The organism is Streptomyces sp. NPDC012466 (assembly GCF_042955215.1).
GTDB lineage: Bacteria > Actinomycetota > Actinomycetes > Streptomycetales > Streptomycetaceae > Streptomyces.
Genome location: NZ_JBIBEQ010000002.1, coordinates 850,510 through 904,872, shown reverse-complemented (window position 1 = coordinate 904,872; position 54,363 = coordinate 850,510). Strand labels below are relative to the sequence as shown.

56 protein-coding genes, 2 tRNA genes and 1 riboswitch (2 of these 59 cut by a window edge) are annotated in these 54,363 nt (G+C 70.0%); of the genes, 31 read left to right on the top strand and 27 right to left on the bottom strand.

Annotation, left to right across the window (positions count from 1 at the left end; all coding sequences use genetic code 11):
* The 3 genes from ACFY9E_RS11665 to bcp form a co-directional block, all read right to left on the bottom strand.
* Window positions 1-299 carry the 5' portion of an HNH endonuclease gene (locus tag ACFY9E_RS11665; protein WP_390981729.1) on the bottom strand. It extends 196 nt beyond the left edge of the window, so the window shows 299 of its 495 coding nt (coding positions 1-299); it begins with the start codon at window positions 297-299; its stop codon lies off the left edge, out of view.
* Window positions 296-958, bottom strand: coding sequence for an HNH endonuclease (locus ACFY9E_RS11660; protein ID WP_390981727.1), 663 nt, complete (start codon window positions 956-958; stop codon window positions 296-298). Before ACFY9E_RS11660 ends, ACFY9E_RS11665 begins: the two co-directional genes overlap by 4 nt.
* Window positions 959-1,100: 142 nt before the next feature.
* Window positions 1,101-1,568 carry a thioredoxin-dependent thiol peroxidase gene (gene bcp, locus ACFY9E_RS11655; protein ID WP_033308146.1) on the bottom strand — a complete coding sequence of 156 codons (468 nt, stop codon included), beginning with the start codon at window positions 1,566-1,568 and terminating at the stop codon, window positions 1,101-1,103.
* A gap of 95 nt (window positions 1,569-1,663) precedes the next feature.
* Between bcp and ACFY9E_RS11650 the strand changes: the two genes are divergently transcribed.
* The 3 genes from ACFY9E_RS11650 (at window position 1,664) to ACFY9E_RS11640 (ending at window position 2,870) form a co-directional block, all read left to right on the top strand.
* Window positions 1,664-1,993, top strand: coding sequence for a DUF3618 domain-containing protein (locus ACFY9E_RS11650; RefSeq protein ID WP_369196487.1), 330 nt, complete (start codon window positions 1,664-1,666; stop codon window positions 1,991-1,993).
* Window positions 1,994-2,037: 44 nt separating this feature from the next.
* On the top strand, window positions 2,038-2,394 hold the full coding sequence (locus tag ACFY9E_RS11645) for a GroES family chaperonin (protein ID WP_390981725.1): 357 nt from the start codon (window positions 2,038-2,040) through the stop codon (window positions 2,392-2,394).
* A 50-nt stretch (window positions 2,395-2,444) separates the two neighbouring features.
* A riboswitch (guanidine-III (ykkC-III) riboswitch) is annotated at window positions 2,445-2,516 on the top strand.
* A gap of 33 nt (window positions 2,517-2,549) precedes the next feature.
* Complete coding sequence (locus tag ACFY9E_RS11640; protein WP_031140108.1) at window positions 2,550-2,870, top strand: multidrug efflux SMR transporter; 321 nt, start codon at window positions 2,550-2,552, stop codon at window positions 2,868-2,870.
* A 12-nt stretch (window positions 2,871-2,882) separates the two neighbouring features.
* Here ACFY9E_RS11640 and ACFY9E_RS11635 read toward each other — a convergent pair whose 3' ends face one another.
* Entirely contained in the window at window positions 2,883-5,297 is a 2,415-nt protein-coding gene (locus ACFY9E_RS11635) for a transglycosylase domain-containing protein (protein WP_390981723.1), read from the bottom strand.
* A 479-nt stretch (window positions 5,298-5,776) separates the two neighbouring features.
* On the opposite strand from ACFY9E_RS11635, the gene ACFY9E_RS11630 reads away from it, so the two are divergent.
* Genes ACFY9E_RS11630 through ACFY9E_RS11615 form a run of 4 tightly spaced genes read left to right on the top strand, consistent with a single transcriptional unit; the run spans window position 5,777 to window position 9,138 of the window.
* Window positions 5,777-6,577 carry an ABC-2 family transporter protein gene (locus ACFY9E_RS11630; protein WP_390982081.1) on the top strand — a complete coding sequence of 267 codons (801 nt, stop codon included), beginning with the start codon at window positions 5,777-5,779 and terminating at the stop codon, window positions 6,575-6,577.
* Entirely contained in the window at window positions 6,570-7,391 is an 822-nt protein-coding gene (locus tag ACFY9E_RS11625) for an ABC-2 family transporter protein (RefSeq protein ID WP_390981721.1), read from the top strand. Before ACFY9E_RS11630 ends, ACFY9E_RS11625 begins: the two co-directional genes overlap by 8 nt.
* A 1-nt stretch (window position 7,392) precedes the next feature.
* Entirely contained in the window at window positions 7,393-8,379 is a 987-nt protein-coding gene (locus tag ACFY9E_RS11620; protein WP_390981719.1) for an ATP-binding cassette domain-containing protein, read from the top strand.
* Between the two features lie 33 nt (window positions 8,380-8,412).
* Window positions 8,413-9,138, top strand: a complete 726-nt coding sequence (locus ACFY9E_RS11615; RefSeq protein WP_390981718.1) for a DUF1707 domain-containing protein — start codon at window positions 8,413-8,415, stop codon at window positions 9,136-9,138.
* Between the two features lie 67 nt (window positions 9,139-9,205).
* Here ACFY9E_RS11615 and ACFY9E_RS11610 read toward each other — a convergent pair whose 3' ends face one another.
* Entirely contained in the window at window positions 9,206-10,540 is a 1,335-nt protein-coding gene (locus tag ACFY9E_RS11610) for a GDSL-type esterase/lipase family protein (protein ID WP_390981716.1), read from the bottom strand.
* A gap of 195 nt (window positions 10,541-10,735) precedes the next feature.
* On the opposite strand from ACFY9E_RS11610, the gene ACFY9E_RS11605 reads away from it, so the two are divergent.
* Window positions 10,736-12,079 carry a DUF445 family protein gene (locus ACFY9E_RS11605; protein WP_390982078.1) on the top strand — a complete coding sequence of 448 codons (1,344 nt, stop codon included), beginning with the start codon at window positions 10,736-10,738 and terminating at the stop codon, window positions 12,077-12,079.
* A 74-nt stretch (window positions 12,080-12,153) separates the two neighbouring features.
* Window positions 12,154-13,635, top strand: a complete 1,482-nt coding sequence (locus ACFY9E_RS11600; protein WP_390981714.1) for an MFS transporter — start codon at window positions 12,154-12,156, stop codon at window positions 13,633-13,635.
* A gap of 379 nt (window positions 13,636-14,014) precedes the next feature.
* Here ACFY9E_RS11600 and ACFY9E_RS11595 read toward each other — a convergent pair whose 3' ends face one another.
* Both ACFY9E_RS11595 and ACFY9E_RS11590 read right to left on the bottom strand, forming a co-directional pair.
* Window positions 14,015-15,442, bottom strand: a complete 1,428-nt coding sequence (locus tag ACFY9E_RS11595; protein ID WP_390981712.1) for an alginate lyase family protein — start codon at window positions 15,440-15,442, stop codon at window positions 14,015-14,017.
* A gap of 278 nt (window positions 15,443-15,720) precedes the next feature.
* Complete coding sequence (locus ACFY9E_RS11590; protein ID WP_390981710.1) at window positions 15,721-16,029, bottom strand: hypothetical protein; 309 nt, start codon at window positions 16,027-16,029, stop codon at window positions 15,721-15,723.
* Between the two features lie 220 nt (window positions 16,030-16,249).
* Between ACFY9E_RS11590 and ACFY9E_RS11585 the strand changes: the two genes are divergently transcribed.
* The 4 genes from ACFY9E_RS11585 (at window position 16,250) to ACFY9E_RS11570 (ending at window position 18,662) form a co-directional block, all read left to right on the top strand.
* On the top strand, window positions 16,250-16,672 hold the full coding sequence (locus tag ACFY9E_RS11585; protein WP_390981708.1) for an Hsp20 family protein: 423 nt from the start codon (window positions 16,250-16,252) through the stop codon (window positions 16,670-16,672).
* 116 nt (window positions 16,673-16,788) lie between these two features.
* Window positions 16,789-17,247 carry a DUF2267 domain-containing protein gene (locus ACFY9E_RS11580; RefSeq protein ID WP_390981706.1) on the top strand — a complete coding sequence of 153 codons (459 nt, stop codon included), beginning with the start codon at window positions 16,789-16,791 and terminating at the stop codon, window positions 17,245-17,247.
* A 98-nt stretch (window positions 17,248-17,345) separates the two neighbouring features.
* Window positions 17,346-18,158 carry an alpha/beta fold hydrolase gene (locus ACFY9E_RS11575; protein ID WP_390981704.1) on the top strand — a complete coding sequence of 271 codons (813 nt, stop codon included), beginning with the start codon at window positions 17,346-17,348 and terminating at the stop codon, window positions 18,156-18,158.
* Window positions 18,159-18,176: 18 nt separating this feature from the next.
* Window positions 18,177-18,662: a MarR family transcriptional regulator gene (locus ACFY9E_RS11570; RefSeq protein WP_390981702.1), complete on the top strand. Its 486-nt coding sequence runs from the start codon at window positions 18,177-18,179 to the stop codon at window positions 18,660-18,662.
* Between the two features lie 78 nt (window positions 18,663-18,740).
* On the opposite strand, the gene ACFY9E_RS11565 is transcribed toward ACFY9E_RS11570, so the two are convergent.
* Window positions 18,741-19,316: a hypothetical protein gene (locus ACFY9E_RS11565; protein WP_390981700.1), complete on the bottom strand. Its 576-nt coding sequence runs from the start codon at window positions 19,314-19,316 to the stop codon at window positions 18,741-18,743.
* Between ACFY9E_RS11565 and ACFY9E_RS11560 the strand changes: the two genes are divergently transcribed.
* Window positions 19,311-19,571, top strand: a complete 261-nt coding sequence (locus ACFY9E_RS11560; RefSeq protein WP_390981698.1) for a hypothetical protein — start codon at window positions 19,311-19,313, stop codon at window positions 19,569-19,571. The two genes, ACFY9E_RS11565 and ACFY9E_RS11560, sit on opposite strands and share 6 nt — an antisense overlap.
* Window positions 19,572-19,635: 64 nt before the next feature.
* A complete protein-coding gene (locus ACFY9E_RS11555; RefSeq protein ID WP_390981696.1) occupies window positions 19,636-19,947 on the top strand; it encodes a hypothetical protein in 312 nt (103 codons plus the stop codon).
* Here the strand turns inward: ACFY9E_RS11555 and ACFY9E_RS11550 are convergent.
* Window positions 19,927-23,091 carry a DUF3427 domain-containing protein gene (locus tag ACFY9E_RS11550; RefSeq protein ID WP_390981694.1) on the bottom strand — a complete coding sequence of 1,055 codons (3,165 nt, stop codon included), beginning with the start codon at window positions 23,089-23,091 and terminating at the stop codon, window positions 19,927-19,929. The two genes, ACFY9E_RS11555 and ACFY9E_RS11550, sit on opposite strands and share 21 nt — an antisense overlap.
* 174 nt (window positions 23,092-23,265) lie before the next feature.
* On the opposite strand from ACFY9E_RS11550, the gene ACFY9E_RS11545 reads away from it, so the two are divergent.
* Window positions 23,266-24,384, top strand: a complete 1,119-nt coding sequence (locus ACFY9E_RS11545) for an MrcB family domain-containing protein (RefSeq protein ID WP_390981692.1) — start codon at window positions 23,266-23,268, stop codon at window positions 24,382-24,384.
* A 364-nt stretch (window positions 24,385-24,748) separates the two neighbouring features.
* Here the strand turns inward: ACFY9E_RS11545 and ACFY9E_RS11540 are convergent, their stop codons facing one another.
* The 3 genes from ACFY9E_RS11540 to ACFY9E_RS11530 all read right to left on the bottom strand — a co-directional run bounded on the left by ACFY9E_RS11540 (window position 24,749) and on the right by ACFY9E_RS11530 (window position 27,592).
* Window positions 24,749-25,000, bottom strand: a complete 252-nt coding sequence (locus ACFY9E_RS11540) for a helix-turn-helix domain-containing protein (RefSeq protein ID WP_390981691.1) — start codon at window positions 24,998-25,000, stop codon at window positions 24,749-24,751.
* A complete protein-coding gene (locus tag ACFY9E_RS11535; RefSeq protein WP_390981689.1) occupies window positions 24,972-25,988 on the bottom strand; it encodes an SEC-C metal-binding domain-containing protein in 1,017 nt (338 codons plus the stop codon). The genes ACFY9E_RS11540 and ACFY9E_RS11535 overlap by 29 nt, the downstream gene beginning before the upstream one ends.
* A gap of 128 nt (window positions 25,989-26,116) precedes the next feature.
* Window positions 26,117-27,592, bottom strand: coding sequence for a beta-1,6-galactanase (locus tag ACFY9E_RS11530; RefSeq protein WP_390981687.1), 1,476 nt, complete (start codon window positions 27,590-27,592; stop codon window positions 26,117-26,119).
* 223 nt (window positions 27,593-27,815) lie between these two features.
* On the opposite strand from ACFY9E_RS11530, the gene ACFY9E_RS11525 reads away from it, so the two are divergent.
* The 3 genes from ACFY9E_RS11525 (at window position 27,816) to ACFY9E_RS11515 (ending at window position 29,928) form a co-directional block, all read left to right on the top strand.
* Window positions 27,816-28,127, top strand: coding sequence for a DUF6412 domain-containing protein (locus ACFY9E_RS11525; protein ID WP_390981685.1), 312 nt, complete (start codon window positions 27,816-27,818; stop codon window positions 28,125-28,127).
* An 89-nt stretch (window positions 28,128-28,216) separates the two neighbouring features.
* Complete coding sequence (locus tag ACFY9E_RS11520) at window positions 28,217-28,927, top strand: membrane protein insertase YidC (RefSeq protein WP_390981683.1); 711 nt, start codon at window positions 28,217-28,219, stop codon at window positions 28,925-28,927.
* Between the two features lie 143 nt (window positions 28,928-29,070).
* The gene (locus tag ACFY9E_RS11515) at window positions 29,071-29,928 is read left to right on the top strand and encodes a fumarylacetoacetate hydrolase family protein (protein ID WP_390981681.1); all 858 of its coding nucleotides are present in this window, start codon (window positions 29,071-29,073) and stop codon (window positions 29,926-29,928) included.
* 100 nt (window positions 29,929-30,028) lie between these two features.
* Here the strand turns inward: ACFY9E_RS11515 and ACFY9E_RS11510 are convergent, their stop codons facing one another.
* The 3 genes from ACFY9E_RS11510 to ACFY9E_RS11500 all read right to left on the bottom strand — a co-directional run bounded on the left by ACFY9E_RS11510 (window position 30,029) and on the right by ACFY9E_RS11500 (window position 32,595).
* Window positions 30,029-30,895: a TIGR03620 family F420-dependent LLM class oxidoreductase gene (locus ACFY9E_RS11510; protein WP_390981679.1), complete on the bottom strand. Its 867-nt coding sequence runs from the start codon at window positions 30,893-30,895 to the stop codon at window positions 30,029-30,031.
* Between the two features lie 90 nt (window positions 30,896-30,985).
* Entirely contained in the window at window positions 30,986-31,507 is a 522-nt protein-coding gene (locus ACFY9E_RS11505; RefSeq protein WP_390981677.1) for a heme-degrading domain-containing protein, read from the bottom strand.
* A complete protein-coding gene (locus ACFY9E_RS11500; RefSeq protein ID WP_390981675.1) occupies window positions 31,504-32,595 on the bottom strand; it encodes a Gfo/Idh/MocA family oxidoreductase in 1,092 nt (363 codons plus the stop codon). The genes ACFY9E_RS11505 and ACFY9E_RS11500 overlap by 4 nt, the downstream gene beginning before the upstream one ends.
* A 96-nt stretch (window positions 32,596-32,691) precedes the next feature.
* Between ACFY9E_RS11500 and ACFY9E_RS11495 the strand changes: the two genes are divergently transcribed.
* On the top strand, window positions 32,692-33,804 hold the full coding sequence (locus ACFY9E_RS11495; protein WP_390982075.1) for an ROK family protein: 1,113 nt from the start codon (window positions 32,692-32,694) through the stop codon (window positions 33,802-33,804).
* A gap of 316 nt (window positions 33,805-34,120) precedes the next feature.
* On the opposite strand, the gene ACFY9E_RS11490 is transcribed toward ACFY9E_RS11495, so the two are convergent.
* Window positions 34,121-34,954 (bottom strand): TetR family transcriptional regulator C-terminal domain-containing protein, encoded by an 834-nt coding sequence (locus ACFY9E_RS11490; RefSeq protein WP_390981673.1) that lies wholly within the window; start codon window positions 34,952-34,954, stop codon window positions 34,121-34,123.
* 121 nt (window positions 34,955-35,075) lie between these two features.
* On the opposite strand from ACFY9E_RS11490, the gene ACFY9E_RS11485 reads away from it, so the two are divergent.
* From ACFY9E_RS11485 to ACFY9E_RS11460, 6 genes are all read left to right on the top strand, one after another.
* Complete coding sequence (locus tag ACFY9E_RS11485) at window positions 35,076-35,291, top strand: hypothetical protein (protein ID WP_390981671.1); 216 nt, start codon at window positions 35,076-35,078, stop codon at window positions 35,289-35,291.
* 99 nt (window positions 35,292-35,390) lie between these two features.
* Entirely contained in the window at window positions 35,391-36,194 is an 804-nt protein-coding gene (locus tag ACFY9E_RS11480) for an LPXTG cell wall anchor domain-containing protein (RefSeq protein ID WP_390981669.1), read from the top strand.
* Between the two features lie 108 nt (window positions 36,195-36,302).
* A complete protein-coding gene (locus ACFY9E_RS11475; protein WP_386494901.1) occupies window positions 36,303-37,082 on the top strand; it encodes an HAD-IIA family hydrolase in 780 nt (259 codons plus the stop codon).
* A 123-nt stretch (window positions 37,083-37,205) separates the two neighbouring features.
* Window positions 37,206-37,877, top strand: coding sequence for a hypothetical protein (locus tag ACFY9E_RS11470; RefSeq protein ID WP_390981667.1), 672 nt, complete (start codon window positions 37,206-37,208; stop codon window positions 37,875-37,877).
* A 1-nt stretch (window position 37,878) separates the two neighbouring features.
* Window positions 37,879-38,574: a class F sortase gene (locus ACFY9E_RS11465; RefSeq protein WP_390981665.1), complete on the top strand. Its 696-nt coding sequence runs from the start codon at window positions 37,879-37,881 to the stop codon at window positions 38,572-38,574.
* 340 nt (window positions 38,575-38,914) lie between these two features.
* Window positions 38,915-39,946: a glycoside hydrolase family 6 protein gene (locus ACFY9E_RS11460; protein WP_390981663.1), complete on the top strand. Its 1,032-nt coding sequence runs from the start codon at window positions 38,915-38,917 to the stop codon at window positions 39,944-39,946.
* Window positions 39,947-40,036: 90 nt separating this feature from the next.
* Here the strand turns inward: ACFY9E_RS11460 and ACFY9E_RS11455 are convergent, their stop codons facing one another.
* The 4 genes from ACFY9E_RS11455 to ACFY9E_RS11440 form a co-directional block, all read right to left on the bottom strand.
* Entirely contained in the window at window positions 40,037-41,977 is a 1,941-nt protein-coding gene (locus ACFY9E_RS11455; RefSeq protein WP_390981661.1) for a galactose oxidase-like domain-containing protein, read from the bottom strand.
* Window positions 41,974-43,974 (bottom strand): glycosyltransferase family 2 protein, encoded by a 2,001-nt coding sequence (locus tag ACFY9E_RS11450; protein ID WP_390981659.1) that lies wholly within the window; start codon window positions 43,972-43,974, stop codon window positions 41,974-41,976. Before ACFY9E_RS11450 ends, ACFY9E_RS11455 begins: the two co-directional genes overlap by 4 nt.
* A 326-nt stretch (window positions 43,975-44,300) precedes the next feature.
* Complete coding sequence (locus tag ACFY9E_RS11445) at window positions 44,301-45,014, bottom strand: FCD domain-containing protein (protein ID WP_390981657.1); 714 nt, start codon at window positions 45,012-45,014, stop codon at window positions 44,301-44,303.
* A 140-nt stretch (window positions 45,015-45,154) separates the two neighbouring features.
* Window positions 45,155-45,228: transfer RNA gene (locus tag ACFY9E_RS11440), tRNA-Lys, on the bottom strand.
* 201 nt (window positions 45,229-45,429) lie between these two features.
* Here ACFY9E_RS11440 and ACFY9E_RS11435 point away from each other — a divergent pair.
* The 4 genes from ACFY9E_RS11435 to ACFY9E_RS11420 all read left to right on the top strand — a co-directional run bounded on the left by ACFY9E_RS11435 (window position 45,430) and on the right by ACFY9E_RS11420 (window position 49,290).
* Window positions 45,430-46,782, top strand: coding sequence for a peptidoglycan-binding protein (locus tag ACFY9E_RS11435; RefSeq protein ID WP_390981655.1), 1,353 nt, complete (start codon window positions 45,430-45,432; stop codon window positions 46,780-46,782).
* Between the two features lie 115 nt (window positions 46,783-46,897).
* On the top strand, window positions 46,898-48,019 hold the full coding sequence (locus ACFY9E_RS11430; RefSeq protein ID WP_390981653.1) for an SPFH domain-containing protein: 1,122 nt from the start codon (window positions 46,898-46,900) through the stop codon (window positions 48,017-48,019).
* A 101-nt stretch (window positions 48,020-48,120) separates the two neighbouring features.
* Window positions 48,121-48,726 (top strand): lytic polysaccharide monooxygenase, encoded by a 606-nt coding sequence (locus tag ACFY9E_RS11425; protein ID WP_390981651.1) that lies wholly within the window; start codon window positions 48,121-48,123, stop codon window positions 48,724-48,726.
* Between the two features lie 99 nt (window positions 48,727-48,825).
* Window positions 48,826-49,290, top strand: coding sequence for a hypothetical protein (locus tag ACFY9E_RS11420; protein ID WP_390981649.1), 465 nt, complete (start codon window positions 48,826-48,828; stop codon window positions 49,288-49,290).
* A 59-nt stretch (window positions 49,291-49,349) separates the two neighbouring features.
* Here ACFY9E_RS11420 and ACFY9E_RS11415 read toward each other — a convergent pair.
* The 6 genes from ACFY9E_RS11415 to ehuB form a co-directional block, all read right to left on the bottom strand.
* Window positions 49,350-49,423 (bottom strand) — tRNA-Lys (locus ACFY9E_RS11415).
* A 94-nt stretch (window positions 49,424-49,517) separates the two neighbouring features.
* Window positions 49,518-50,276 (bottom strand): IclR family transcriptional regulator C-terminal domain-containing protein, encoded by a 759-nt coding sequence (locus tag ACFY9E_RS11410; protein WP_390981647.1) that lies wholly within the window; start codon window positions 50,274-50,276, stop codon window positions 49,518-49,520.
* 208 nt (window positions 50,277-50,484) lie between these two features.
* Window positions 50,485-51,270, bottom strand: a complete 786-nt coding sequence (gene ehuA / locus ACFY9E_RS11405) for an ectoine/hydroxyectoine ABC transporter ATP-binding protein EhuA (RefSeq protein WP_390981645.1) — start codon at window positions 51,268-51,270, stop codon at window positions 50,485-50,487.
* Window positions 51,260-51,910 (bottom strand): ectoine/hydroxyectoine ABC transporter permease subunit EhuD, encoded by a 651-nt coding sequence (ehuD, locus tag ACFY9E_RS11400; protein WP_390981643.1) that lies wholly within the window; start codon window positions 51,908-51,910, stop codon window positions 51,260-51,262. Before ehuD ends, ehuA begins: the two co-directional genes overlap by 11 nt.
* Window positions 51,907-52,623 (bottom strand): ectoine/hydroxyectoine ABC transporter permease subunit EhuC, encoded by a 717-nt coding sequence (gene ehuC / locus ACFY9E_RS11395; protein WP_390981641.1) that lies wholly within the window; start codon window positions 52,621-52,623, stop codon window positions 51,907-51,909. The genes ehuD and ehuC overlap by 4 nt, the downstream gene beginning before the upstream one ends.
* Window positions 52,620-53,561: an ectoine/hydroxyectoine ABC transporter substrate-binding protein EhuB gene (gene ehuB, locus ACFY9E_RS11390; protein WP_390981639.1), complete on the bottom strand. Its 942-nt coding sequence runs from the start codon at window positions 53,559-53,561 to the stop codon at window positions 52,620-52,622. The genes ehuC and ehuB overlap by 4 nt, the downstream gene beginning before the upstream one ends.
* Before the next feature lie 107 nt (window positions 53,562-53,668).
* On the opposite strand from ehuB, the gene ACFY9E_RS11385 reads away from it, so the two are divergent.
* A complete protein-coding gene (locus ACFY9E_RS11385; protein ID WP_359627871.1) occupies window positions 53,669-54,163 on the top strand; it encodes a DUF3830 family protein in 495 nt (164 codons plus the stop codon).
* Here ACFY9E_RS11385 and ACFY9E_RS11380 read toward each other — a convergent pair.
* A protein-coding gene (locus ACFY9E_RS11380) for an amidase (protein ID WP_390981637.1) crosses the window boundary here: on the bottom strand, window positions 54,144-54,363 show its 3' portion. The gene runs 1,190 nt beyond the window's last position; the window shows 220 of its 1,410 coding nt (coding positions 1,191-1,410); its start codon lies beyond the right edge, outside the window — the gene reads right to left on this strand; it ends in the stop codon at window positions 54,144-54,146. The genes ACFY9E_RS11385 and ACFY9E_RS11380 overlap by 20 nt on opposite strands.

Here is a 54,363-nt window from a genome sequence, read left to right as displayed (position 1 = left end):
CCGACGCTGCTGAGCGCTCGGCGCAACAGCGTGGTCGCGGTCCTGTGCTTGCCGTCATGACGGACCAGGATCTCCTCGGGGCGCTTGGCCGGGACGGTGCCCGGCTTGCCCCGGTTGTGCGCCTGGCCGAGGAAGTGCGCCGTGTCGAGGTGCTCCTGCGCGATGAGTCGACGCAACGCCGACCGCTGTCCGCCGTTGTCCGGCCGGCCCAGTCGGCGCAGCACCTCGGCGAGGGAGAAGGATGCGGCGACCGCGACGCGCAGTTCTTCGGGGGTGGGCCAGGCCCGCCGCCCGCTCATGAGGCCCGCCTCCGCGCGCGTCCCCTGCCACGCCCTCGGTAACTGTCCGTCGTCGAGTGACAGTTGGGGCAGAGGAACCGAACGTTCTCCACCCGATTGTTGCGCCAGTCGCCGTCGATGTGGTCGACCTCCAAGGGCAGCGGCTCCCCCTGCCAGACGGCTCCGATACCGCACATCGCGCAGCGCTCCTCGACGCCCAGCTCGCGCATCGCCCTCTTGAGGCGGGCGCTCGGAACCCGTCTGGGGTGCGTGGAGGTGTCCTCGATGAGGATCTCCTCGGCCGTTCGGCGGCGCTGGTTGTGCCTCATCTTCTCCGTGCGGACCACAGGTACGAAGTGCGACGTGTCGATGCCGTATGCCTTGATGCGGCGGGTGATGTGAGTGTGGTGTCCCCCCACCAGCTCAAGCCCGACGTGCCGCAGCACGTCGTTCATGCTGGTCGAGGCGGACACGGCCGCTTGCAGAACTTTCCGGGTCCACCTGCTCCCCTCCCGCTCGAAGTGAGCGGTGTCCACCCCCAGTTTCTTCATTCGCTGTCGGATGTAGTCCCGCCTGGAACTCCGAGGATCCACCCCCAGCCTCTCCAGCGCCTCCGTCAACGACCTCGCACCCCGGGCCGCCTCCTGCAGCCGCTCCCTGGTGTACGCACTGGCCCCCATGAAACGCCCTCCGTCCCCGATCACCCGTTCGTGATCTCGTACGGAGTAACGAACCGTTTATCGGACCGTCACGCCCGAAATGCGGAGCGGCTCGTACCGGGCATCCCCGGTATGAGCCGCTCCGCAAAGGATCAGCGGAGTCTCAGACCCCCAGGTCCTTGATGATCTTCGCTACGTGGCCTGTCGCCTTGACGTTGTACAGGGCGCGTTCGACCTTGCCCTCCTCGTCCACCACGATCGTGGAGCGGATGACGCCGACGACCGTCTTGCCGTACAGCTTCTTCTCGCCGAAGGCGCCGTAGGACTCCAGGACCTGCTTGTCCGGGTCGGCCAGCAGCGTGACCTTCAGGGACTCCTTGTCGCGGAACTTGGCCAGCTTCTCCGGCTTGTCGGGGGAGATGCCGATGACGTCGTAGCCCGCGCCCGCCAGCAGCTCCAGGTTGTCCGTGAAGTCGCAGGCCTGCTTGGTGCAGCCGGGGGTGAGGGCGGCCGGGTAGAAGTACACGATGACCTTGCGGCCCTTGTGGTCGGACAGGGACACCTCGGTGCCGTCGGCGTCGGGGAGGGTGAAGGCGGGGGCCACGTCCCCCGGCTGGAGTCGCTCGCTCATCGGGCCAGGGTAACCGGGGGTGCTGACAGTGTGATGAGCCGTGGAGCTGACAGACTGTCCCACACAGGCTTCACACCGACTTCGGAGGCGACACGGTGGCGGACACGGCGGACACCAGGACCCCGGCGCAGATCGAGGCGGACATCAGGCGCCGCCGCGCGACCCTGGCCGAGACCCTCGACGAGATCGGGGTGCGGGTGCACCCGAAGACGATCGTCGGGGATGCCAAGGCCAAGGTCGCGTCGAACATCGACCACACCCTCGGGCGGGCCTACGTGGGGGTCAACAAGGCCGTCACCGACGTGCGGGCCCGGTTCGTGGACGAGGACGGCGCGCCGCGGCTGGAGCGGGTCGTGCCGGTCGCGCTCGTCGTGGTGGGCGTGGTCGGGCTGCTCGCGCTCGGCACGCGGCGGCGCAAGGGCTGACCCGACCGCGCACGTTTGTGGGGAAGACAGGTAGGTTTCTGGGCGTGAGCGGCAAGAGAAACGAGCACAGTACCCATCCGGACAAGCTGCCCATCCGGATGCTGCACGACCGCGTACTCGTGCGGCAGGACACCAGCGAGGGCGAGCGGCGTTCCGGCGGCGGCATCCTGATCCCCGCCACGGCGGCGGTCGGCCGGCGGCTGGCCTGGGCCGAGGTCGTCGCGGTGGGGCAGAACGTGCGGACCGTGGAGGCGGGTGACCGGGTTCTGTTCGACCCGGAGGACCGGGCCGAGGTGGAGGTGCGGGGGATCGCGTACGTGCTCATGCGCGAGCGTGATCTGCACGCCGTGGCCGCGGACCGGTTCGAGGGGGCCGAGGACTCGACGGGCCTCTACCTGTAGGTCCATGCCCGTGCGCAGGGGCCGGTGACGGTTGTCGCCGGCCCCTGCGTCATGGGTTTTGCTACGTTGGAGAACTCCCGACGAGACGCGCCGTACCGGGATCAAGGCAAAGACGACGCACGACACCGTCAGCCTGTTTCCCGGAGGTGCCCGTCATGGCCTGGGTTCTGCTCGTCGTCGCCGGTCTGCTGGAGGTGGGGTGGTCCGTCGGTATGAAGTACACCGACGGGTTCACGCGCCCGCTGCCCAGTGTGCTCACGGGCGCCGGCATCGTCGCCAGCATGCTGCTGCTGTCGCAGGCCGCCAAGACCCTGCCGATCGGTACCGCCTACGGCGTGTGGGTGGGGATCGGTGCGGCCGGGGCGGCGGTGTTCGGCATGGCGGTGCTGGGTGAGCCGGCGACCGCCGCCCGGATCTTCTTCGTGTGTCTGCTGCTGGTCGCCGTGGTGGGGCTGAAGGCGACCAGCGGTCACTGATCCGCCGCGCCTCTACTCGCGGCGGGCGCCCTGTGGGACGACGCCCCAGCCGGGGCCGGTCGGGCCGCCCGTCGCGCCGCCGTCGCTCGCGTCGCCGCCGCCACCGCCCTCCGTCGTGCCGCCCTCGGTGGTGCCGCCGTCGGTCGTGCCGCCGTCGGTGGTGCCGCCGTCCGCGGTGCCGCCGCCCGTGGGGGACTCGCCGCCGGTGCCGCCGTCGGTGGTGCCGCCGTCGGTCTGGCCCTCGGTCTGCCCTTCGGGGGCGCTGGGGGTCTGGCCGGGCGTCTCGGTGCCGGTGTCCTCGCCGCCGGTGGTCGTGCCGCCGTCGGTGCCGGCGCCGGTGGTGGGGTCGGCCGGGGCGTCGCTGCTGGGGGCCTGCGAGACGTTCGCGCCGGGCTGGAGCCTGAGGTCGAACTCCTTGGCGGGCTTGCCCTCGAGGGCGTCCTGGGTGAACTGGGTCCAGATCTCGGCGGGTGCTCCGCCGCCGTTGATGCGGGGCAGGCCCATGGCGCCGTACAGGGACTTGTGGGCGGCGGTGACGGGGTCCTGGCCCATGACGGAGACGACGGTGGCGAGGTCGGGGGTGTAGCCCGCGAACCAGGCCGCCGTGTCCTCCTCGGCGGTGCCGGTCTTGCCGGCGACGGGGCGGCCCGCGGCCTGGGCGGCGGAGGCCGTGCCGTTCTGGACGACGCTCTGCAGCATGGAGGTGGTGGTGTCGGCGGCCTCGCGGCTCACGGCCTGCCGGGTGCGCCGCTCGGGCAGCTCGACGGGCGTGCCCTCCTTGGTGACCTTCTCGACCATGGTGTAGGTGCCGTGCCGGCCGTGGTTGGCGAGCGTGGCGTAGGCCTCGGCCATGTCGAGGACGCTGGCGGTGGCGGTGCCGAGCGCGATGGCGGGGCCGTCGGCGAGGTCGGGGGTGGTCTCGGGGACGCCCAGGTCGATCGCGGTCTGCTTGACCTTCGCGGGGCCGACGTCGGCGGCCATCTGCGCGTACACCGAGTTCACGGAGCTGTCGGTGGCCTCGGTGACGGTGATGTCGCCGTAGGAGCGCTGGTCCTCGTTCTCGGGGGCGTAGGGGTCGCCGGTCCAGCCCTGGACGGGGCGCTTGTTGGTGCCGTCGTAGATGGTGTTCGGGGTGATGACCCGGCCGTCCTGGGTCTCGGAGTGGTTCTCGACGGCCGAGGTGAACACGAAGGGCTTGAAGGTGGAGCCGACCTGGAAGTCCCTGCGGGTGGCGTTGGGGGTGTACTGCTTGACGTAGTCGACGCCGTTGTACATCGCCACGACCTTGCCGGTCTTGGGGTCGACGGAGGCGCCGCCCGCGCGGACGTAGCGGTCCACCTTGTTGTTCTTCTTGTCGAGCTTGGACATCAGCTTGTCGTTGACGGCCTTCACGAACGCGTCCTGCTTGCCCTTCTGCAGGGTGGTCGTGATGCGGTAGCCGCCGGCGTCGAGCCGCCTCTCGTCGACGATCTTGTTCTGGACGAGGTAGTCCTTGACGATCCGGACGATGTAGCCGCGCTGTCCGGACATGCCGGTGGAGAGGGTGGACTCCTTCGGCATGGGGAACTTCATGCCGGTGCGCTCGGACTCGCTGAGCCAGCCCTTCTTGACCATGCCGTCCAGGACGTAGTTCCAGCGGGACTCGGCGGCCCCCCGGTTCTCGGGGTGGGCGACGACGTCGTACTGGCTGGGGGCGTTGACGAGCGCGGCGAGGTAGGCGGCGCGGGCCGGGTCGAGGTCCTTGGCGTCCTTGCCGTAGTAGGCCTGGGCGGCGGCCTGGATGCCGTAGGCGTTGCGGCCGAAGTAGCTGGTGTTGAGGTAGCCCTCGAGGATGTGGTCCTTGCTCACCTCGCGGTCCAGCTTGATCGCGATGAAGAACTCCTTGGCCTTGCGCGTGACGGTCTGGTCCTGGCGCAGGTAGTAGTTCTTCACGTACTGCTGGGTGATCGTGGAGCCGGACTGCTTGCCCTTGCCGAGGGCGGTGTTCCAGGCGGCGCGGACCATGGCCTTGGGGTCGACGGCGGACTCGGTGTAGAAGTCGCGGTCCTCGGCGGCCAGGATGGCGTGCTGGGCGGCCTTGGAGATCTGGGGGAGGGTGACGTTCTCCCGGTTGACCTCGCCGTCGCGGGCGATCACGGAGCCGTCCGCGTAGAGGTAGACGTTGGCCTGCTTGGTGGCGAGCGCGTTGGCCGGCGGGATCTGCACCAGCGAGTAGCCCAGGAAGAAGCCGCCGATTAGCAGCAGCACGACGATGACGAAGCCGCCGAGCGTCATGCGCCAGGTCGGGATCATCCGGCGCCAGCCGGTCCGCTTCGGTTTGCCGGCCGCCGTGGCCTCGGGCGTGCCCGGGGTGCCGTCGGCGTCCGCCTGCGGCTCTCTCGGTGCCCAGCCCGGATTCGGCTGCTGCGGCTGAGGCTCGTCACTCATGTCGTGCACGGACTCCTGTTTCGCGTCGTACGTCGTTCCCGTACGTCTCTGCTCGCTCTTGCGCCCCTGTGATGAAGACTGTCCCATCCGTTGATCAGTTCCCTGATCGAGGGCCGGGCTGTGAGCCGTCTGGTGAGGCGGGCCGTGTGCGGGTGAGCGCGCGGGCGGGCACGGGGTGAACCGCGCTGTTCCGCACGCCGGCCCGCATCGCGATCTCGCCTGTGCGACATTCGCCCGAAGGGGGACACGACCGTGGATCGTGACGGCTCGTACGCTCCGTCCGGCCGGCACCGCCACCACGCTGCTCGCCCTGGCCACGGGCGCCTCGGCCCGTGCGGACGCAACGGATCGTACCGTCTGGGCCGGTGCGCGCTCGCCCCGCGCCACCTTCGCCGCTCCCCGAAATTGCGTGGCATGCCCGATCAGGGGGCCACTAGGCTCCTGCGCTTCGGTGCCGGGCGGCGAGGAGGGCGGTGGATGTGGGCTCGGGACGGTTGTACGCGGCCGTCGCGGCGGGCGGTTTCCGGCGGTACGCGACGTATCGGGCGGCCACGGTGGCCGGGGTGTTCACCAACACGGTCTTCGGCGTCATCCTCGTCTACACGTATCTGGCGCTGTGGGACGAGAAGCCCCATCTCGGCGGGTACGACCAGGCGCAGGCCGTGACGTATGTGTGGCTGGGGCAGTGCCTGTACGCGACGCTGGCGATCCAGGGCGGGGGCGCGGAGAAGGATCTGATGGAGCGCATCCGCACCGGTGAGATCGCGGTCGATCTGTACCGGCCGGCGGATCTGCAGTTGTGGTGGCTGGCGGGCGACGTGGGGCGGGCGTTGTTCCAGATGGTGGGGCGGGGGGTGATCCCGTTCGTGTTCGGCGCGGTCTTCTTCCCGATGGCGCTGCCGGCGGACGTCGCCCGGTGGGCGGCCTTCGCGGTGACGCTGCTGCTGGCGACGGTGGTGAGCTTCGCGATCCGCTACCTGGCGGCCCTGAGTGTGTTCTGGCTGATGGACGGCATGGGCGTCAGCCAGGTCCTGATGGTCACGGGGGTCTTCTTCTCGGGCATGGTGCTGCCGTTGAACGCGTTCCCGGGTGTGCTCGGTGAGGTGGTGCGGGTGCTGCCGTGGGCGGCGCAGATCCAGATGCCGGCGGACGTGCTGATGGGGGAGACCGACCCGCTGCGGGCGTTCGCCTTCCAGGCGGCGTGGGCGGTGGCGCTGCTGGGGGCGGGGCGGCTGGTGCAGTCGGCCGCGACGCGGCGGGTGGTGGTGCAGGGTGGGTGAGCGCGGTGCCCTGGCCGAGGGGGTGCGGGCCTATCGGCTGATCGCCGGGATGTGGGTGCGGTCCAGCATGACCTACCGCACCTCCTTCGTCGTCACGGTGATCGGGAACCTGGCGGTGACCGGCCTGGACTTCGTGGGGATCCTGCTGATGTTCTCGCAGGTCGACTCGCTGGGCGGCTGGTCGCTGCCCGAAGTGGCGTTCCTGTACGGGCTGTCGGTGACGTCGTTCGGGATCGCCGATCTGGCGCTCGGTTCGATGGACGTGCTGGGTGCCCGGATGCGTGACGGCTCGTTCGACACGCTGCTGGTGCGGCCGGCGCCGGTGCTCGCCCAGGTGGGGGCCGACCGGTTCGCGCTGCGCCGGCTGGGCCGGATCGTCCAGGGCACGGTGGTGCTGGGCTGGGCGCTGGTGTCGGTGGACGTCGACTGGAACGCGGCCAAGGTGCTGCTGGTGCCGGTGATGGTGGTCAGCGGCGCGGCGATCTTCTCGGCGGTGTTCGTGGCGGGTGCGGCCTTCCAGATCTACGCGCAGGACGCCGCGGAGGTGCAGAACGCCTTCACCTACGGCGGGACGACGCTGTTGCAGTATCCGCCGACGGTGTTCGGCAAGGATGTGGTGCGGGGCGTGACCTTCATGGTGCCGCTGGCCTTCGTCAACTGGGTGCCCGCCGCGCATGTGCTGGGGCGGCCGTATCCGGTCGGGCTGCCCGGGTGGGCGGCTTTCGCCTCGCCGCTGGTGGCGGTGGTCTGCTGCGGGCTGGCCGGGATGGCGTGGCGTACGGGGCTTCGTTCGTACCGGAGTACAGGGAGTTGAGTTGACCGGGTCGGAACGCGGGTTCATCGAACTCGACGGTGTGGAGAAGGTCTTCGAGGTGCGCAAGAAGACCGGCTTCATGAAGCGGGAGCGGCGGCAGGTGCGGGCGGTCGACTCGATCTCCTTCCGCGTGGAGCGCGGCGAGATGGTGGGGTACATCGGGCCGAACGGCGCCGGCAAGTCCACCACGATCAAGATGCTGACCGGCATCCTCACCCCGAGCGCGGGCCGGCTCCGGGTGGCCGGGATCAACCCTTCCGAGGAGCGGACGCGGCTCGCGCACCGTATCGGCGTGGTGTTCGGGCAGCGTACGACGCTGTGGTGGGACCTGCCGCTGCAGGACTCCTACCGGCTGATGCACCGCATGTACCGGATCCCGGACGCCCGTTACCGGGAGAACCTCGGCCGTCTGGTCGAACTCCTCGATCTCGGCGACCTGCTGGACGTGCCGGTGCGGCAGCTCTCCCTCGGGCAGCGGATGCGCGGGGACATCGTGGCGGCGCTGCTGCACGACCCGGAGGTCCTGTACCTGGACGAGCCGACCATCGGGCTGGATGTCGTGTCCAAGTCCAAGGTGCGGGAGTTCCTGCGGGAGTTGAACGCCGAGCGCGGTACGACGGTGCTGCTGACCACGCACGACCTCCAAGACATCGAGCAGTTGTGCAAGCGGGTGATGGTCATCGACCACGGGCGCCTGATGTACGACGGTCCGCTCGCCGGGCTGCACGAGGCGGGGGAGAGCGAGCGGACCCTGGTGGTGGACCTGGAGCGGGAACTGCCGCCGATCGAGGCACCGGCGCCCGCGCGGGTGGTCCGGGTGGACGGACCGCGGCAGTGGCTGGCGTTCCCGGCGGGGGAGTCGGCGGCGCCGCTCGTGGCGCGGATCGCGGCCGACTACCCGCTGGTGGACCTGTCGGTGCGGGAGCCGGACATCGAGGCGGTGATCGCGAAGATGTACGCGGATCAGGCCGAGCGGGCGATCTCGTAGCCCCCGGCGGGGTGAACTCGTAATCTGCTGTGTATGACCGACGACGCAGTCCCGGACCTTCGCGCCTCCGACGCCGACCGTGACCGGGTCGCCGGCATCCTGCGGGACGCCGTCGCGGAGGGACGCCTCGACATGGAGGAGTTCGAGGAGCGGCTGGAGGCCACGTACAAGGCGCGGACGTACGGGGAGCTGGCGCCCCTCACCCGGGACCTGCCGGTCGAGGGCGTCACGGTGCCGGTGGTGTCCCTGACGAAGGACCCGGCCGCCGGCCCGGAGTGGTCCGGGCGGATCGTCGGTGGCGAGGGGTCCTCGAACTGGGCCGTCGCGGTGATGTCAGGCTTCCAGCGCAAGGGGCGCTGGACGATGCCCCGGCGGTTCACCTGCTTCGCCCTCTGCGGCGGCGGGGAGATCGATCTGCGCGAGGCGGACTTCGCGGACCGCGAGGTCGAGATCAACGCGATCGCGGTCATGGGCGGGGTGGATGTGATCGTGCCGCCCGGGGTCGAGGTCGTCGTCCGCGGCATCGGCATCATGGGCGGTTTCGACCACCGCGAGGAGGGCGTGCCGGGGGAGCCGGGCGCGCCGAGGGTGATCGTGACCGGGTTCGCGCTGTGGGGCGGCGTCGGGGTCCAGCGGAAGCTGACCCGGGCGGAGAAACTGCGGATCCGGGAGGAGCGGCGCCAGGAGAAGCTGGAGCGCCGGGCGGGGCGGCGGGAGTTGGACGAGCCGCGCCGGCGCAGAGCGCACGGGGAGCACTGAGCGCCGGCAGCGGTGTGCCCGCCGCCTGCGGACAGGCGACGGGCACGGGGCGCGGGCGGGGGCGGGTCTACAGTTCCGCCGGCGCCGATCCCTTCAGCGTCTCCAGGTCGAAGGACTCCGCCATCCGCGCGTACCCCTTGTCGCTGGGGTGCAGGTGGTCCCCCGAGTCGTAGTCGGTCCGCAGCCGCCGAGGGTCGTACGGATCGCGCAGCGCCTGGTCGAAGTCGGCCACGGCGTCGTACACCCGCCCGGCGCGGATCTCCGCGTTGATCGTCTGGCGTACCGCCTCACGCGCGTCGGTGTATCCGCGGTGCCCGTAGAACGGCATCAGGGTCGCCCCGACCACCTTCACTCCGCGCGCGTGTGCCTGCCCCACCAGGGTGCGCAGCCCGTCGAGGATCGCGTTCGGGTCGGCGAGGCGCGGGTTGCGCAGGATGTCGTTGACGCCGAGGTCGATGACGACGACCTTCACGTTCGTCCGCTCCAGCACGTCCCGCTGGAAGCGGTTGAGGGCGCTGGGGTTGTCCGCGGGGCGGCCGAGGCCGTCGGTGAGGACCCGGTTGCCGCTGATGCCCTGGTTGACGACGCTGTAGCGGGGCAGGTCCCGCCCGGCCGCGATCTGAGCGCGCAGCCGGTCGGAGAGCACGTCGGTCCACCGGTTGTTGGCGCCCGAGGTGGAGGTGATGCCGTCGGTCAGCGAGTCGCCGAGGGCCACGATCGTGCCGTCGGACTCGTTGCTCAGCACGTCCAGCGCGGTCAGGTAGCGCCAGTAGATGCTCCGCTCGGTGTACGGCGTGCCCGTCGCGTCCTGCGCGTGGTCGCCCTGGGCGACGTAGGAGGTCTGGCGGGCGTGCGGGTGGTACGTCACCGGGCCTGAGCTGGTCGGCGTGTACGTGGTGATCAGGACGTCGGAGTCGTGCGGGATGACGACCCGGACCGCGTCGCTCATCACCTGCCGGCCGGGCGGGATGACGACCGTGGGTCCGCCGCCGAAGGTCAGCTGCCGCATGGTGTCCGCGAGTGCCGCGGCCGTACCGCTGCCCGCGGAGACGGCGATCGTGGCCCGCGTGATGTTCAGCGGGGACTGGCCGTAGAGATTGGACAGCGTCACGCGGGCACTCGTACCGCCGACGCTGGTGTGGACGACGTTGCGCACCGATCGGTCCGCCATGCCCGTCGTCTCGGTGCCGGGTTCGGCGGCGGCCGGGGACGTGGACCAGGTGCCGACCCAGGTGCCGGTGGAGGCCGGGGCGGCCGAGTTGTGCGGGACGCGGCCTTCGCCGAGGGCGTTTTGGTCGCGTGTGCCGTTGTCGGACGCCACTCCGACGTACAGGGCGGTGGAAAGGGCCATGATCGCTGCGACGACCACGCCCAGGAGGGCGTAACCACGTCCTCGGGTCATGCTGTGTTGTTCTCCTCGGGCGATGGGAGCCCAAGGCTCCGATCTGATGTGCCCATGATGCGTCATGGACCGGGGGAAGCTCACAGGACCCCGTGGCAAATACCCCCTCCCGACAGACGCCGGGAACTCCTGTTCCGTTCCAGGAGTCGGTCAGGAAGGGACAATGTGTGCGGGATCACCAAGCGGGTGGAGCGGATGAATCGGACGAAAGTAGAACAAAAGGGCGCCGGTGTCGGAGGGCAGCATGCCCGGCCCGGTGCCGCCGTGAACCGTGCGATGACGACCTTCAGCCCGGCGGACGAGGAGAAACAGCGCGGCGTGCGGCAGATGAAGCTCACCGCCACCGGGCTGCTGTTGTTCGTGGCCGTGGTCTACGTCCTCGCCAAGTGGGCGCAGAACTCCGGCGCCGGCCCCTGGGCGGGCTATGTCGCCGCGGCCTCCGAAGCGGGCATGGTCGGCGCGCTCGCCGACTGGTTCGCCGTCACCGCCCTCTTCCGGCACCCCCTCGGCATCCCCATCCCGCACACCGCGATCATCCCCACCAAGAAGGACCAGCTCGGCGTCTCCCTGGGCGAGTTCGTCGGCGAGAACTTCCTCTCCGAGGACGTCGTACGACAGCGGCTGCGCGCCGTCGGCATCGGCAGCCGCCTCGGCGCCTGGCTCGCGGTCCCCGAACACGCCGACCGGGTCACCGCCGAGCTGTCCACCGCCCTGCGCGGCGCCCTGACGGTCTTGCGCGACTCCGACGTCCAGGCCGTGGTCGGCGAGGCCATCACCCGCCGGGCCAACGCCCAGGAGATCGGGCCCGGCATCGGCAAGATGCTGGAGAAGGTCGTCGCCGACGGCGGCCACAAACGGGTCGTCGACCTCGTCGTCAACCGCGCCCACGACTGGCTGGTGCTGCACCGCGACGAGGTGATGGACGCCGTGGAGGGCGGCGCCCCCGGCTGGACGCCGAAGTTCGTCGACCGCAAGGTCGGCGAACGGGTCTACCGGGAACTGCTGCGCTTCACCACCGAGATGCGCGACATGCCCGGCCACCCGGCGCGCGGCGCCCTCGACCGCTTCCTCACCGACTTCGCCTCCGACCTCCAGTCCGACACCGACACCCGCGCCCGCGTCGAGCGGCTCAAGGGCGAGGTGCTGGGCCGCGGCGAGGTCCAGGACCTCATCGCCAGCGCCTGGACGGCCGTACGATCCATGATCGTCGCGGCGGCGGAGGACGAGCGCAGCGAACTGCGGCTGCGGGTCCGCGCGTCCCTGCTGTCGCTCGGCTCCCGGATGGCGGCCGAGCGCAAGGTGCAGGACAAGGTCGACCAGTGGGTGGAGGACGCGGCCGTCTACGTCGTCACCACCTACCGCAAGGAGATCACCTCCCTGATCACCGACACCGTGGCGAGCTGGGACGCCGAGCACACCACAAGGAAGATCGAGGCCAACATCGGCCGCGACCTGCAGTTCATCCGCATCAACGGCACGGTGGTCGGCTCACTGGCCGGCCTGCTCATCTACACGGTGTCGCACGCGCTCGGCGCGTGACGAAAGCAGCTCAGGGCGTAAGAGAAACCGCTCAGGGCACTAGAACCGGGTTCCGCTCGACGAGGAGGGAGCCCATGGGCACCGCGCAGGCCGAAAGAGGCCGAACCATCACCACCGACATCCCCGCCCGCCTCGACCGCCTCCCGTGGTCGCGCTGGCACTGGACGATCGTGTTCGGCCTCGGCACCGTGTGGATTCTCGACGGACTCGAAGTCACCGTCGTGGGCAACATCGCCAGCCGCCTGTCGGAACCGGGCAGCGGCCTGCCCATCACCTCCGGTGAGGTCACCGGCATGGCGGCCGCCCTGTACGTGGCGGGCGCCTGCCTGGGCGCCCTGTTCTGGGGCCGCCTGACCGACAAGTGGGGGCGCAAAAAACTCTTCATGATCACCCTCGCGGTGTATCTGGCGGCCACCGCCCTCACCGCCATCGCCTTCGACACCTGGTGGTTCTTCCTCTTCCGCTTCCTCACCGGCTTCGGCATCGGCGGCGAGTACGCGGCGATCAACTCCGCGATCGACGAGCTGATCCCCAAGGAGTACCGCGGCCGCGTCGACCTGATGATCAACGGCAGCTTCTGGCTCGGCGCGGTCTTCGGCTCGCTGCTGTCGATCGTCGCGCTGGACACGGACATCTTCGCGGCGAACGTCGGCTGGCGCCTCACCTTCGCGCTCGGCGCGGTCCTCGCGCTGGTGATCCTCCTCGTGCGCCGGCACGTCCCGGAAAGCCCCCGCTGGCTGCTGATCCACGGCCGCGACGACGAGGCGGAACGCATCGTCTCCTCCATCGAGCGCAAGATCGAGGAAGAGCGGACCGAACCGCTGCCGCGCCCCGAGGGCGAGATCACCATCCACCAGCGCCGCAGCGTCTCCTTCCTGGAGATCGGCCGCACGGTCTTCTCCGACTACCGCAAGCGCGCCATCCTCGGCTTCTCCCTCTTCATCGGCCAGGCGTTCCTCTACAACGCGATCACCTTCGGCTTCGGCGCGATCCTCACGAAGTTCTTCGACGTCCCGAGCGGCAACACCGGCTACTACTTCGCCGTCATCGCCATCGGCAACTTCTTCGGCCCGCTGCTCCTGGGCAAGCTCTTCGACACGGTCGGCCGCCGCATCATGATCTCCGGCACCTACATCCTGTCCGGCCTGCTCCTCTTCGGCACGGCCTGGCTCTTCGACCAGGGCTCGCTGAGCGCGGCCACGATGACGGCCTGCTGGTGCGCGGTCCTCTTCTTCGCCTCGGCAGGCGCCTCCAGCGCCTACCTGACGGTCTCCGAGGTCTTCCCGATGGAGACCCGGGCGATGTCGATCGCCTTCTTCTACGCCATCGGCACCGCGGCCGGCGGCATCAGCGGCCCGCTCCTCTTCGCCAAACTCACGGAAACCGGTGTCGTCGGCGACACGGTCCTCGCCTTCTCGATCGGCGCGACGCTGATGTGCCTGGCGGGCCTGGTCGCCGCGCTCCTGGCGGTCAAGGCGGAACGCCGCTCCCTGGAGGACATCGCCAAGCCGCTGACAGCGGAGGAGAAGAGCGCGAGCACCGTCAGCGGAGGGTAGGAGGCCGCGGATTCCTCGGATCGCGGGCGTGTATCGCGAGCGTGTGGCGGGGGCGTGTACCGCGGTCGTGTAGCGGGGGCGTGTATCGGGGGCGTATGGAAAACCACATACGCCCCCGCAACAGCTCCCCCTCTGCAATGGGGACATGACGCCCCACGCATTCCCGCCGGCACCACCCCGCCGCACGCGCAGGTTCGTGTTCCCCGGCCTGGTGCTCCTCGGCCTGGCGGCCGCCGTGTTCGCCCTGCGGCGGCCGCTCATGATGTCCGCCCCGACGCGCACGACCGGGCGGTGCCGGTACGGTCCCCGCGGCGTCTGCGGCGCCCCGCCGCCGTCCGGACCTCCGGCACCGCACCGGCACGCCCCGCGGCACCCACCGCTATCCGGCCCGCCCCCGTCGCCGCAGCATCAGCAGCCCGCCGGCCACCGCGCTCACGCCCGCCGCCGCCACCCACGCCGCCACATCCCCGGACCCGGTGGCGGCGAGGCCGTCGCGCGCCAGCGGAGACGCGGAGGCCTGCGTCCGGACACCCCCACCGGCAGGACCCGAACCCGGACCCGAACCCGGACCCGGACCCGGCGTCCCCACCGCCGCCTCCTGGCGGTCCCGGCTGAACGCCAGCGTCCCGAACCCCAGCTGATCGAACCCCCCGCTGTTCGGCCCGTAGTCACCGCCCCCGCCCTCAGGCGCGGCCTTCGCCGCCGCCCGTGTCACGTACGACGCCGCCAACCCCCGCCGCTTGGTGTAGTGATTGGCGATCATCGCCCAGATGGGCCGGACCATCCCCGGGTCCACGCCTGCGACACCGGACGCGGTCTCACTCCCCGACCACCCCCCGATCGCCCCCTTCTTCCGCGTGTTCGCCGTGTACGGCACGTCCCCGCCCAGGCTCCACTTGGCCACGTACTGCGCGCCCTTGAGGAACCGGCTGTCGTCGTAGCCGTACAGATCGATCCCCTGGTTCCACGCCATCTCGCACACCGTGCCCATCAGCCCGACCCCCAGCAGCGCATGCCCCTGGTCGCGCCCGGCCTCGACCCACTCCCCGAGACCGTCCTCGTGCACCACGGGAATGGCGTGCTTCACCGACCCCATCCCGTTCCCCTGCGTGAAGTACTCCACGGCCCGTTCCACGACGGCGCGTTGATCGCAGAAGATCCCGGTCGCGAGCACACAGGCGATCGCCGCCAGATCCCAGTTGGGCCAGTAGTTGGTGACGACCGCGCCGTTGTGGCGGGTCAGGAAGTCGTCGCTGAGCGGATGGAACACGTTCAGCAGCAGATCCCGCGCCGCCCGAGCTCGAAGTCCCCGTGGTCCCGCACGAGTTCGGCGGCGTTCGGCGAACTGGTACCCGTACAGCCCCGCCGCGAGGAACCGGTCCGCACTGCCCTCCAGCGCGGTCAGCTTCCCCGACCAGGCGTTGAGGATCGCCACGGCGGTGTCGGCGTGCGCCTCCTCGCCGCTGACGTGATAGCGCAGGGCGTTCTGGTAGGCGGCGTGGATGTCGTTGTAGAGGATCCGGTAGTTCTCGGGCGAACCCGACCCCCGGTACACGATCGCCTGCGGATTCGCCTGCCAGCCGCTCTGCGCGTGCCGGTTGGCGGTGAGCTTGGCGAACCCGGCGGCGTACGGTCTGGCACCCGCTCTCACCCTGGCCGCCATACGGTCCAGATCGGCACCGGTGTGCAGCAGCCCGGGGTGAACGAGAGGGGCACCGGCAGCGCCGGCCGGGGTGGCGAGCGCGGTCGCACCGATACCGATGCCCGCTGCCTTCACCATGCTCCGGCGGCTGATCTGTCGTGTCACGTCGTCGTACCTCAGCGTCGTAAGTCGCGTACCTGCGGGGGATGGTGAGGAGACGGCCGGGCGGCGAAGGGGATAACGGAAACTGCGCTATAGTTGATCTGCATCCGGTCGCCGGACTCCGGCAGACGGACGATGCGTTGGTGGTCCAAGGAAAGACGCCCCACTTCCTGTGGGGAGATGCAGGTGCAAGGCCTGCCCGGCGCTCTGACAAGAACCCCGGCCCTGGTTTCAGGGCCGGGGTTCTTTGCTGTAGGCGCCGGCATCAGCCGGCCAGTCGGTCAGCCGCGCCGATCCGCCACGACCCACGACGCCAGCCCCACGGCCCCGGCCACCCCGAACACGGCGGGCCAGGCACCCACCTTTTTGGCCAGCGGATGAGACCCGGCGAAGGCGGCGACGTACGCGGCCGACAACGCCCCGGCGGCCACCCCGCCGGCCTGCTGCCGCCACTGCCGCGCGGCCGCCACCCCGGCCGCGGCGAGCACGACCCCGCCGAGCGGCCGCTGCCTGGTCCAGCGGGCCACGCCGTACCCGCCCACGAGCCCGCTCGCCGCGACCACCGCACTGGGAACCCGAACCTTCGCCATACCTGCCTCCTGCGTCCTACGCCCTGCGCCGCGCCCTTCCTCGGGCCCTGCTCGATCTTGAGGCTAACCCCCTCCCGGCCGGGCATCCGCGCCAGGGCACAGCAGGGACGCCCTCTCAACCTGAGCCGGGGCTTGTCAACTTTCCTCCTCCGAGCTATATAAGAAGACGCAGACCGTAGGGCATCGCACCCACTGCACCCGAAGAGAGGAGTGACCAGTGATGCTCATGCGCACGGACCCCTTCCGTGAACTCGACCGGCTCACCCAGCAGGTCCTGGGCTCCGCCACCCGCCCGTCCGCGATGGCCATGGACGCCTACCGCTCCGAGGACGACTTCTTCGTCCACTTCGACCTCCCCGGCATCGACCCCGAGACGATCGAGCTGGACGTCGAGCGCAACGTCCTCAACGTGCGAGCCGAGCGCAGGTCCCCCGCCCCCGAGGGCGCGGAATCGCTGGTCGCCGAGCGTCCCACCGGCACCTTCACCCGCCAGCTCTTCCTCGGCGACACGCTCGACACGGAGCGCATCGACGCCTCCTACGAGGCCGGCGTCCTGACCCTGCGCATCCCGGTGGCCGAGCAGGCCAAGCCCCGCCGCATCCACATCACGGGCGGCGACACGCGCAAGCAGATCAGCGGCTGACCTCCACGGCACCGCGGCAACCGCCCCTACACAGGTCGCGCCGCCGGCACGATCCCCCCCGGCGGCGCGACACCCACCCTCGCACCCACGCACGCACCCGGAGGAAAACCCCGCACATGAGCACGACGACGGCGCCCCGTGTGACGACAACAAGCGCCGCCCACCTCGACGACGGCGACGGCTGGCCCCGGCTGATCGAAGCGGTCCGCGAGTCGGGCCTGTATCCCACCCGGTCGAAGGCGGAACAGGTCACCCGTACCGTCCTGGCCGCCCTCGGCACCCATGTCGTCGGCGACGAACGGGTCGACCTGGCCCGCGCCCTGCCCGGGGAGGCCGCCCGGCTGATCGCCTCCCAGGTCCCGGCCACGCGCCGGCTGACGGCCGCCGAGTTCGTCGACTCGGTCGCGGCCCGGACACCGGCAGCCACCCCGGCCACGGCCCGCTGGGACGTCAGCTCGGTCCTCGGCGTACTGCCGTCCCTCATCGGCGACGACCTGGTCACCCGCGTCCTGGCCCAACTCCCGGCGGGCTACGCCCTCCTGTTCGGCCGAGCCGACCTGACCCCGGCACCGTAGGCTCCTGGGCTCCTGAAGCGCGCACGACGGCCGCCCCGCGACGCACAGGGGGCGGCCGTCGACGCGGACGGCCGAGCCGACGACCACGGGGGGACCCCTTGACCCGCACGACCTCCGGAACCCTCACCGCCCCCGACGGCACGCACCTCGCCCACAGGACTCACCACCCCGCAGGCAACCCCGCGACCACGCTCCTCCTCCTGCACGGCCTGGCGGGCCACCAGGGCGAGTGGGACACCCTCGCCGGGCAACTGCCGGCCGACGGCCACCGCGTGGTGACGTACGACGCCCGGGGCCACGGTGCCAGCACCCGCACCCCGGCGACCACGACCCGCGAGGCCCACGTCCAGGACGCCGTCACCCTGATCGAGGAACTGGCTCTGGCTCCCGTGACCCTGCTCGGCCAGTCCCTGGGCGGCCACACGGCGATGCTGCTGGCCGCGTCCCACCCCCACCTGGTGGAGTCCCTGATCCTGATCGAGGCCGGCCCGGCGGGCCCGGCCCCCGACCTCCCGGCACAGATCGCGACCTGGCTGGACAGCTGGCCCACCCCCTTCAAATCCCTGGAGGAGGCGGAAGCCTTCCTGGGCCACGAGGCGTGGACGAGAACCCTGCACCAGCGGGACGACGGCTGGTACCCGGGCTGGGACCGCACCACGATCATCGACACGATCGCCGAACTGGCCGCCACCGCCTACTGGGAGGAGTGGTCCCGCATCACCTGCCCCACGCTCCTCATCCAGGGCGAACACGGCACGATGCGCCCCGACGAACCGGCCACGATGCTCGCGCACCGCCCGGACACCAGGACGGTCCGCATCCCCGGGGCGGCCCACGACGTCCACCTGGACCAGCCGGCCCGCCTCCACGCGGAGATCCGCGCCTTCCTCCTTGACCTCAAGCTCGCTTGAGGTCCTACGTTGACCGGCATGAGCGCACCGATCGAGAATCTCAAGGAGTACTCCCGGGAGGAACTGGCCGCCCAGCCGATCGGGGCATGGACCGGCCAGGCCTACCGCAGGGTCGTAGGGGCCATACGAGACCAACTGGCCGTGGAGAACCTCACCCAGCCCCACTGGTGGACCCTGAACCACGCCGCCGGCGCCCCGGGCACCTGGACCCGAGCCACCCTCACCGACCGCCTGACGCCCTACGACGACCAGAACACCGACTTCGACGCGATCTACGACGACCTCATCGCCCGAGGCTGGCTCACGGAGGACGCGACGGGCGGCATGACCCTCACCGAGGAGGGCGAGGCCGGCCGCCTCCGCGCCCGGGAACGCAACCTCCGCGTCCACCACCAGACCCACGAGGGCATCACCGAGGCCGACTTCGTCACCACGATCAACGTCCTGCGCCGCATGGTCGCCAACCTGGGCGGCAACGGGAACCTTCCCGAGACCCCGAAATAGATCGACAAGGCCCGGTCTCCCCACGCATCCGGCGGAGCGCGACCGCCGCACCGAGCTGGAGCCCGCGGCGGAAGTGGGTCAAGAGGTGGGGTCGACCTCGGGATGCGTCCGATCCGGCCAGCCTCGCGACAGTGCGAGGCGGCCGGACCGGAGGGCCTCGCGCTGTTCGGCGACCCACCGCACGACCTGGTCCGCGCAGTCCGTGACGGACTGGCCCGTGGTGTCGATCAGATGGGTGGACCATCGCCGGTCGTCGGCCGTCCACTCACTCCAGTGTTGCCAGGCCATCTCGGGCCAGCTGTCGTTGATGATGACGTCGGGCCGGTACCGGGGATCCCGGGCGTGCTTGCGGTGCCAGTCGGCCCAACCGAGAAAGGCGTCGACCGCCGACGCGTCCCACCGGCCCGGGTCGCGGTGGGTGAGTCTCCGGCGTCGGACCTCGTCGGACACGTCGACCAGGCATACCGCGATGCCGTCCAGCAGTGGCGCTGACGGCGCCGCCAGGACCTCTCCGAGCGGGGACTGGCCGGTCAGCAGGAGATCGAGTCCGTAGTCCTGGTACTCCAGCGCGCGACGCACCCACACCTCGGTCATGCGGTTGCGCCATTGACGGTCGGCGCCTTCCGGCACTCCGAGTTCGTCGAAGTCGTGCACGACGACCTTCTCGAGTCGTTCGCCCAGGGACCGTGCGACGTCCCCTGGAGCTTCACCCTCGCCGCCGACGAGACCGACGACGACTCCACGACCCTGGTCCTGGGCGGGTATACGACCAAAGGGCAGGCCACCCAGGTGGCAAACCGAGTGCGCGCCCTCGCGGTCGGGGCCCGGCTCATCACCGTGAGCGAGGGCGAGGCCGGGAAGTGGGAGGAACTGGTCGCGCAGTATCGGTTCGAGGAGGGGCTGCGCTAAGTCTCGTCCGGGTCAGAGCCTCACGCCGACGCGCTTCACGGTCTGGACGAAGGAACGCCACGCGATGCTGCTCACCGCGATCACGTGCGTCTCCGACAATCAGGTAGAAGACGCCGGCGTGATCCGGGCAGAGGGCCTTCTGCGCCACTATGTCGCCGCTGCGCAGCCGCAGCCGCAGCGGAGAGTGGATGTGAGCAGACTGACCTCGACCGTGGCGGAGGAGACGGTGATCGCGGCGATCACCGACTTCCTCCACTGGTTCCGAGCCCACGGCCGAGACGCGGACGACATGCTCGACCGAGCACAAATGCGCTTCGAGGCCGAGCACGCCGCCTTGCGTCAGTGTGGTGAGACTTCACCCGGCAGCGATTGCTGAGTACGTCCAGACGTCGGCCGGGATCGGGTGCTTCAACTGCCAGGTGATGGCCATCGGCTTGCTGCCTGTGTGCTCCACGTACTCGGCAGGGCCGAGCAACATCCACGGCTGCGCACCCCCGATATCCGTGGTTTTGTAGCGACGTACGAAGAGCAGTACGTGGCTGCCATCCGTGACGTGGCGCTGGTACCGCAGACCTGTAGGAGATGTCTCCGAGGTCTGGTTCTGAGACTCCCAGTGGAAGCGAGTCTCGCTGAGGGCGAAGTCGTGATAGCGAGTCTGTGGGGAGAAGTCCTTTTCGTCCTTCTCCAGGGTGATGAGGAGGGCGTCGGTACTGATCGACTCGCACCACTTCACGCCCTCGCGGAAATCGCCAGGCATGAAGCCGCCGATGGTGGACTGGCCCAGGGCAGGCAGAATCTCCTCGCGGCTGTACGACGCGTGGACGGTCAACGGGATCGCCGTGTCGCCCCCGATCCCGAGGAGCGGAATGGGAACGTGCTCTGTGTGGGCGAGGTTGTACGCCAACATCTGGCGGAGTTCACTCCGTACGGCCTGCTGTTTGCGTAGCGCTGCGAATCCGGAGTCATAACTGGTGAAGCCCTTGCGGATCACGCCACCGAGGGGCCATAGCTGGAAGAAGAGCATGCGGGCATACGCCTGTCCCTGCTCATCGAGCTCGCCATAGGACGGCGCGTCATCTTCCAGCATCCGGGTGTATGCCGCTACTCGCAGTGGGTCGTCCACATGAAGAAACGCAGGAACGCGCTTGAGGAGGGCTGCTTCGCCTTCAGGTGCCTCGCCCTTCAGGAGCCCTGCACGGCGTAGCAGGCCGGTCCAAGATTTTCCATTCCCTCGGTAGAGCTCTTTCAGCTCACGGCCGCTCTCTTCTAGATACCGGCTAAGCCCCGGCTCAGCGTAGTCCGCGACTTCCCGTGCTAGTGCCGTGACGTTGACACCGATCTGATCCTTGATGTTGGCGATGATCGCCTTCTTTGCCTTCTCTTCAAGGATGATTTGACAGCCGGATGGAAGTTGAGGGAAATCCTGCTCGATGTGGTCCAGCAGTCGTTTACGAGTCAGGTTGGTGAGTGCTCGAAACTGGGGCTCGAAACGGAATTCCTTGCGATGCTGGCCGATGAAGTCCAGAACGGTCAGTACCGCCTTGCCTTCAGACCGGCGGAGTCCGCGGCCTAGTTGCTGCAAGAACACCGTAGCGCTGGACGTGGGACGCAGAAGCAGCAGCGTGTCCACGTCTGGGATGTCCAGGCCTTCGTTGAAGAGGTCAACCGAGAAGATCACCTGGAGTGTGCCCGAGGCCAGGTCAGTTAGTGCCTGCTTGCGCTGGTCGGCCGGCGTCTCTCCAGACAGAGCGATGGCCTTAAGGCCAGCCGTTCGGAAGACCTCAGCCATGAAGTGGGCGTGGGCTACTGACACGCAGAAGCCCAACGCTCGCATGGTGTTGGGATCGGACAGCTTCTCCCGCACGGCCTTCACGACCAGCCGGGCACGTCTGGCGTTGCTCGACAATACATTGCTCAGCGCGGCTGGGTCGTATGTCCCGCGCTTCCACTCCACCGTACTGAGGTCTGTGGAGTCGCTAATGCCGAAGTAGTGGAAGGGGCTGAGTAGATCATTTTCGAGCGCCTCCCACAGGCGCATCTCGGCTGCGATGCGGCCGTCGAAGAACTCGTCCTGAACGTTCTTGCCGTCCATGCGCTCAGGTGTGGCGGTAAGCCCTAGGAGTTCCAGGGGCTGGAAATGGCCGAGGATCTTACGGTATGTAGGTGAGGTTCCGTGATGGAACTCGTCGATGACGATCACATCGAAGTGCTCCGGAGCGAGGCGATCCAGGCCTTTCGCGCTCAGCGACTGCACGCTGGCGAAGACGTGGGACCAACGTTCCGGAATTTCACCACTGTGTAGTGATTCGCCGAAATTCGAATCTACCAAGACGTCCTGGTAGGTCCTCATGGACTGATCGAGGATCTCTTTGCGGTGGGCGACGAACAGTAGCCGCAGGTCACGGCCGTGCTTCTTGTGCAGTTGCTTGTAGTCAAGCGCTGCCATCACGGTCTTGCCTGTGCCCGTCGCTGCCACCAGCAGGTTCCGGTGCCTGTCGTGCACCTCTCGCTCGACTTCGAGCCGCTCCAGCATGTCGCGCTGGTGGGGATACGGTCGAACCTCCAGCCCTGACAAGGTGATTCCGCGCTGAGACGTGGGCGTGGACGAGGTACCGCCTGCAATCGCCAGTGCTTCCTGAAGGCGTTCGCCATCGGCCTTAGGGTCGTACGTCTCGAAGGAAGGGTCGCTCCAGTAGGCGTCGAAGGTGGCCTCGAATTTGCGCATGACGTCGGGCGTGGCGATGGAGGAAAGTCGAACGTTCCACTCCAGACCATCGAGCAGCGCTGCCTTCGAAAGGTTGGAGCTTCCCACATATGCCGTGTCATATCCGCTCTTACGGCGAAACAGCCATGCCTTGGCGTGCAGCCGCGTCGAGCGGGTCTCGTAGTTGACCTTGACCTGTGCGTTGAACTCTTCCACCAGCCGATCCAACGCGCGCCGCTCGGTTGCGCCGATGTAGGTCGTCGTGATGACCCGTATCGGTACCCCGCGCGCATGGGCCGCTTTCAATGACTGCTCGATGATCCGCAGGCCATGCCACTTCACAAAGGCGCACAGCAGGTCCACACGGTCCGCGGTGGTGAGTTCCGCGCGCAGTTCGAAGCCGAGGCTCGGGTCCTCCGGCGAGTTGGTGATCAGAGCAGCATCGGAGAGCGGGATACCCGGGCGTACGGCAAAGACGCCGGGTGCCTCTTGCCGGGTGATGGCCATGAGCTGGCGTGGTCCGTCTGCGACTAGATCCACCCACTCCCTGGCACCTTGCAGTGTGCTGAGGGACTCCAAGATGTGATTCGCCGCGTAGACCCGCTCCTCTGCCGGAAGGTTCAGCAACACCTGGCGAACCGTCCCCCCGACATGCCGGGCGAGAACGTGGGGCACGGACTCGGGCCCCACGACCTCGCTGATGGGGTGCCATCCGAGGCTGACCAGCTCCTTCAACCGCTGCTCAAAGCGGAGCGTGATCAGCTGCTCGTACAGGCCATCGGCTGGTGCAGAGGCGTCGGTGCGACTCTCAGACACAGGCAGGCTCCCCGATTGATCGCGACGATCGACGATGACGCTGTTCTATCAAGAGGCACTGACAAGGCTTCGGGGGAGCCAAACAGTGTGCTGGGCTGGACAGGATCGGTCGACGCGTGCGCGAAGTCGATCTATTGAGCGGCACAACTGATCGCTTCGAGCTACGTTTTGCGTGTGCACTTACGTGACCTGCTCATACGCATAGCAGAGACCTACGACCCCAAGGCCGGTACGGCTAGCGGAGTGTCAGCCCAAGACCTCCTTCGGGAGGTCGAGGAAATGCCCGATCTGCCGTTGCCTCATGGCTTCGTCGCCTCGGGGTACGGAGGGAAGGGGTCTGCGAGCAGCACTCCGTGGATCGGCGTGTTCGGCACCTCGATCAATCTGCACGCTCAAGAGGGCCTATACCTCGCCTACATCTTCGACTCGACCCTGACCTCCGTGACCCTCACGTTGCAGCAGGGCGTAACGAAGCTCTCGGATGCGTACCCCAAGCTGAGCGACCGGCTCAGGGAACTGAAGCGGCGAGCACGGTACCTCAGGGCAGGCATGGAACCCGAGTTGGCCCGGCATTGGGCCCACACGCCCGCATTCCGCTCCAAGCTCGAACGTCCCCGTGCGTACGAGGCGGCGAGCGTGGCAGCCCGGCGGTACGAGATTGCGAGCATGCCAGCGGAGGAAGTCCTCGCAGAGGAACTCCATGTGGCATCTCTGCTTCTCCGCGACGCTGCCGCAGGCCATCGTGTCTGGCTCCAGCAGCCATCGGAGAACGAGCCCTTCATCTACCAGGGTGAGAGTCAGCTTCATTTCTCCGACGATGACCCCCTCGACGGTTTTCGCCCGAACGACAGCAGCGACTACTACGTCCACATCCAGGGTGGCCGTCGACGCAGGGAGCGGCACCATGAAGAACTCATCAAGGACTTTGGCCTTCACGTCGTCACACGCGGGTATCAACCGATCACTCAAGGCATGTATCCGAGGGACTTGGTCCTGCGTCGCCCCGCGGTGGACCAACAGCGCTCCTGGCTTGTAGAGGGCAAGGCTGTGAAGAGGGGCAACGCGACCCAGGCCGTTCGTGAGGCCGTGGGGCAGCTGTACGAGTACAGCTACTACTGGCACGAGAAGCGCAGCGAACCGAAGCCGCACCTCGTGGCCCTCTTCACGGAAGGCATAGGGCATTATGCCGAATACCTGGAGGAACACGACATTGCGTCGATCTGGCGGACTGAGGAGGGAGGTTGGGCGGGTTCCCCTACAGCCGTGTCATGGGATCTGGCCGTAGGAGCCTGATCGAGCGTATGGACCCCTGGGGGCATGCAGTTGCCGTGTCGGCAGCCCGCTTCTCTAGTCACTGTCGTGCCTCTGCGGCCCGCCTCAAGGGCACTTCACTCCGCTGCGCTGCGTTCCGCGTCGGCCGGCGCCGATGGCCCTGCGGGCCACCCTTGACCCGGGCCGCTCCAGCACGGGAGAGAAGCGAGCGGGCGGCCCGGGGCAGCGGGGGTAGGGGATCCGTGGTGTGGCGGTGGCTGTCCCAGAGCTCGGCGGTGGTGGGCGCGTCAGCGGTTTTGCGCACGCCGGGTTCGCTTAGCGGCGTGCGGCCGGTGGGTGGCGGCCCGTCCCGTGGTGTGCCGGCATGTCAGGGCGGCCGTGGGCGTCACTCCGCGCATGGCGTGGCCATGATGGACGCGACTCGGGCCAAGGTTTCCGCATCAGGTTCCGCGCGGCCGGTGATCCACGCTGCCACGGCGGCGCGAGGCACTCCGGCTCGGTCGGCCAAGTCTGTCTGCGTCATACCTGCTCGGCGCAGCTGGTTCCCCAGCCATGGGCCGAAGGCCTCGCCCTGTTCTGTGGGATGGGGGCGCTCGTGCACTGGTCGGTTATGCGGCTGAGCCGTGGCACTCCCCATACGGCTGCCCCGACCCACACCAGCACCCCGCCCCCCGCTGCGGCGGCCAGGCAACCGCCCGCCCCCGGGCCGCCAGTGTCGTCGCGTACTGCGGCAGGAGCGTCGTGTCGTCCGGGGGTGAGCCCTCCGAGGCTGCGAAGGCCTCGTAGGACGGGACCGTGCCGGTGACGATGCCCAGGTTCGGGGTGCCGGAGGCGGAGAGCTCGCGGAGGGACTGCTCTATCGAGGAGAGGTGGTCGGCGTGGGACGGGTACTCCGTCGACAGAGACGGATACGCATCGAGGAGTTCCGTGAGCTCGCCCGCCGGCCAGTGCAGGACCGCCACCGGGAAGGGGCGGGAGAGGGCCTCTCGGTAGGCGCCCAGTTCCGCTCGGAGGCGGAGGATCTCCGCTTCCAGTTCCGCGGGGTTCTCCGAGCCCAGGGACCAGACGCGCTTGGGGTCGTGGAGTTCGTCCAGGGTGATCGGGAGGGAGTGGACCGAGTCCGCCAGGGCGTCCCACTCGTCGTGGGACTTGCCGAGCATGCGCCGTACGCGGTGGCGGCCGAAGAGGAGCGGGTGAGTGGCGTAGGGGGGCTCCGGGACGTCCGTCAGGAGGCGGTGCACGGCCTCCGTGAACGTCTCGTGGGCCGCTTCCAGTTCGTCGTGGGATTCCAGGGACTCCGCGACGATCACCCAGGGGGCCGGGTCCTCGGGGGACGCCACCCGGACGCCCTCGATGATCGCGCGGGCCTCGGCCTCGTGGCCGTACTCCCAGAGGTTGGAGGCCTTGAGCGCCCGTACCAGGTGGGGGTTCTCCAGGCCGTCGGGGGAGGAGAGCAGGCGGTCGTAGAGCGTGGTCGCGGTGGGGCGGTCGCCGGAGAGTTCCAGGTGGGCCGCTGCCCGCAGCAGCAGGGCCTCGGCGTCCTCGGGATACAGGCCGGCGGTCCGCTCCAGGCGTGCCGCCTCGGCGGTGTGGTCGACGTTTTCGGCAGGCGTGTCGGGGCGCATGGGGGACACCGTACTGCCGGGAGGTGACGAGCGTGAGAGATGCGCAGGCCAGACCACCCGGCCTCCCGACTTCCCACGCTCGCCACCCAGGTTTCACGGTTCGCCCCGAACCGCCGACCGCCGCCGATTTACAGCGTCACGCCGTCGATGTGCAGGGTTTGGACCGACTTCGCCGCGAATGGGACGCTGACGGACTTGCCGGAGAGGCGGATGTCCGAGCGGGCCGTGTAGAGGTCGCTGCCGCCTGTCGTGACCGTGTTCCAGCGGGGGACCAGGCCCCCTGAGCCGCCCGTCACCGTCGAGAAGCGGGAGAGGTCGAAGGTGAGGGTCTGGGCCGATGTCGCGGTGTTGACCGCGACGATCACCAGGCGGCGGGCCGTCGCGTCGTACGCCGCCACCGCGTAGCCCACGCCCGTGTCCAGGATCGTCATGCCGGGGCGGATGTGGCGGCTGAACTGGGCCATCACGTAGTGCTTGGTCTGGACGGTGGTCGGCTGGAGGGTGTTCGCGTCGTAGGCGATCATCGCCCAGCCCGTCGACGGGTCCATGACCTGCCAGTAGCACCAGGCCGTGGGGTGCAGCCAGCGGAAGTCCAGGCAGAGGTTCGAGGCCATGGTCAGGCCGGTGCCGTCGCTGTCGCCCGTCTCGGAGTTCCACAGTTTCTTGCGGGAGGTGGTGACGACGTCCGTGTAGAGGAGGTCGCGGCGGCCGCCCGAGCCCTGGTAGCCGTGCACGTTGACCTGGGAGACCAGACCCTTGGTCGTCGAGTTGAAGGACGACCACGTGGAGCGGGCCGTGTCGTAGTTCGTCTCGTCCGAGGCGGCGATGCGGAGGCTCGTGAGGCCGCGTTTGTCCAGTTCGCTGCGCATGTAGGGGAGGACGGCCGCCTGGACCGCCGGGTCCATGTGGCAGCCCTCCTGGGTGCCGGTCGCGGTCCACCAGGTGGAGGCCGGCTCGTTGAAGGGGTCGACGGTCGCGAAGTTCACGCCCCAGTTGTTCTTCGCGTACAGGGCCGTCGCCGCCAGGTGGGAGGCGTGCTGGCGGTAGTTCCAGGTCTGGAGGTTGTTGCCGCCGCCCGACGCGCCCGAGGGGTTGTGGTTGCCGCACATCCACCACATCGGGGAGTTGGCGAACAGTTCGGTGATCGCGCCCCGCTGCGTCGCCTTCACCAGCATCGCGCGCTGGTTGGCGTCCGCCGTCCACTTCCACGCCGAGGAGGTGGGGTCCTCGTTGTTCCAGTCCTGCCAGAAGCCCTCGATCTGCTTGAAGGCGGGGATGTTGGGCGACTTGACCATCGTCTCGCCGCCGACGCTGTTCCAGCTGCACGCGCCGAGGTTGTAGCGGGCGATGTTGAGGCCCAGGCCGGGCAGGGAACGGCCGTTGTACGTCACGGACTTGGTGGTGAAGAACAGATCGGCGAAGTCGTCCCGGGCGCCGAAGACGTTGGCCCACCAGGCGAGGGAGGTGCCCCAGCCCTCCCAGGTGCCGTACGTCGTCGACGGGTTGACGGCGATGGTGGCGTCCGCGCGCGCGGTGCCCGTCGCCAGGGCGCTGCCGAGGAACGTTCCGCCTGCTGCGGCCAGCAGACTTCTGCGTCGGATCACGGCTCCTCCGTAAGGGAGATGAGGGCGCACGCCGGTCCCCGGCCCGGCGTCGCAGGGGTGTCCCGTTGTCGGGTGACGAGAAGCATCGGGTGTGGCGGGTGGGTTGTCGAGAGTTCTGACGAACCTTCCTCAAACCCGTGTACGAAGTCGCGGACCCGTGGGAGGGAGTGATCCTGTATAACGAACGGCAGGGCATGCACACGTATGAGAGGAGGGGCAGCTCATGAACCGGAGCTGGGCGACTCTGCGTCCCGCTCTCGCGCTGCTCTTCCTGTTCGCCGGGGTGGCGCTGCTCGACACCGGCAGCCTCTCCGCCACCGTCGCCCTCGCCGCGACCGCCGCGGCCTCGTCCGCCCTGGCGCTCTGCGCCCTCGTCGCCTCGCGCTGCGCGCCCGCCGTGCCGCGTACCCGCGTGCGGACGGCCATCCGCGACCGGGACCGGCGTACGGCCTTCCTGCCGCAACGCGATCCCGACGCCCGGGGGCGTACCCGTCCCCGAGCACCCGGCCACGCCCTCCGGGCGACCGTCGCGTAGGGGCACCTCCACACCTGAAGTGACCCCGCGCGGGTCGTCATGCCGCCATGACCTGTTCCGGCACGACGAGACCCCCGGAGGGCTCACTCATGTCCGTCTTCGCCAACCTGGTCGAGCACCTTGCCGACCTGCTCCAGCCGCTGTTCGGCGCCTCGGCGGCCGCCGCGGCGATCGTCCTGTTCACCGCGCTCGTACGACTCCTCGTCCACCCCCTCTCCCGGGCCGCCGCGCGCGGCCAGAAGGCCCGGACCGCGCTCCAGCCGAAGATCGCCGAGCTGCGGAGGAAGCACGGGAAGAACCCCGAGAAGCTCCAGAAGGCCGTGCTGGAACTGCACGCCGAGGAGAAGGTGTCGCCGCTGGCCGGCTGTCTGCCCGGACTGCTCCAGGCGCCCGCCTTCTTCCTGCTCTACCACCTGTTCTCCAGCGACACGATCGGCGGCGAGGCCAACGCGCTGCTCGCTCACCGGTTGTTCGCGGCGCCGCTGGGGGAGCGGTGGGCGGACGCGCTCCAGGGCGGTGTCCTCGGTGGGGCGGGCCTCGTCTACGCGGGGCTGTTCGTGGTCGTCGGATGCGTCGCCGCCTTCAGCTACCGGCTCAGCAAGCGCATGATGGCCGCGAACCCGGCCGCCCAGGCCGGTGCCGGGGAGCAGGTGCCCGGGCTGGGGGCGGTGACCAGGGTGATGCCGTTCATGTCGTTCTTCACGCTCGTCACCGTGGCCGTCGTACCGCTGGCCGCCGCCCTGTACGTGGTGACCAGCACGACGTGGAGTGTCGTCGAGCGGGCCGCGCTGTACCGGTGACCGGGCGGTCGGGGTCCAGTACGTGAACGGGGTATTGCGGAGTGCACTTCCAGCTTGGAGGATCGACCAGTCCTCCGATGGCTGCCCCGCCGCAACCGGGTCGCGCGTATCGGTCGGGCGCCCGCGATCGAGGGAGACTGATCATGAAGCTGCTGCGAGTCGGTACGGCGGGGTCGGAGCGGCCCGCTCTGCTCGACGCCGACGGGACCCTGCGGGACCTGTCGGGTCTCGTCCCGGACATCGACGGCGCGCTGCTCGCCGACGAGGAGGCCCTCGGCCGGGTCCGGGCCGCCGCCGACGCCGGTGACCTGCCCGTACTGGACGCCACCGGGCTGCGGGTCGGGCCGCCGCTCGGGCGGATCGGCAAGATCGTCTGCATCGGGCTGAACTACCACGACCATGCCCGCGAGACCGGTGCGGAACCGCCCGCCGAGCCGGTCGTCTTCATGAAGGCACCGGACACCGTGGTCGGGCCGAACGACACGGTCCTCGTACCGCGGCGGTCCCTCAAGACCGACTGGGAGGTCGAGCTGGCCGTCGTCATCGGGCGTACGGCCAGGTATCTCGGGTCCGCGGAGGAAGGGCTCGCGCATGTCGCCGGGTACGCCGTGGCGCACGACGTGTCGGAGCGGGAGTTCCAGATCGAGCGGGGCGGGACCTGGGACAAGGGGAAGAACTGCGAGACGTTCAATCCGCTGGGGCCGTGGCTGGTGAGCGCGGACGAGGTGCGCGATCCGCAGGACCTGTCCCTGAAGCTGTGGGTCAACGGGGAGTTGAAGCAGGACGGGACGACGGCCGAGCAGATCTTCCCGGTGGGGGAGGTCGTGCGGTATCTCAGCCAGTTCATGACGCTGTACCCCGGTGATGTCATCAACACGGGGACACCGGCGGGGGTCGCCCTGGGGGCGCCCGAGCCCAAGCCGTTCCTGCGGGCCGGGGACGTCGTGGAGCTGGAGATCGAGGGGCTCGGGCGGCAGCGGCAGGAGTTCAAGGACGCGTAGGCGCTCCGCTGGGAGGGGCGGGGGACTGCGGACGATTTTCGGCTGCGGGCGGTCCGTGGCTGGTCGCGCAGTTCCCCGCGCCCCTTGGGGCGCGCTCCCGTCACGCCAGTGCGGAAGCCAGGTCGCGCCACGCCTTCCTCGGGAGGCCGTCCCGCGGCTCGCCGGTCAGGACCTGGAGGGCCACGTGGTCCGCGCCCGCCTCGAAGAAGGCGTCGATCTTGCCGCGGATCGCCGTGTTGTCGCCCCAGGCGAACAGGGCGTCGACCAGGCGGTCGCTGCCGCCGTCCTTCAGGTCGTCCTCGGTGAAGCCGTGCCGCAGGAAGTTGTTGGTGTAGTTCGCCAGCGGCAGGTAGATCTCCAGGAACTCCCGGGCCACGGCGCGGGCGCGGGCGGGGTCCGTCTCCGGGATGACGCCCAGTTCCGGGGCCAGCAGCGGGGCCTCGCCCAGGATCTCGCGGGCGTGCGCGGTGTGCTCCGGAGTGACCAGGTACGGGATCGAGCCGGCCGCCCGGTCACGGGCCAGCCGGAGCGACTTCGGGCCCAGGGCGGCCAGGAGGCGGCGGTCCGCCGGTACTCCGGCGGCGTCCAGGCCGTCGAGGTGGCCGACCAGGGCCGAGTAGGGGCGGGCGTACTGCTCCACCCGCTTGGCGTGACTCACTCCGAGGCCCAGCAGGAACCGCCCGGGGTGGGCCGACTCCAGCTCCGCGAAGGCCGTGGCGGCGGTGTCCGGCTCGTGCTGCCAGATGCTCTGGATGCTGGTGCCGACCGTGAGCTTCGAGGTCGCCTCGATCAGCGGGGCGGCGTTGGCGGCGGAGCTGTTGCCGCCCAGCCACACGGCGCCGTAGCCGAGTTCCTCCAGTTCGGCGGCGGCCTCGGCCAGTTCGCCGCGCCGGTCCGGGTCCTCCGAGCGCAGGCCTACGCTCCAGATGCCGTACCGGCCGACGGTCTCCTTCAGGGGGGTGGTCATCGCTTCGGGTTCCCTCCGGTTGGGGCGCCGCGCTTGATCACGCGTACGCGGGTGCCAACCGGAGGGAGCCGGTGATGATTCCGGCGCGGCCTACCGGTTCAGGAACCGCTCCAGCGCCTCCACCACGAGCCGGTGGTCCTGGAGTTGCGGCAGTCCGGACACCGTCACCGCGCCGATCACGCCCACGCCCTCGACGGTGATCGGGAAGGAGCCGCCGTGGGCCGCGTAGGTGTCGGGGTCGAGGCGCGAGGACTCCTCGAACGTGCTGCCCTTGGCGCGGAAGCGGGCCCCGACCAGGTAGGAGGCGGAGCCGTAGCGCTCGACCACCCGGCGCTTGCGGGCGATCCAGGCGTCGTTGTCCGGGCTGGAGCCGGGCAGCGCCGCGTGGAAGAGCTGCTGGCCCGAGCGGTGGATGTCGATGGCGACCGGGGCCTGCCGCTCCCGGGCCAGCTCGACGAGGAGCGAGCCGAGCGCCCAGGCGTCGTCATGGGTGAACTGGCGGAACACCAGGAGGCGTTCCTGCTTCTCCAGCTCCTCCAGGCTCGGGGTGAGCTCGGGGTGGAACTTCGGGGTGAGCCCCTGGCTGTGGGAGGGGTTGCTCTTGTGGGTCACAGCGTCACCGTCACCTTCTCGCGGGCCGAACGACGGGCGGCCTCCAGTACGTCCAGGGCGGCGGCCGCCTCCCGCGCGGTCACCGGGTTGGGGGCGCCCTCCAGCAGGGCCTTCGCCACGGCCGCATAGTAAGCGGGGTAGTCGCCCGGGAGGGTGGGTTCGGGGCGGCCGCCACCGGTGAGCGGGGACTCGCCGGAGCCCACGCGGCCCCACAGCGACTCGGGTTCCACGCCCCAGTCCGGGCCGGGGCGCAGTCCGTCCCGGAGCGCCGCCTCCTGGGGGTCGAGTCCGTACTTCACGTAGCCGGCGGTGGAGCCCAGGACGCGGAAGCGGGGGCCGAGTTGGGCGGTCGTCGCGGAGACGTAGAGGTGGGAGCGGACGCCGTTGGTGTGGGTGAGCGCGATGAACGTGTCGTCGTCCGTCTCGGCGCCCGGGCGGCGGATGTCCGTCTCCGCGTAGACGGAGGCCGCCGGGCCGAAGAGGGCCAGGGCCTGGTCGACGACATGGCTGCCGAGGTCGTAGAGCAGACCTCCGATCTCTGCGGGGTCGCCGGACTCCCGCCAGCCGCCCTTCGGCTTCGGACGCCAGCGCTCGAAGCGGGACTCGAAGCGCAGGACGTCGCCCAACTCGCCCTCGTCCAGCAGCTTGCGCAGGGTGAGGAAGTCGTTGTCCCAGCGGCGGTTCTGGAAGACGGAGAGGAGCAGTTCCCGCTCCTCGGCGAGGGCTGCCAGCTCGCGGGCCTCGGCGGCGGTGCCCGCGACCGGCTTGTCGACCACGACGGGAAGGCCGGCCTTCAGCGCGGTCGTCGCGAGCGGCACGTGCGTCTTGTTCGGGGACGCCACGACGATCAGGTCCAGCTCGTCGGCCCGGCCGAACAGCTCGTCCGGGGTGGCGGCGAGGCGGACGTCCGGGAACTCGGCCCGGGCCTGCTGCTGCCGTTCCGGGTTCGAGGTGACCACCGTGTCGAGGGCGAGGCCCTCCGTGGCGGCGATCAGAGGGGCGTGGAAGACGGAGCCGGCGAGGCCGTAGCCGACGAGGCCGACGCGGAGGGGTGAGCCGGAGGCTGTGCCGAGGGGTGTGCCAGTCATGCCACCCACTTTCGCAACGCTGTTGCCAAAGTGCAAGCGCCGGGGACAATGGGTGGCGTGAACAGGGCGGACGACCGTACGGGCGGAGTGAGCGGCATGCGCGGGCCGGGAGGGGCCGGGACGGCTGGGGCAGGGGGCGGCGGAGTGAACCTGCTCGCCCTGCGCAGCCACAACACCGCATTGGTGCTCGACCTGCTGCGGGCGGCCGGGGACGAGGGCATCAGCCGCCTCGAACTCGCCGAGCGGACCGGGCTCACCCCGCAGGCCGTCAGCAAGATCACGGGCCGGCTGCGGGAGGACGGTCTGGCGGCGGAGGCGGGCCGCCGGGCGTCGACCGGGGGCAAGCCGCGCACGGTGCTGCGGCTGGTGCCGGAGGCCGGGCACGCGGTCGGGGTCCATCTGGACCGGGACGAGGTGCGGGCCGTGCTCGTCGATCTGCGCGGGACCGTGGTGGGGGAGCGGCAGGCCGCGCTGGATCTGGGAGCCGGGGCGGAGGCCGTGCTGGCGGCGGTGACGGGAGCGGTGCGGGAGTCGGTGGCCGGGCTCGGCAGCGCCCTGCTGGGGGCGGGTGTCGCGCTGCCCGGGCCGCTCGACCATGCCCGGGGTGTGCTGCACCGGGTGACCGGATTCCCCGAGTGGGACGGCTTCCCGCTGCGGGAGGCGCTGGCGCAACGGCTCGGGGTGCCGGTCGTGGTCGACAAGGACACCAACGCGGCGGCGCTCGGCCTGGCCGCCGGGGGCGAGGGCGGCTCCTTCGCCTATCTGCACCTGGGGACGGGGCTGGGAGCCGGGCTGGTGATCGGCGGCGGCGTGCACCGGGGTGCCAGGACCGGGGCCGGGGAGTTCGGCCACCAGGTGATCCAGCTCGACGGGCCGCCGTGCACCTGCGGGAACCGGGGCTGCGTCGAGGCCCTGTGCCTCGGTGCGGTGGAGCGCGGCGATCTGGAGGAGGCGGCGCGGGTCCTGGGGGCCGGGGCGGCGAACCTGGTGGAGCTGCTCGACATCGACGTCGTCCTGCTGGGCGGCCGGACGGTGACGGCGGCGCCGGACGCCTTCGCGAACGGGGTCGGCACGGTCCTGGAGGCCCGGGCCCGGCGGACGGGCCAGGACGCGGTGCCGGTACGCGTCGCGCCGGGGGGCGGCCGGGTGGTGGCGGTGGGCGCGGCGCAACTGGTGCTGGGGCCGGTGTTCGGGCGTGGGGGTGGGTGAGACGGGGATGCGGGGTCGTGAGGGCGGCTCAGCTCGCGCCCGCGCGGGAAGCGGCTGAGGCGGGCCCGCAGGGTGTGGGCCTGCTCAGGAGGGCGGCTCAGCTCATACCCGGGCGGGGAGCGGCTGAGGCGGGCCCGCGGGGTGTGGGCCTGCTCAGGAGGGCGGCCCATCTCGTGCCCGGGCCGGTGTTCGGGCGGGGAGCGGTTGAGGCGGGCCCGCAGGGTGGTGGGCCTGCTCAGGAGGGCGGCCCATCTCGTGCCCGGGCCGGTGTTCGGGCGGGGAGCGGTTGAGGCGGGGACGCAGGCGGTGGGCCTGGTCAGCCGGCGTCCGGCGGGTGTCCGGACGGCAACGGCCGAGGTCCGGGCGCCGTGGTCCCGGCGGCCCTGGCGGTCTCGGTGGCCGCAGCGGGGAAGATCCTGGCCAGGTGGTAGTCCAGCACGGTCCGTACGCCCGCGAGGGACCGGCGTTCGTGCACGACGTCCAGGCCCAGCCCGACGGCCCCCGACACCAGGAGGTCGGCCTCGTGCGCCCGGTCGATGCCCGGGGCTGTGCTCCCCGCCGCCTCGCCGGCCCCGATGATGTCCGCGACGAGCCCTTCGAGCGGCTGCTCGGCCGCCAGGAAGACCGCCGCGAGCGCGGGATCGGTCAGGCTGCGCGCGTAGTACGCCGTGAACACGCGCAGCGCGAAGGTGCGTTGCTCGTCCAGCGGCAGGAACTCGTCCAGCACCGCCCGCAGCAGCCGGCGCGGGTCTGTCATGTCGTACGGAATGCGCCCCCGGGCCAGCCGCTCGTTCTCCTCGTGCAGCAGGCGCAGCGCGTCGACCAGGAGGGCGTGCTTGGAGTCGAAGTGGTACTGCACGACCCGCAGCGACACCCCCGCCTCCAGCGCGATCCTGCGCATGCTCGCCGCGTCCAGGCCCTGCCCGGCCGCGATCCGCCACACCGCCTCGGCGATCCGGCGTCGCTGCCGCGCCCGGACGTCCGTAGGCCGGGACGCGGGCGGCGTGCCCGGTTCGGGCAGTGGCTGCCGGCGTCGGCGGTAGGCCCGGGCCTGGCAGCTCCGCGAGCAGTAGACGGGCGGACGGCCGCGGCTCGGACGGGCCAGGGCCATGCTGCACACCGGGCACGTCCGCATCTTTTCGTCACGCACCGCTTCACTTTAGCGCGTTGAGAAAGTGTGACGTAAAGGCGGGGTTGAGGCATGATTCCAAGCCGAAACGCACTCTCCCGTTGATACGTTCGTAACGTCACTCCTCGCGGAAAGGAAGCCCGTGAAATACGACGTCCTGCAGGTTCTCGGCATGCTGTTGCTGGCGGTGTGCGTTCAGGGGCTCGCCCGGCTCGTCATCGACGACAAGCGGGGCCTGCTGGGAGGGCTGCCCGGCGGGTTCGTCCCGCTGCTGCTGACGTACGCGGTCCTCACCGCGGTCGGCGCCTGCCTGGCCGTGTGGGCCCACTCGCGCGCGAAGGCCCTGGGGCGCCGCTAGGCGGCGTGTCCGCCGACCGGGCGGATCCGTGCCGCCGTTCGGGGGCGGTTCGCGGTGGTGTCGTCTGCCGAGTGCCGTCGGTCGGAATGTCACATCATCATGCGACTCTGCACGCCCGCTCACCTCTGCCTGGCGGCGGCAGCGGCGGCTGCCGTCCTGCTGCCCGGTGCTCGTCCGGCGCACGCGGACGCCCCGGTGCCCGCCTGCGCCGCGCCCGACGACCACACCTTCCCGCTCACCACCCGCATCCACGGCGGCCCGGACTCCTACACGGCCGGTGGCGGGTTCGGGACCTGGTACGTCGACCTGACCAACACGACCGACCGGACCTGCACCGGCATCCACCCCGTCGTCGTGCTCGTCGACGACAAGCGGGCCCTGGAACCGTCCCAGCCGCGTCTCGAGTTCTTCGAGGGGGCGCGGGCCCATCCCGTGCGGTTCGAGAAGACCGGCGAGGACGAACTCGTCGGGGCGTTCGCCGACGAGGAGGACCGCTTCGCCGGGTTCACCGTCGGACCGGGCGGAACCGTCACCGTGAAGGTGCGGCTCACGCTCACCTCGGACGCCGTGCCCAACGACGTCACGGCCAACGCCGCGGTGGTGCAACGGCACGACGACGACGGCGACTGGGTCGGGCAGTCGAACGACTACCGCTTCGGCATCGACGCCGGTGAGCCGGCCACCGACACCGACACGGACACGGACACGGACACCGACACGGACACGGACACCGGTACCGAACCCCGCCCCGACTCCGACGCCTCCGTCCCGCCCCGCGAGGACCGGTTCCCCTTCGCGGAGGAACTGGCCCGGACGGGAACCGGAACACAGGTCGCCGCGGCCGCCGCGGCCCTGCTGCTCGCCGGGGGCGGGGTGCTGCTGGTCGTACGCCGCCGCCGCTGAGCAGGCCGTCCCGCCAGTCGGGACGCCGCACGCGGGCCATTCCGCAAGATCCCGCCACTGTTTAGGCTGGGTCGCACGCTGGACCGCGTACGGCAGGAGATCCCGCACATGGCAGACCGAAAGCCCATCGAGTCGTGGCTCACCGACATGGACGGTGTGCTCATCCACGAGGGCGTACCGATCCCCGGAGCCGACGCCTTCCTGAAGAAGCTGCGCGAGTCCGGGAAACCCTTCCTGGTCCTCACCAACAACTCGATGTACACCCCGCGCGACCTGCACGCCCGGCTGCGCCGCATGGGCCTGGAGGTGCCGATCGAGTCGATCTGGACCTCGGCCCTGGCCACCGCCCAGTTCCTGGACGACCAGCGGCCGGGCGGCTCGGCGTACGTCATCGGCGAGGCCGGCCTGACCACCGCGCTGCACGACATCGGCTACATCCTGACCGACCACGAGCCGGACTACGTCGTCCTCGGCGAGACCCGCACGTATTCCTTCGAGGCCATGACGAAGGCGGTGCGGCTCATTCTCGGCGGCGCCCGGTTCATCTGCACCAACCCCGACGAGACGGGCCCCTCCACCGAGGGCCCGCTGCCCGCGACCGGCGCCGTGGCCGCGCTGATCACCCAGGCGACCGGCAAGAAGCCGTACTTCGCGGGCAAGCCGAACCCGCTGATGATGCGGACCGGGCTGAACGCCATCGGGGCGCACTCCGAGACCAGCGCGATGATCGGCGACCGGATGGACACCGACGTCCTGGCCGGCATCGAGGCCGGGATGCAGACGTTCCTGGTGCTCACCGGCCTGACCCGGCCCGAACAGGTCGAGGACTTCCCGTACCGGCCCTCCCAGGTCGTGGACTCGATCGCGGACCTCGTCGACCGGGTCTGAGCCCCGGGCGGCAGCGCACCCCCGGACTCAAACCCGCCGTCACCCGTACGGAGCAGCCGCCACGTCCCTGAGGATGCGGCGGCTCACCGCACGGGGGAGGCTCCAGGCATCTGGAGGTTCACGATGGGTTCCCTGAGAGTCACTGTCTGTACGAGCGTCCTGGCTGCCGTCGCCCTCGCCCCGGCGGCGTACGCGGCGGACGCGGGGAGCGTGTCGGTGACCCCGGCGGCCCCCGCCCCCGGCAGTGACGTCACGCTCCGCGTGACCGGCTGCGCGCAGAGAACGGCCGTGGCCAGCTCACCGGCGTTCGTCGCGGACGCACGGCTGACCGTCACCGGCGCACACGAGCTCACCGGCGAGAGTCGCGTCCGCTCCACGCTCGCAGCGGGTTCGTACGCGGTGCGGGTCGCCTGCGGCGACACACCACGGACCGGAACGCTCACCGTCCACGACGGTGCGCGGCACCGGTCCGGGGCCGGCCCCGTGCCGGGCGCCGGCGGACAGCCCCCCGTGCCCGGATCCGCCGGACAGCCACCCGCGCCCGGCAAGGGCGGGCAGCCGTCCGCTCCCAGCGCCGACGAGCCGTCGTCGCTCTCCTCTCACCGGCCCGGCGCGCCGGCCTCGCCTGTCGCCCCCGTCCAGGCGGGCGGTGGCGGCGCCGCCGCCCGCATCGCCGCCGAGGACCGCGGGACCGGTCCCGGCAGGGCACAGGGGGTGACCGGGCTGGTGCTCGCGGGGGTGGCCGCGGTGGTCGTCGCCTGGCGCGGTGTCCGCCGGCGCCGTGGAACGGACTGACATGCGGCATCGGGACGAGGATCGGGACCAGGTGCGGGTTCAGGGACGCTTCTCGGGCACCGGACGGATGCTGACCGGCCTGGCCTGGGTGGTGCTGCTGCTCGGGTTGTGGCTGTGGGGCCGCGAGGTCACCGAGATGCGGCACGGCATATCCGCCCCCACCACCGGCGACATGGCGGCGGCAGGACGGCCCCCGGACATCAAGCTGCCGCCCGAGCACCGCCCGCTGGGCGACGCGATGCCACAGCGGGTCGACATCCCCGGGCTCGGCGTCCAGGCGCCCGTGGTGGCACGCGGCCTCGACGAACGCGGTGCGCCCGATCCGCCGCCGTACGACCAGCCGGGCGTGGTCGGCTGGTACGCCGGCGGGGTCGCGCCCGGGGCGCCCGGCACCGCGCTGATGGTCGGCCACGTCGACACCGACGCCCGGCCTGCCGTCTTCTACAAGGTCAGTGCCATGCGGCCGGGCCAGACGATCCGGGTGATCCGGGCCGACGCCAAGGTCGCCGAGTTCACCGTCGAGTCCGTTCAGGTCCTCACCCGCGACCGCTTCGACGCCCACCAGGCCTACGGGCCGCGCGAGTCGGGGCGGGCCGAGCTGCGACTGGTCACCTGCGGCGGCAGCTTCGACCGTACGACCCGCAGCTACACGGCGAACGTGGTCGTCTCGGCGTACCTGACGGGAACCGGCCTGTGAAGGTCCGAGGCGAACGCGGCCACCCACCCCGGTCGACGGCCCGCTCCCCCTGAAGCCGCCGACCGGGCCGGTCCTCGACCGCGCGCGCACGGGCCGCGGGAGTAACCCGGCGAGCTGCGCGGGAGGCCACGGGAGCCACGGTGGGTGAATCTCTGGCCGAAGACCGGGCACGTGCTGAGAAAACTCTGGAACCAAAGGGCCACCCCGGCCCAGAGGTTGGATAACGCCAGGTCCCGATACGGTGGCGCTGCGTCATCCGCGCAGGTGGGGTTCGCCTCGTGGGTGCCGCGGGACGTATGTCAGGATTGAGACTTGGAACGGTGCATCAAGGGGGAGTTGGATGTACGGCAGCAGGGGGGTCGGGGTGTTCGCCGGGAGGCGGATGTCCGCAGTGGTGCTGGGGGCGGCACTGCTGATCACAGGGTGTTCCTCCTCCGACGGGGGAGACGGATCGGACGAAGGTGCCGACGCGGGGATCACCCAACAGCCCAAGGAAAAGGCCCCTTTCTGGGTCAATCCGGACGGGACCGCGGCCCAGCAGGTCGCCGCGCTGGAGAAATCCGGCAAGAAGCAGGACGCCGAGCAGATCCGCAAGATCGCCGAGCAGCCGGTCGCCGAATGGGTCGGCCCGGACGATCCGCAGGAGCAGACCCGGGGCTTCACCGAGGCCGCCGACAAGGCCGGCCGTACGGCGCTGCTCGTCCTCTACAACATCCCGCACCGCGACTGCGGCCAGTACTCACAGGGCGGCGCCGCCGACGGCAACGCCTACCGGGAGTGGCTCGACGGCGTCGCGGCGGGCATCGGCGACCGGTCCGCCACGGTCATCCTGGAACCGGACGCCCTGCTGCACCTGGTGGACGGCTGCACCCCGGAGAAGTTCCACGAGGAGCGCTACGACCTCCTCAAGGGTGCCGTCACCAAGCTGAAATCCCTGAAGAACACGCGGGTGTACCTGGACGCGGGCAACGCCGGCTGGCAGAACCCCGACCAGATCTTCGAGCCGCTGAAGTGGGCCGGTATCGAAAAGGCCGACGGCTTCTCGGTCAACGTCTCCAACTTCTACTCCACCGAGGACTCCATCGCCTACGGCAAACAGCTCTCCGCCAAGGTCGGAGGCAAGCACTTCGTCATCGACACCAGCCGCAACGGCAAGGGCCCTTACACCGCCGGCAACCCCGACGAGCGCTGGTGCAACCCGCCGGGCCGCTCCCTCGGCGAGACCCCGACGACGAAGACGGCCGACCCGCTCGTCGACGCGTACCTGTGGGTGAAGCGGCCGGGCGAGTCGGACGGCGAGTGCAAGGGCGGGCCCAAGGCGGGCCAGTGGTGGGCGGACTACGCCCTGAAGCTGGCGAAGGCCACCGGCTGACGTACCCCGCCGGGCATACGAAGGACGTAGTCCGCCGGGCATACGAAAGGGGCGCCCTCCCAGCGGGAGGGCGCCCCTCGTCGTCGGTTCTCAGGGCACCTTGACCCACTGGGCCTTGCTGGGTGTGCCCTCGGCGTCCGTCACGAACATCATGTACCAGCCCGCCTGGACCAGGTTCCGGTTCTCCGGCACGGTGACCGTGAGCTTGTTGCCGGACGCCTTGAAGTCCAGGGCGATCGACCGCTGGTCGACGTCCGTGACGTGCGTGGCGGCGCTCGGCCGGATCAGCCGGACCTTCTTGACCTTCGCCGCGTCCGACGAGGTGAACGTCCCCGTGCCGCCGCGCTCGATGGTCTGCGGTCCGCCCGCCAGCGAGGGCCGGTCCGCGTCGCCGTACAGATAGGGCGGCGTGTAGATCTCGATGCGCTGCTCGAACTCGCCCGGCTTGGTGTTGGCCTTGTCGGCGTAGAGCGAGTCGGAGCCGAAGAACATCACGCGTCCGTCGGGCAGCAGGATCGACCCGGAGTGGTAGTTGCGGCCCACGAGCGGGTCGGCGACGCGCTTCAGCTCGTTCTTCTCCGTGTCGTAGAGCCGCGCCTCGAAGATGTTCGAGTCGCCACGGCCGCGGTAGTCCTCCGAGCCGCCGGAGATCAGCACGCTGTCGTCGGGAAGGATCGAGGCGTTCGGGTAGCGCGTGCCCTTGTCCAGGGACGGGCCGTCCACGAAGCGCGGGTTCGCCTTTTTCAGGTCGACGATCCGCGTCTTCTCGCTGGACCGCTCGGACTCGCCGACGCCACCGCCACCGACCACCATGTACTTCTCGTCCTGCGCCGGCGGCAGCAGCACCGTGCCGGACGTCTCCATCAGCGTGGGGTCGCTCAGGCCCGGTATCTTCTTGAACTTGTTGGTGTCCACGTCCCACACGCCCGGCTCGCGGCCCACGTTGTCCGGCCCGTACCCGGCATTGGAACCCGAGTAGAAGATCTTGCCGTTCTGCATGAGGAACAGCGCCGGGTAAGTGGGGAACTGCCGGACCGTGCCCGTGTAGGTCCACTTCTTGGTCTTCGGGTCGAAGACCTCGTTCTTGCCCGGAACCAGCTGGCCGATGTCGTCGAGGCCGGAGACGCTGAGGATCTTCCCGTCGCTCAGGGTGGTGAGCGTCGGGTACCAGCGGGCCTCCTTCATCGGGTCGACCTTGATGTACTTCTCGGCCACCGGATCGAACTCGAAGGCGTCCCGGATGCCCTGGAAGTCCTTCTTGTCCAGGGCGAGCTTCTGCGCGATGCCGTAGGTGTTCTTGGCGTCGGCACCCTTCAGACCGTGCACACGGTAGTTGTCCTGCGTGCCGGTCTCGAACTTCTTGCCGCGCTTCTGCGCCTCGACGTAGATCCGGCCGAGACCGGGGTCGTTGCGCAGGAACCTGCCGGTCGCCTTGTCGAAGACCTTCTTGGCGCGCGGTACGAGCACCGGGTCCTTGGAGACGAAGGTCTTGCCGTTCTTCTTGCCGGTGAACGTGGTGCCCGCGGGCAGGGTGATCGGTGCGTCCGGGTTCTCGTTGTGGACGATCATCAGGCCGCCGGCCTTGGTGACGTCACCCTGGAGCTTCTCGTAGCGCTTGGTGCCGCCCGCGATCAGCAGATTGCCGTTGGCGAGCTGGGTGTGGCCGGTGCAGAACAGGTCGGCGGGCGTGGGGACCTTCTTGACGGTGCCCTTGAGCGGGTCCCAGATCCGGGTGTCGAACTTCTTCGCGTCGAAGTTGTCCTGGTCGTTGCCCGACCCCGCGACGAGCAGCACCTTGCCGGTGCGCAGCAGCGCCGCGTGGATGGTGTTCTGCCGGTACTCCTCGGGGAAGTCGACTATCTCCCACTTGCCGTTGGCGGCCTTGTACTCCGGCTTGTTGATTGTGTACTGGTGGTATTTCTCGGTGCTGAAGCGGTAGAGCCACGGCCCGTTCATCCCGGCCAGCGCGAGTACCACCGCCGTGCCGATCGCGAGTCGACGGGCCCGGCGGCGGCCTGCACGGTCGTTCATTCCTTACGTCCCCCAAGTCCACCAAGGGCGATCTGCATGGTCTGGTCGGATCCCCCGACCTCCCCGTGTGCGCCCGGGGTAGCGGCCCACGTGGGCTTCTGCTGCGGGGTGTGCCCCGTCGGCTGCTGCGGGATGGGCAGCGGCTGCGTGCGGGGCGCCCCCGCGGGCTCCTGCGGCTGTCCCCCGGCAGGGGCGGGAGGCTTCTTCGCGTCCTGCCGCAGCTGCCAGCGCCAGGCGAACACCGGCGAGGCGGTGATCAGCAGCGCGAACGTCGCCCAGATGATCATCGCGGGGTGGGAGTGGCCGAAGACGAATCCGGCGGCGATCGACCCACCGAAGATCGCGACGAAGTACCAGTGGTAGCGGAACGTGCCGAACCAGCGGTCCGGGCTCGCCGAGTCGCCCTTGGGCGTGACCACGAACTTGCTCTTGCGCCGCAGCATCGAGTCGATGAGCGCCTTCGCGTACAGCGGCGCCGACAGCGCGGACATCACCATGCCGGCCACACCGCCGGAGCCCTCCGGCTCGTGCGGCGAGACGTTGTGCCGGCGGTTCCAGACGTACAGGCCGATCTGCAGGGCGGAGGCGTTGCCGTAGAGCATCAGCCAGACCGCCGGGTCGATGTTCACACCCGAGGCGCCCAGGCCCAGGAACAGGCAGCAGCTCAGCGCCGCCAGGATCCAGTTGAGGGCCGACATCGGGTAGAAGATGATCATCATCGTGTAGTTGAAGAGCTTGCTCGGCGGCAGCGAGTACCAGCCCTTCCAGTACTGCCCGATGATCGTCTCGTACGTCCCTCGCGACCAGCGCATCTGCTGGGTGAAGAAGTCCGTCCAGGCGCTGGGGCCCTCACCGACGGCGAGCACGTCCGGCGTGTACACCGAGCGCCACTTCTTCCCCGTCGCCGGGTTCTTGTGGCGGTGCATCTCGAAGCCGGTCGCCATGTCCTCGGTGATCGAGTCGTACAGACCGCCGATCTGCTTCAGCGCCTTGATGCGCACGGCGTTGGACGTGCCGACGAACATGGGGGAGCCGTAGCGGTTGCCGGCGCGCTGGATCAGCGCGTGGAACAGGAACTGCTGCGACTCGGCGGCCTTGGTGATGGGGTTGTCGTAGTTGCCGTAGACCTGCGGGCCGATGACGAAGCCGACGTCCGGGTCGCGGAAGAAGCCGAGCATCCGCTCCAGGTAGTTGGGCAGCGGCACGTGGTCGGTGTCGACCGAGGCGAAGAAGTCGTAGTCGTCGCCGTGCGCCTCGAGCCAGGCGTTGTAGTTGCCGTGCTTGGTCTTGGCGCGGTGCGGTCCCTTGGCCTGGTTCCACTTCGCGACGCCCTTGCGGGAGAAGTGGTGCACGCCGAGGCGCTCGCAGACCGCCTTCACGTCGGGGTCGTCGCCCTCGTCGAGCAGCCACACGTGCATCAGGCCCCGGTGGCGGATCCTGACGGCCGCCTCCAGGGTCTTCGTCACCATCTCCAGCGGCTCCTTGCCGGGCACGAAGGAGGTGAGGAAGGCCACTCTGGTGCCGGTCTCGGGCACCACCGGGATCGGGTCGCGGGCCACCAGCGTGGCGTGCGCGTTGGACAGCACGTTCATGCAGCGGAAGAACTCGATCAGGCCGATCGAGACGAGCATCACCATGTCGAGCGCGGGCAGCCAGTCGAAGGCCGGGTAGTCGCGCTCGGTCCAGTGCTCGGGCTGGAGCAGCCAGAACAGCAGCACCAGGGACAGCACCGGGGCCGCGGCCAGCATCAGGGCGACCCGGATGCGGTGCGGCTCCTGCGAGATGAGCGAGCGGTACTGCACCTTGTACGGCTTGCTCGGATCCGGCTGGGTGAGGGGACCCGCGAGCCGGCTGTAGTGCTCGTAGTCGTACCTCGGCAGGGTCTTCTTGATCCTCCGGAACGTCCCTGTCGTGCTCATCCGGTGTGACGGCACCCTGAGCTGGGTGGTCTGGGACGGGTCGTGGTCCTGCCGGGCACCCGTGGGCCTCGACGTCATGAGTCATCCCCCCACACGCGGACAACCGCGTGTTTCGTAGCTTCCTACCGTCTGCTGCAGGTCCCCCTCGACCTTCACAGACGTATCAGTGGTGGATCGCAGTCACCACGTCATCCACACCCTATAGACACGGCAACGCGACCTTCCGGTTGCATGATGCCCCCCTCGGCATCGGTTCACGAACAGGGGCCCCTACCCCCGCCCGGTCCGCAACCGGCTCCAAAGCCCCCCAACTGCCGCGAACCCGCAGCATCTTGTAAAACCAGAAAACCAGGGTTCTACGGCGTCCATCATGATCGCAAGATGCGAAACGCGGTGTTTACCGGTCATACGCGTTCATTGTGGCGGGTGTGGGGGCTCTGTGGAGTCGTTGTGGACAGACGGGCGCGGATGTTGCCGAAGTGCTCCCTTATGGCCTCCTCCGCCCGCATCGAGTCGCCGGACCGCACCGCGTCGAGGATCTCCCGGTGCTGCCGGCAGGTGACCTTCGTATCCTGCGGCTCGCCCCCGAGATCCGTGCGCACCCGGTGGAAGGCGTCCCAGAACGCCTCCAGGACCTCGCACAGCAGGACGTTGTCCAGCCCCCGGTAGAGGGTGGCGTGAAAGGCCCGGTCGGTCTCGGCGAGGCCGGCTCCCCGCGCGGCCTGCTCTTCCATACGGGCGGCGAGCGCGTCCAGTTCAACGAGGTCCGCTTCCGGTATCCGGCCGGCGAGCCGGGACACGAGGCCCGTCTCCACCGCCTCCCTCAGCTCCAGCAGCTGGAGCAGGGAGTCCTCGCCCCGGTAGTGCCCGGCGACCGTACGGAAGGCCAGGCCCTCGATCATCGGGGCCAGGGACATCGGGCCGACGTAGGTGCCGAAGCCGTGCCGGATCTCCACGATGCCCATCGCCTGGAGCGCCTTCAGCGCCTCCCGCACCGAGTTCCGGCTCGCGCCGAGGAACTCCATCAGCTCGGGCTCGGTCGGCAGCGGGGCCCCGGAGGCCAGCCGGCGGTCGATGATGAGCTTCTTGATCCGCTCCTGAAGGTCTCGCGCTGCCATGGCGAGAGGGTATCCGGCCAATCGTGCGGTGGGCCGGGTTCCGGCCAGAGAGAGGTTCCGGCCAGGGGGAGGCAGGGGAGCCCGGCCTCAGAGGGGAACGCAAGAAGGCCCCTCGCTTTCGCGAGAGGCCTTCCGGTCGGTGCGCCGCCAGGGACTCGAACCCCGGACCCGCTGATTAAGAGTCAGCTGCTCTAACCAACTGAGCTAGCGGCGCGCGCTGACGTCGTAACTCTACAGGACGCCGAGAGGTGCTCCCGACCACCCCGGCCGGGGCCCGGGCGGACCCCCGCAAGGCGCCCGCGTACATCATTCGGACCGTCAGCATGCGCGTGCGGAAGACAGTTGCGAAACTGACGACGCGCGCCCCGAGGTGCCCGGGCGCCGCATTTTCCGCCGGAAGTGTGAGGGGAATCGCATGGAGTCTCCGGTATTCGAGGAAATCGACCCCGCGAGCGACTGCGACTGCCCCGGCTGTGTCCACTGGCGCCGCGTCCTGCCGCATTCCCGGTCCGGCCGGACGTGTGCCCACCCGGCCGCCCGCCCCCAAGCTCTCGGCGGCGCTCGACCAGGGGGGACCCCCATGGCTCTCGCGCTGGCCGCCGTGGCCTCCGCGGCCCTCGGAGCGGGCCATGCCGTACCCGCCGCGGCCGCCTCGTACGGCCCCCACCGCCCCGGTGTTCCCGCAGGTGACGAGCCTGACAGCCCACAGGGTGACACGGCCCCGCTGCACGGCCCCGGCGGCCGGCCGGCGAAACCCTCGGTCGCCCCCAAGCCCACCGCGATCACCCGCACGGAGATCATCGACCGGGCCAGGACCTGGGTCGCCGCGAAGGTGCCGTACAGCATGAGCGCCTACTGGTCCGACGGTTACCGGCAGGACTGCTCCGGCTATGTCTCGATGGCCTGGAAACTGCCCGGAAACGAATGGACGGGCAGCCTTGCCCAGTACGGGGAGAGGATTTCCAAGGAAGAACTCCAGCCGGGCGACATTCTGCTGTTCCACAATGCGGCCGACCCCGAGAACGGCTCGCACGTCACCCTTTTCGGCGGCTGGACGGACTCCACGCACACCCACTACACCGCCTACGAGCAGACCCGCCCGCACACCCGCCGGCAGTCCACCCCGTACGCCTACTGGAACAACTCCGACCGGTACGTGCCCTACCGCTACAAGGGCGTCACACCGGAGGAACCGGCCCCCGAACCGGACAGCGGCCGCCCGGGCGCCCCGGCCGCCACGCCGTACCCGGGAGCGGCGTATTTCGGCCCCGGCGCGAACAACAAGTACGTCACCCAGCTCGGCCGCATGCTCGTCGCGCGGGGAGCCGGCGGCTCCTACGCCTCGGGTCCGGGGCCGCGCTGGACCGACGCCGACCGGCGGGCGACCCGGGCGTTCCAGCTGGCGCAGGGCTGGACGGGCGCGGACGCCGACGGGCTGCCCGGCCCGCGCACCTGGGAACTGCTGATGACGGGGAAGGGAAAGGACGTGAAGGGCGGGGCGGTCGGCCCGCCGCCCGCCTCCCACGGCGTCCCCGGATACCCGGGGCGGGCGATGTTCCGTCCCGGTGCCGACAACACCTACATCACCCGGCTGGGCAGACAGCTCGTCCGGAAGGGATTCGGCAGGTTCTACTCGGTCGGGCCCGGGCCGCGCTGGAGCGAGGCGGACCGGCGCGCCGTCGAGGCCTTCCAGCGCACCCAGGGCTGGCGGGGCGGCGCGGCGGACGGCTACCCCGGGCCGGAGACCTGGCGGCGCCTCTTCTCGTAGCGCGTTTTCGGCCCCCCTTCGGGCGGGCCCCGACATCCCGGTCGGCCCCCTCCGGCGGGCCCTGCATCCGGGAACCACCGTTGTGACGCATCTGGCGCGGAGGCTGGAGGCACGCATGAGTACGACCACTTCCCACCCGTCCGAACCCGACGGACCGGCCGACGGCACGGTACGGCCCGCCCGGCTCATCCAGAACGAGTCCACCACCGAGATCCCCGTCCACCTGCTGTTCCGCGACGACCCCGACCCGGCGCCGGTACCGCTGAAACCGGCGGTCGTCGGCCGCAGGCAGGGCACGGGGGAGCAGCCGCGCCTGAGGCGCCCGGCGATCGCACCGAAGCGGCCGGTGCCGCAGGTCGACCCCGACCTGGTGGAGCGGCCCGCGCGGGTGCTGCCCGGCGCGGCGGGCGTACTGGCCGGAGCTTGCGGTGCGGCCGGGTGCGCGGCCACCTCCTGGTGGGCCGGGGTGCTGCCACCGCTCGCGCTGGAGGCGCTGCGGCTGCCCGCGTACGCCGGGGCCGGGCTCGGCCCCGCGCAGTGGGCGGCGTACGCGGGGGCCGGGGCGCTGGGGCTGTTCGGGCTCGGCGGGCTGGCCCGGGGCCGCACCGGGCGCGCCTGGGTGCTGGATCTCTTCGGGCGCTACCGCGGGACCGTCCGGCGCTCCGGCCTGCTGTGGGTCAACCCGCTGCTGCTGCGCCGCCGGGTGGACGTGCGGCTGCGGCACTGGCGCAGCGAGCCGGTGCCGGCGGCGGACGGGGCCGGGGTCGCGCTGCGGGTGGTCGTCCTGGTGGTGTGGCGGGTGCGGGACACCGCCCGGGCGACGCTGGCCGTGGATGACCACGAGACGTATCTGCGCGAGTGCGTCGAGGCGGCTCTGGCCCGGGTGCCGGTGCAGATGCCGGGCGGGCCGAAGGGGGCCGGGGACGCGGCGGCCGAGGCGCTGACCCGGCTGGTGGCGGCGGACGCGGCCCCGGTGGGCCTGGAGGTGTTCTCCGTGCAGCCGGTCCGCGTGGAGTACGCCCCCGAGGTCGCCGCCGCGATGCACCGTCGGCGGATCGCCGCGCTCGACGCCCAGCACCGGGCGAGCGTGCTCACCTCGGTCGTGGACTCGGTGGAGGACACGGTGACCCGGCTGACCATGCGCGGGCTGGTCGAACTCGACGACTACGAGCGGAAGGCCCTGGTGAAGGACCTGACGGTGGCGTTCTGCGCCGGCCGGGGAGAAACAGCTCCGTGATTGGTATGGACATGTTCAACTAGCGGCCATAATCTCGAACTTGGTCTAGACCTACATGCACGGCTCACTGAACCTCCCCCACGTTCTCCAGGAGCGGCAGCATGCGCACAAGGACCAAGTTGTCCGCAGCCGCGGTGGGACTGGCCACGACCGGAGCCCTCGTGCTCTCCTCCGGCGGCGCCAGCGGCCACGGCTACACCGACCTCCCCATCAGCCGGCAGAAGCTCTGCCAGAACGGCACCGTGACCAACTGCGGCTCGATCCAGTGGGAGCCGCAGAGTGTCGAGGGGCCGAAGGGCTTCCCCGCCTCCGGCCCCGCCGACGGGCAGATATGCAACGCCGGCCTCGGCCACTTCAGCCAGCTCAGCGCGCCGCGGACACCGTCCGGCGGGGCCTGGCCGACCACCCGGGTGTCGGGCGGTCAGACCTACACGTTCCGCTGGCAGTTCACGGCCATGCACGCCACGACCGACTTCAAGTACTACATCACCAAGCCGGGCTGGAACCAGAACCACAATCTGGCCCGGTCCGACCTCGACCTCACGCCGTTCTTCACGGTGCCGTACAACGGGCAGCGCCCGCCGTCCACGCTCTCCCACAGCGGCAGGCTGCCGTCCGGGCTGAGCGGCCATCACGTCATCGTGGCCGTGTGGACGATCGCCGACACCGCCAACGCGTTCTACGCCTGCTCGGATGTGACCTTCTGAACCTTCTGAGGTTCTCTTGAGTCACCGGCGCGGCCGGCGTGGGTAGGTTCCTCCCACGCCGGCCACTCGGGTCCGGCGCATCGACTCGGGGGATGCGCGATGGACGTGATGTTCTACGGCATACCAGGCCTGATCATGGCCGGCGTGCTCTTCATGGCGTACTGCGTGCTGCGTCGCTGGCTGCAGATCCGCGGCGCCTGGGACAGCGGCCTGACGGCTCGGGCGCGCTGCCTGCGGACGTACACGACGACCCACGGCGGCGGTGACACCTCCGTCCGCACCACGCTGCACCACGTCTACGAGTTCTCCACGCACGACGGCCGTGTGATCCGGTTCGAGGAGGAGGACGGGCGGGGGACGGTCCTGGAGGGCGACTGCGTCACCGTCTACTACACCGACGGCCCCCAGGTCCGGGCCACGGCTCACGCGCCGAGCCGGGGCAAGCACGCGGCGGCCACGTTCGGCATCCTGGCGTTCCTCGGCGTGATCGTCGTGTTCTGCGTCGGCTTCATGGTGGTGTACACCGAGATGTCGGCGACGGCCTCGGCGGTCACCGGATTCTGAGGCCGGGGACCTCGAACGCGCTGAGGGGCCCCTCGCTCCCACGAGAGGCCCCTCATCCGTGCGCCGCCAGGGACTCGAACCCCGGACCCGCTGATTAAGAGTCAGCTGCTCTAACCAACTGAGCTAGCGGCGCATGACTCTCGCCTGCTGCTGGAACCGTGTTCCGCGGCGGGCGACGGAGAAAATACTACCCAATGCCGAGGGGTGCTCCGGACCACCCGGTGGCCCTAGATCGCCATGGAGAGCAGTACCGGGGCCGCGTTGCGGTTGAGGGCGTCCGCGGCCCGGCGCAGGCGGTGGGCGTGCTCGACCGGGAGGGACAGGGCCAGGCAGCCGACGGAGGAGCCGGCCGTGATCGGGACGGCCGCGCAGACCGTGCCGATCGCGTACTCCTGGAGGTCCAGGACGGGCACGGTCGGCGGCTGGGCCTCCAGGCGGGAGAGCAGGAGCCGGTCGCTGGTGATGGTGCGCGAGGTGAGGCGGGCCATCTTGTGCCGGGCGAGGTGGTCGCGGCGGCCGGCGTGGTCGAGCTGGGTGAGCAGGCTCTTGCCGATGGCGGTGGCGTGGGCCGAGGAGCGGAAGTCGACCCACTCGTTGACCTTGGGCGTGGCCGGGCTGTCGGCGTACTGGGTGATGCTGATCTCGCCGTCGACGTACCGGCTCATGTAGACGGCGGCGCCCACCGAGTCGCGGAGCCGGTCGAGGGTGCGCTGGAGCTTGTCGCGCAGGGCCTGCTCGCGGTGGTGGGTGGAGGCGAGGCGGGCCAGGGTCTCGCCCGTGACGTACGCGCCGTCGGCGATCTGCTCGACGTAGCCCTCGCGGCGCAGCATCCGCAGGAGCGTGGTCAGCCGCTCCGGGGTGATGCCGGTGTGCCGGGTGATCTCGGTGTCGGTGACACCGCTGGAACCGTGCGCCACCGTCTCCAGGACGCGCAGGGCTTCCTGGGCCGAGTGGGACGGGGTGGTCGGCTCGTGCTTCAGCGCCACGGTGGTCTCCCCCTGCGCTTGCTGTAGGGCCGTAATCCGGTCAGTGAACCTTTTCCAGGTTAACCGGCAATGGGCCTGCGGAGAGCGGGGGTTGACAAGATTCCCGGGGCCCCGGACTGGGGCATTGACACTCTGGCATATGCCAGAAGCATGCCCCGGTCCGGTGTCCGTCAGGGGGCCGGGCGTTCCTCCTGTTCACAAAGCGTAGTCACAGCACTGCGCTGAGGAACTCCCGTGTCCGGTCCAGCTCCGGGTCGCTGAAGATCTTCTCCGGTGTGCCCGACTCGATGATCCGGCCCGAGTCGAACATCAGTACCTGGTCGGAGATGTCCCGGGCGAAGTTCATCTCATGGGTCACGCAGAGCATCGTGATGTCGGTGGAGCGGGCGATGTCCCTGAGGACGTCGAGAACCCCTGCGACCAGTTCGGGGTCGAGCGCGGAGGTCACCTCGTCCAGGAGCAGCACCTGCGGGCGCATCGCCAGGGCCCGGGCGATCGCCACCCGCTGCTGCTGGCCGCCGGAGAGCTGCGCCGGGTGCGCGTCGCACTTGTCGGCCAGGCCCACCATGTCCAGCAGGCCCTTGGCCCGCTCCACCGCCTCGTCCTTCGACATGCCGAGGACGGTGACCGGCGCCTCGGTGATGTTCCGCAGCACCGTCATGTTCGGGAACAGGTTGAACTGCTGGAACACCATCCCGATCTTCTTGCGGACCTCGCGGACCTGCTTGTCGGAGGCCGGGAACAGCTGCTGCCCGTCGACCGTGATCGTGCCCTCGTCGGGCTTGAGCAGCGTCATCAGCAGCCGCAGGATCGTCGTCTTGCCGGATCCGGACGGGCCGATCAGGGTGACGTGCTTGCCGGCGTCGACCGAGAAGTCCAGGTGGTCCAGGACGGTGTTGTCCCCGAACCGCTTGGTGACCTGCTCCAGCCGGATCAGCTCGCCGGCGCTCCTGGCGGGGTTCTTCTCGGGGTTGGGGAGGGTGTCAGTGGGCAAGGCGTCGCTCCAGGGCTCGCAGGGCAAGGGAGGCCAGGTAGGAAATGACGATGAAGGCCACGCCGATCACCGTCAGCGGCTCGGTGAACTGGAAGTGCTCCTGCGAGTACAGGCGCGCCTGGCCGAGCATCTCCAGCACGGTGATCGCCATGACCATCGGCGTGTCCTTGAGCATGGAGATGACGTAGTTGCCGAGGGCCGGGACGACCCGGCGCACCGCCTGCGGCAGGATCACCGCGGTCCAGGTCCGGCGCAGCGGCAGGTTCAGCGCCGTCGCCGCCTCCCACTGGCCGGCCGGCACGGCCTCGATACCGGCCCGGTAGACCTGCATCGTGTACGTCGAGTAGTGCAGCCCGATCGCGAAGACACCGGTGGCCAGCGCCGAGAAGGTCAGGCCCCACTCCGGCAGCACGTAGAAGAGGAAGAACAGCTGCACCAGCAGCGGGGTGTTGCGGACGAACTCCGTGACCACCCCGACCGGCCAGGTCACCCAGCGCGAGGGCACCCGCATGAGCAGCGCCCACACCAGGCCCAGCGCGAACGAGATCAGCGAACCGAGGGCCAGGATCTGCAGGGTGACCAGCAGACCGTCCCAGAGGTGCGGCAGGAAGCCGCTGACAGCGCTCCAGTCCCACTTCATGCGACAGCACCTCCCACACCGGTCGTCTGCGGACGGTCCAGCTCCTGGTCGGGCGTGCTCCCGACCTGCTTGCCCGTGCCGGCCTTGAGCTTGCGCTCCAGGCCCCGCATCCCGCGGGTCAGTACGAAGGCGATCACGAAGTAGATCAGCAGCACGATCGTGTAGATCTCCGCGCTCTCCTGGAGCGCCAGACGCACCAGGTTGCCGCTGAACGCCAGGTCGCCCATGCCCATGACGGACACCAGGGCGGTGCCCTTGAGCAGTTCGACCAGCAGGTTGGAGAACGGCGGGATCATCTCCGGCACCGCCTGCGGCAGCAGGATCAGCCGCAGCCGCTGCCAGGGCGTGAAGCTGAGCGCGATGCCGCCCTCCTTCTGCGCCGGGTCGACCGCGTTCAGCGCGCCGCGCACGATCTCGGAGCCGTACGCCCCGTAGGTCAGGCCGAGCGCGAGGGTGCCCGCCCACAGCGGCACCAGCTGCCAGCCGAAGGCGATGGGCAGCACGAAGTACACCCAGAAGATCATCACCAGCGCCGACGTGCCGCGGAACACCTCGGTGTAGACGCCCGCGAGGAAGCGGACGATCCACAGCCGGTGGGTGCGCGCGACACCGACGGCGAAGGACACCGCCGCGCCCAGCAGGGCGCTGCACACGAGCAGCTGGATCGTGACCCAGACGCCCTTGAGTACGAGTTCCCAGAGTCCCGAGGTCATCCGCCGCAGAGCTCCTTCGCGGTCAGATCCGTCATCTCGGCCTTCGTGAAACCGAAGGGCCGCAGGATGCGGAAGAGTTCACCGCTCTTCTTGAGCTTGCGCAGCTCCACGTTGAAGGCGTCCCGCAGGTTGGTCTCGGTCGGCCGGAACGCGAAGGCGCCCCCGTCGACGTGCGGCTTGCCGTCCACCAGCGGCGCGAACGGCCTGGTCGCCTCCGCCTTGGACGACTTCTTCACCACCTCACGGGTGGTCAGCGCCGTCCCGGCGAACACGTCCACACGTCCCGCCTCGACCGCGTTCAGGCCCGCGACCTGGTCCGGGACGATCAGGATCTCGCTCTCCTCGTACCCCGCCTCGACGGCGTACTGGATCTCGGCGTAGCCGGTCCCGGTGGCGAACTTCGCCTTCTTCTCGACGACGTCCTTGTAGCTGTGCAGCCCCTTCGGGTTGCCCTTGCGCACGATGAACGAGTCGAGCATCTGGTAGTCGGGGTCGGAGAAGATGACCTGCTCGCAGCGCTCGGGGTTGACGTACATCCCGGCCGCCACGACGTCGAACTGCTGGGAGTTCAGGCCCGGGATGAGCGAGCCGAACTCGGTCGGCACGGGCTGCACCCGGTCGACACCGAGCCGCTTGAAGATCACCTTGGCCAGTTCCGGTGCCTCACCGGTCAGCTCGCCGTTCCTGTCGATGAAGCCGAACGGGATCTCGCCGGCGATGCCCAGGCGGACGACGCCCGCCGCCCGGAGTCGCCCGAGCAGGTCACCGCCCTTGACATCCGAGGCGGTGGCGACCCGGCTGCATCCGGCGGCACCCAGCGCGCCGAGCGCCGCCACCCCCGCGAGCAGCGACCGGCGTGTGGGCCCGGAGACGGACCGGGATATGGGTTCGGGATGTCGCGGTGTGCTTCTGTGTGGGCTTCTCTTTGGTGGAGCCATGGGCGCGCGGCTACCCGACCGCATGCGAGTTATGCCGACCTTTTCAAGCCCCGCACTCACCCCGTGCGCCCTTGACCGCAGCGGCGCCGGGCACTCCCATGGAGGGCATGGCTGATCGCTACATCGAAGTCTCGCTGGTCAAGCGCGACGTGACCTGCACGGCCAGGCTGCTGGACGACCGCGCGCCGATCACCTGCGCGGCCGTCTGGGATTCCCTTCCGCTGGCCGGCGACGTCTACCACGCGAAGTACGCACGCAACGAGATCTACGCCCTTTTCCCACCCTTCGCCGAAACCGAGCCACCCCTGGAAAACCCGACCATCACCCCGATCCCCGGCGATCTGTGTTATTTCACCTTCGCCGGGGCGGAGTTGGGGACCAAGGCCTACGGCTACGACCGCGAGGTCCGCGCCGGGACCACGCTCGTCGACCTGGCCCTGTTCTACGAACGCAACAACCTGCTGCTGAACGGCGATGTCGGCTGGGTTCCCGGCATCGTCTGGGGCCAGGTCGTCGACGGCCTGGAGACCATGGCCGAGGCGTGCAACGACCTGTGGAGGTCGGGAGCGGCGGGGGAGTCGCTCAGCTTCCGGAGGGCGTAGGCCGGCCGGCGGAGGCCGCCCCCGCCTCGTACAGCGCATGGGCCGCCCGCAGCACCAGATCGTCCCGGTGCCGGGCGGCCACGAGTTGCAGCCCGATCGGCAGACCGTCTTCGTCCGCGCCCACCGGCACGCTCGCCGCGGGCTGCTGCGTCATGTTGAACGGGTAGGTGAACGGGGTCCAGCCCGTCCACCGCCGGAGG

Excerpts from the sequence above, each read along its gene's own strand:
- ACFY9E_RS11660 (WP_390981727.1), bottom strand. The coding sequence starts at position 958 with ATGGGGGCCAGTGCGTACACCAGGGAGCGGCTGCAGGAGGCGGCCCGG.
- bcp (WP_033308146.1), bottom strand. The coding sequence starts at position 1,568 with ATGAGCGAGCGACTCCAGCCGGGGGACGTGGCCCCCGCCTTCACCCTC.
- ACFY9E_RS11640 (WP_031140108.1), top strand. The coding sequence starts at position 2,550 with ATGGCCTGGGTTCTGCTCGTCGTCGCCGGTCTGCTGGAGGTGGGGTGG.
- ACFY9E_RS11635 (WP_390981723.1), bottom strand. The coding sequence starts at position 5,297 with ATGAGTGACGAGCCTCAGCCGCAGCAGCCGAATCCGGGCTGGGCACCG.
- ACFY9E_RS11615 (WP_390981718.1), top strand. The coding sequence starts at position 8,413 with ATGACCGACGACGCAGTCCCGGACCTTCGCGCCTCCGACGCCGACCGT.
- ACFY9E_RS11610 (WP_390981716.1), bottom strand. The coding sequence starts at position 10,540 with ATGACCCGAGGACGTGGTTACGCCCTCCTGGGCGTGGTCGTCGCAGCG.
- ACFY9E_RS11605 (WP_390982078.1), top strand. The coding sequence starts at position 10,736 with ATGAATCGGACGAAAGTAGAACAAAAGGGCGCCGGTGTCGGAGGGCAG.
- ACFY9E_RS11600 (WP_390981714.1), top strand. The coding sequence starts at position 12,154 with ATGGGCACCGCGCAGGCCGAAAGAGGCCGAACCATCACCACCGACATC.
- ACFY9E_RS11590 (WP_390981710.1), bottom strand. The coding sequence starts at position 16,029 with ATGGCGAAGGTTCGGGTTCCCAGTGCGGTGGTCGCGGCGAGCGGGCTC.
- ACFY9E_RS11585 (WP_390981708.1), top strand. The coding sequence starts at position 16,250 with ATGCTCATGCGCACGGACCCCTTCCGTGAACTCGACCGGCTCACCCAG.
- ACFY9E_RS11580 (WP_390981706.1), top strand. The coding sequence starts at position 16,789 with ATGAGCACGACGACGGCGCCCCGTGTGACGACAACAAGCGCCGCCCAC.
- ACFY9E_RS11570 (WP_390981702.1), top strand. The coding sequence starts at position 18,177 with ATGAGCGCACCGATCGAGAATCTCAAGGAGTACTCCCGGGAGGAACTG.
- ACFY9E_RS11555 (WP_390981696.1), top strand. The coding sequence starts at position 19,636 with ATGCTGCTCACCGCGATCACGTGCGTCTCCGACAATCAGGTAGAAGAC.
- ACFY9E_RS11540 (WP_390981691.1), bottom strand. The coding sequence starts at position 25,000 with ATGGGGAGTGCCACGGCTCAGCCGCATAACCGACCAGTGCACGAGCGC.
- ACFY9E_RS11535 (WP_390981689.1), bottom strand. The coding sequence starts at position 25,988 with ATGCGCCCCGACACGCCTGCCGAAAACGTCGACCACACCGCCGAGGCG.
- ACFY9E_RS11525 (WP_390981685.1), top strand. The coding sequence starts at position 27,816 with ATGAACCGGAGCTGGGCGACTCTGCGTCCCGCTCTCGCGCTGCTCTTC.
- ACFY9E_RS11520 (WP_390981683.1), top strand. The coding sequence starts at position 28,217 with ATGTCCGTCTTCGCCAACCTGGTCGAGCACCTTGCCGACCTGCTCCAG.
- ACFY9E_RS11515 (WP_390981681.1), top strand. The coding sequence starts at position 29,071 with ATGAAGCTGCTGCGAGTCGGTACGGCGGGGTCGGAGCGGCCCGCTCTG.
- ACFY9E_RS11510 (WP_390981679.1), bottom strand. The coding sequence starts at position 30,895 with ATGACCACCCCCCTGAAGGAGACCGTCGGCCGGTACGGCATCTGGAGC.
- ACFY9E_RS11500 (WP_390981675.1), bottom strand. The coding sequence starts at position 32,595 with ATGACTGGCACACCCCTCGGCACAGCCTCCGGCTCACCCCTCCGCGTC.
- ACFY9E_RS11495 (WP_390982075.1), top strand. The coding sequence starts at position 32,692 with ATGCGCGGGCCGGGAGGGGCCGGGACGGCTGGGGCAGGGGGCGGCGGA.
- ACFY9E_RS11480 (WP_390981669.1), top strand. The coding sequence starts at position 35,391 with ATGCGACTCTGCACGCCCGCTCACCTCTGCCTGGCGGCGGCAGCGGCG.
- ACFY9E_RS11475 (WP_386494901.1), top strand. The coding sequence starts at position 36,303 with ATGGCAGACCGAAAGCCCATCGAGTCGTGGCTCACCGACATGGACGGT.
- ACFY9E_RS11470 (WP_390981667.1), top strand. The coding sequence starts at position 37,206 with ATGGGTTCCCTGAGAGTCACTGTCTGTACGAGCGTCCTGGCTGCCGTC.
- ACFY9E_RS11465 (WP_390981665.1), top strand. The coding sequence starts at position 37,879 with ATGCGGCATCGGGACGAGGATCGGGACCAGGTGCGGGTTCAGGGACGC.
- ACFY9E_RS11460 (WP_390981663.1), top strand. The coding sequence starts at position 38,915 with ATGTACGGCAGCAGGGGGGTCGGGGTGTTCGCCGGGAGGCGGATGTCC.
- ACFY9E_RS11455 (WP_390981661.1), bottom strand. The coding sequence starts at position 41,977 with ATGAACGACCGTGCAGGCCGCCGCCGGGCCCGTCGACTCGCGATCGGC.
- ACFY9E_RS11450 (WP_390981659.1), bottom strand. The coding sequence starts at position 43,974 with ATGACGTCGAGGCCCACGGGTGCCCGGCAGGACCACGACCCGTCCCAG.
- ACFY9E_RS11445 (WP_390981657.1), bottom strand. The coding sequence starts at position 45,014 with ATGGCAGCGCGAGACCTTCAGGAGCGGATCAAGAAGCTCATCATCGAC.
- ACFY9E_RS11435 (WP_390981655.1), top strand. The coding sequence starts at position 45,430 with ATGGAGTCTCCGGTATTCGAGGAAATCGACCCCGCGAGCGACTGCGAC.
- ACFY9E_RS11430 (WP_390981653.1), top strand. The coding sequence starts at position 46,898 with ATGAGTACGACCACTTCCCACCCGTCCGAACCCGACGGACCGGCCGAC.
- ACFY9E_RS11425 (WP_390981651.1), top strand. The coding sequence starts at position 48,121 with ATGCGCACAAGGACCAAGTTGTCCGCAGCCGCGGTGGGACTGGCCACG.
- ACFY9E_RS11420 (WP_390981649.1), top strand. The coding sequence starts at position 48,826 with ATGGACGTGATGTTCTACGGCATACCAGGCCTGATCATGGCCGGCGTG.
- ehuD (WP_390981643.1), bottom strand. The coding sequence starts at position 51,910 with ATGAAGTGGGACTGGAGCGCTGTCAGCGGCTTCCTGCCGCACCTCTGG.
- ehuC (WP_390981641.1), bottom strand. The coding sequence starts at position 52,623 with ATGACCTCGGGACTCTGGGAACTCGTACTCAAGGGCGTCTGGGTCACG.
- ehuB (WP_390981639.1), bottom strand. The coding sequence starts at position 53,561 with ATGGCTCCACCAAAGAGAAGCCCACACAGAAGCACACCGCGACATCCC.
- ACFY9E_RS11385 (WP_359627871.1), top strand. The coding sequence starts at position 53,669 with ATGGCTGATCGCTACATCGAAGTCTCGCTGGTCAAGCGCGACGTGACC.